This is a genomic window from Limobrevibacterium gyesilva, assembly GCF_025989185.1.
In the GTDB taxonomy this organism is placed as follows: domain Bacteria; phylum Pseudomonadota; class Alphaproteobacteria; order Acetobacterales; family Acetobacteraceae; genus Limobrevibacterium; species Limobrevibacterium gyesilva.
The window spans coordinates 170232-226986 of record NZ_JAPDNT010000005.1; the positions used below are offsets into that span (position 1 = coordinate 170232).

Sequence of the window (56755 nt, forward strand, 5' to 3'; positions counted from 1 at the left end):
CCGACCGGATCGCCGAGCGCATCGTGCAGCTGGGCGGCAAGCCCAATTTTTCCCCGGAGGGTCTGGTGTCGCGCAGCCACGCCGAATATGTCGAGGGCGAGACACTGCTCGACATGATCCGGGAGGATCTCGTCGCGGAGCGCGTGGTGATCGACAGCTACCGGGAGATCGCCGCGTATTTCGCGCCGTTTGATACGACGACGCAGCGGATGATCGAGGAGATCCAGGCGGTGGAGGAGGGACATGCCGACGACCTCGCTGAACTCCTGCAGCATTGTCCGCGCGATCCCACTGACTGAGTGGAGAGGGAGGGTGGTGGCGATCGCGCTGACGATCCGGAATTCGCGATAAGCGAGAGGAGGCAGGGCGTGGCCAGCAGCAGGGCGGTGACCCGGGCCATGGCGGGGAAAGGCAGCCGGCTCGCCGCCTACGCAACGAAGCGCAACTTCACCAAGACCACGGAGCCGAGCGGCGCGGACGATGTTGCGCCGGCGCCGGCGCTGCGCTTCGTCATCCAGAAACATGACGCGACGCGGCCGCACTATGACCTGCGGCTGGAGCTGGATGGTGTGTTCAAGTCCTGGGCGGTGACGCGGGGGCCCTCGCTCGATCCGCACGACAAGCGCCTGGCGGTGGAGGTCGAGGATCATCCGCTGGAGTACGGCGATTTCGAGGGGGTCATACCGGAGGGCCAGTATGGCGGCGGGACAGTTCAGCTCTGGGATCGCGGGTTCTGGACGCCGGAGGAGATGACGGCCGAGGAAGGGCTACGGTCCGGCGAATTGAAATTCACACTGCAGGGCGAGCGACTGCACGGAAGCTGGGTGCTGGTGCGGATGAAGCACGACCGCAATGCCCGCGGAAAGGCGGTCCGGCGGACCAACTGGCTGCTGATCAAGCATCGCGATGCGGCGGCGCGAGAGGCCGACGGGGGCGCCATCCTCGCCGAGGGCCGTTCCGTGGCGTCGGGGCGGACGATGGCGGCCATCGGAGCGCGCAAGGGGCCGGCGCCGACGCCCTTCATGACGGCCGGTTCCGCCGACGCGAAAGCGGGGGTGGTGAGGCATTCGCGGCATGGCCGTGCGGCCAAGCGTCGGAAGGCGCCAGAGGCGTCGCTTCCCGACTTCATAGAACCGCAGCTCTGCCGGCTGGTGCAGCGAGCGCCTTCGGGCGCGGCTTGGGTGCACGAGATCAAGTTTGATGGCTATCGGGTTCAGTTGCGCGTCGAGGGCGGACGGGCGGTGCTGCGGACCCGCAAAGGGCTGGACTGGACCGACAAATTCTCCGCCATCGCCGATGCGGCCCGCGCCTTGCCGACCGCCATCCTGGATGGGGAGATCGTGGCGCTCGACAGCAATGGCGCACCCGATTTCGCCGCGTTGCAGGCGGCGTTGGCCGATGACGAGACCGACGATCTGGTCTTCTTCGCCTTCGATCTTCTGTTCGCTGCTGGCGAAGATCTTCGGCCGCGCACGCTGTCAGACCGGAAGGCCGCGTTGCAGCGAATGCTGACCTCCCTGCCCGACGGTGGCGGGGCGCTGCTACGCTACGTCGATCATTTCGCGACGGGCGGGGAAGCAGTGTTGCGCTCGGCCTGCCGGCTGTCGCTGGAGGGCATCGTTTCCAAGCGGCTGGACGCGCCATACCGGTCGGGGCGCGGCGATGCCTGGACCAAGGCGAAGTGCCGCGCCGGACATGAGGTGGTGATCGGCGGCTGGGCCAGCGAAGCGGGCGAGCTGCGCTCGTTGCTGGTGGGTGTCCATCGCGGCAAACAGTTCGTGTACGTGGGACGGGTGGGCACCGGATTCACCCAGTTGGCCGCCGAGCGCGTACTGCCGCGGCTGCGGACGGTTGCCAGTGCAACCAGCCCATTCACCGGCAAGAGCGCGCCGCGGCGGGAGACGAATGTGACCTGGGCACGCCCGGAGTTGGTGGCGGAGATCGAGTTCACCGGCTGGACTGGGGCAGGGATGGTACGCCAGGCCGCGTTCAAGGGGTTGCGGGAGGACAAGCCGGCCGCGGACGTGGAGGCCGAGGCGCCGGCTCGGGAGACGACGCTGGCATGGCCGGCGACGCCTGCCAGGTCAAAGCCCGCGGCGCGGACGCCGGTTGCGGACAACGTGGTCATGGGGGTGCCGATCAGCCACCCCGGGAAAATGATGTGGCCCGATGGCGGGGGCGGTGCGCTGGTCAGCAAGCTCGATCTCGCGCGCTACTACGAGGCGGTGGGGCAGTGGATGATCCGCCACCTGAGGGGGCGACCGTGCTCGATCCGCCGCGCGCCGGATGGCTATGGGGGCGACCAGTTCTTCCAGCGCCATGCCATGCCAGGCACGTCTAACCTGCTGGAGCTCGTGACGGTGCCGGGCGACCGCAAACCCTATCTGCAGATCGACCGGCTGGAAGGGCTGGCGGCGATGGCGCAGGTGGCTGCGCTGGAGTTGCACCCGTGGAACTGCGCGCCCGGCCGCCCGAATGTCCCGGGGCGGCTGGTGTTCGATCTCGATCCTGGCCCCGACGTCGATTTCGCGATGGTCGTCGAGGCGGCGCGGGAGATGCGCGACCGGCTGGACGCAGTCGGGCTGGTGAGCTTCTGCAAGACGACGGGAGGCAAAGGGTTGCATGTGGTGACGCCGCTGGCGGCGCCCAGGCAGCGGGGCCCTGATTGGCCGCAGGCGAAGGGGTTCGCCCGGCTGATCTGCACGCAAATGGCAAACGAGCGGCCGGATCGGTTCGTCACGAAGATGGCCAAGGCGCAGCGGGCAGGGCGGATCTTTCTCGATTATCTGCGTAACGACCGGATGTCCACCGCGGTGGCGCCACTTTCGCCACGGGCGCGGCCGGGCGCCACGGTGTCCATGCCGCTGCGGTGGACGCAGGTACGCGCGCGACTCGATCCGGGCCGGTTCACCGTGCGCACGGCGCCCGCGCTGATCGCCAGGAGCACGGCATGGCGGGACTACGAGGACGCCTCCCGGCCGCTGGCACCGGCGATCGCGCGGCTGAGCAAGGCAGGCTGAGCGTGGGGGGAGGCGTTCGAGGGCTGGACATTTGGCCGGTGGATCGCCGGACGGTTCCCGACGGCCGAACGACGGGCCGAAGGGGACTGCGCAGATCCGTCTCGGCGGGTGGCCTCAGCCGTGACGCCGCACCGACGGGCGGGGTTTGCCCTTCGATGCCGGCGCTTTCCGCCGCTTCGGCCGGAGGGCTGGTCCCTTTTGGGAGGATTCCTCGCCGGTGAATCGGCCGAGGCTGCGTTTCAGCGTCGTCATCAGATCGATGACGTTGCTGCCGCCATCTTCATCCTCTTCGATGGCCTCGATCCCTTCGCCCTTCAGCCTGGCGTCGATCAAGCCTCTGAGGCGCGTTTCGTAGCGGTCCTCGAAATCGGCGGGGTCGTATTTGCCGGCCTGGCGGTCGATGAGCTGGGTGGCGAGCTTGATCATCTCGGGATCGGTCCCGACGCCAGCCATGTCCTCGAACAGGGCTTTCGGGCTGTTGAGGTCGCGCTGCTCGTGCAGGGTGTGGGCGACCAGGCCGTCGCCTAACGGCAAGATGGCGACCGGCCGTTCGCGGCGGGCGATAACGACACGTGAGAGCGCGGCCATGCCCGTATCGCGAATCGCCTCCCAGAGCACCTTGTAGACGTCCTGGCCCGACTTGTCGTCGGCGGCGAGGTAGTAGCTGGCGTCGAAATAGATCGGATCGATCGCGCCAGCTTTGACAAACTTGCCGATCTTCATGGTGGACGAGCTGTCCACCCGCGCGGTCTCGAAATCTTCCTCCGTGAGGATGATATAGGAGTCTTTCTTGTACTCGTAGCCCTTCACGAGGTCGCCGCGCGCGAGCTCCTCACCGGTCTCCACGTCCTGGCTTATCATGCGAATGCGGTTGCCGGTTTTCGGATTGATCAGGTTGAAATGCAGGGAACCGCTGTCGTGCTGGGCGCTGTAGAGCGCCACCGGGCAGGACACGAGCGCGAGCCGGAGATGGCCGCGCCAGATCGGACGTTGGTCCGCCATGACAGTCTCCGCAGAATACCGAGAAACCTGCAACGCCTTGGAAGGAGCTTTGTTCCCAGCAGGCGTGGCGATCAGGACTGCAACTTTTGCCGGGACTAAAACGTTGACCTATCGGCAACACGAAGTGGCAGCATGGAGGCGGCGATGAGCGACGAGGCCAGGAGCACGATGGAATCCATTCAGAGCGCTACGCAGGCAGTGGCAGACGGTGTGAGCGAGGCCGCGGGCCGGGCAACGACGGCAGCGCGACAAGCGAGTGACGGGGTGAGTGAGTTCCGGGCGGTGATCCGCAGGCAGCCAATCACCATGGCGTTCCTGATGCTGGGGATGGGTTATGTTCTGGGCCGGATTTCGGGCGGCGACGGCGGCCGGGACCGGCGATAGGAGATGCCGAAGTTTGACGCCGGATGTTGTCCGTGGTGGCTCGGGCTCATGGTGAGACTGTTGACCGGCGAAACGCCATGGATCGCCATAGGCGGCGACGGTCCCGCCGAATGAAAGGCAGCAGGATCGGATCAGCAGGGCGGCGCGGTGCCATTCGCGCAGACGACCGTGCTGCCTGGGGGGGCGATCACGGTCTGATGTGGCGGAGAGCTGCTGCTGAAGCTCAGGCAGCCCCCCAGGGCGAGGGGAACCAGAAGGACGAGGTGTGACAGGCGCATGCAACATCTCCGACCGTCATGAACACTACCCGGAAAATGCGCGCGTATATGGTTCGGTTCCGTGGCAATACGTGGCGGCATCGGGCAGTCACCACATCGTGTGGCCCGGCGGCCTACGGCGATGACGCGGCGGCGTCGTTGGTAAGTCCAGGATCGCGCCGGAAGCGGAGACGCAGATCCGAGGGGGACGTAGATGAGAGCATCTCGGCCTGGAGCTGCTCGATATAGGCGCGCATCAGGCGGCTACGCAGGAAATCGAGCGGCAATTGCTCCGACCAGCTTCCTTTCAACGACACAGTCAACAGACCGTCTTCGATATCTCCATTCACGCGCACCGTGCCGCGATTTGCCTTCGCATGGTCAAGATAGGGCGGCGCGACGACGGCGAGATACAGACCCAGGGCAATCGCCTGGTCGAGCCCAATGGATGCGTCGATCCGGCCGACATCGATCTCGACGCGCTCGAAAGCAAGGCCGGCGATCTGCTGCAATCCGGAAATCACGTCTGTGATGAGATCGGCGACGGAGACCTCGACCATCTCGCCGGTGGCATAGACCAGTCGGTAGGCGACGGCCATCGACTGGACATGCTCCTCGATGAAGCGAAGGTCTTCACGCTGCTCCACGGGCAGCATACGCTTCTTCAGATTCATCAAGCTAACGATGACCTGGAAGTTGTTTTTGACGCGATGGTTCAACTCCCGGAGGAGGCTTTCGGTCTTCGGCATCTCGCTCCTACTTGTCCGGCAAACACCGCACCGTGCAGGCTGAGACCTGATAAATGGTTCGACTATCTGAGCCGGTATCCGCGCCGCCATATCCGCGGCGGGTAGCGCGGATCAGCTTTCCATGCCCGGCGGACTCGATGCCGTCCATGCAGTATCGACAACGGCATCCCCCGCCTCATCGTCGCCGAATTGCGGGCTCTCCGGCATTGTCAACAGTTCCGCGAGCTTCGCACGGGCCCGGTTTGCGCGGCTTTTCATCGTCCCGACAGCGCAACCACACAATTTTGCCGCCTCCTCGTAGGACAAGCCGGACGCGCCGACAAGTATGAGCGCTTCGCGATGGTCGGGGGCCAATTTGTCGAGAGCCTCACGAACATCCAGAAGCTGCATATGCCCTTCCTGAAGCGGCCTGGTCGACAGGCGGGCGGCGTATTGGCCGTCGGTGTCCGCCACTTCGTGCCGCCGCTTGCGGAAGTCGGTATAGAACTCGTTGCGCAGGATTGTGTAGAGCCACGCGACCATGTTGGAGCCAGGTTCGAACGAGGCGAGGTTCGCCCAGGCCTTCATCAGGGTTTCCTGGACCAGATCGTCGGCCCGGGCACTGCGGCCGCACAGCGAAATGGCGAAGGCGCGGATCTTTGGCAGCGCGGCCAGAAGGTCGGCGCGGACATCGGGCGCGTCTGTCATGGCTTCTTGCCCGATTTGCAATCCAGTTCCCGCAGGAGACTCAGAAAACGCTCCGGTACCGGCTCGCGGAGCACCTCGTCGTAGACAGCACGCAACTGGCGCCCAATGTACGCCTGTAGATCCGCTGCCAGTGCCGTGGTCGGTATAGCGGCAGGGCTTTCGGCAGTCCGGCCGGCCCTTGGGGGAGGGTTGATCATGTCTTGCCTGTGGCGTGGTTTTGATCGGTCGCGCTGACCCATTTTGCTCTCCAATGACGCAAAACCGGATAAGTTCCAGCAAGATGTGGTCAGACGCGACGATAGCAACCGAAGCCACGGAATGTCGCAGGCGTCACGGATCAACCGCCGGACAGCTACATCACCCCGGGCAAACGGCGATCACACGAAAAAGTTCCAGGATTAAGGGAACATTTGCAGCAATCGGGCGTTAACGCCGGAGATTCCGGAAAGGGGGCCTTCCCGATGACAGTAGGTGCCTTGATTGCACCGCACTTGCCGTATCTGCGGCGGTTCGCCCGCGCGCTCACGGGAAGCCAGCGCAGTGGAGACGCCTACGCGATGGCGACCCTGGAGGCGGTCGCGGCTGATTGCGACAATGCCCACGACGGTCCGCTCACGCGCCTCGCGCTGTTCGAAGTGTTCCTGAGGATCTGGGGTTCCCTTCCAGTCAATAACGCCGCCGCCGACTTGCCTGCATCGCAGATCATGGATGCGGCCGACCGAACGCTTGAATCCCTTACCCCGCTGTCGCGCGTCGTCTTTCTGCTCCGCACGGTCGAGGGCTTCACGGTGGAGGAGATTGCCGACATTTTGCGCCGTGATACCAGCGAGGTCGATTCCCTGCTGGAGTGCGCAGGGCGCGAGATCGCCGCACAACTGCGTACGAACGTACTCATCATCGAGGACGAGCCCATCATCGCCATGGACATCGAGACACTCGTCTGCGATCTCGGTCATACGGTGATGCAGATCGCCCGCACCCACGGTGAGGCCGTCGCCGCGATCAAGAGGCAATCGCCGGGGTTGGTTCTGGCCGATATTCAGCTGGCCGACGGCAGTTCTGGCCTTGAAGCTGTCAATGAGATCCTCGGAGGAATGTCGGTGCCGGTGGTGTTCATCACGGCCTATCCCGAGCGACTACTGACAGGTGAGCGGCCGGAACCGACGTTCCTGATCACCAAGCCGTTCCAAGCAGAGACCGTCAAGGCGATCATCAGCCAGGCTCTCTTCTTCGATCGGCGAGCGTCCCTGGTGAAGGGGACCGGGATCACCACTGGTGGCGCGAGGGAGGAGTCCGCCCACTATCCCGCGGAGCCAGACCGTGGAAGCGGCCGCCCTGGTGGTAACAATACCTGAACTTTCGTCTCACAAAAAAAAGCTCAATGGCGGCCCCGAAGCTCGCTGCGGCCGAACGACGATCCAGGCCGACCGATATTGCTGCCCGCGGGCGCGGTACCAGCAAGGAGCAAGGACATGAGCACCGAAAATCCCCGCAATCTGATCTGGAAGCATATCCACGGCATCGGGACTTGCATGATGGTGACGCATGACGGGGAGCACGTGCGCGCGCGGCCAATGACCGGCATTGTGCGGCCCGAGCAGAACGTGATCTGGTTCTTTACGGATACCCAGACCAGCAAGGACGAGGAGTTGCAACGCGACCCACGTGCAAGCCTCACGTTTGCGGACCTACGCGATCAGAACTTCGTCTCAGTTTCCGGTCGCATCACGCGTGTCCTGGACAAGGAGACGATCAGCGATCTCTGGGACGAAGGGGCGGAGGCTTATTTCCCCAACGGGCCCGATGATCCGGGCGTCGTGCTGCTGAAATTCGTCCCCGAATTTGGCGAGTACTGGGACGCACCGTCCAGCACAATCGTGATGGCGATCAAGTTCATCGAGGCGCACATCATGGGTGAGAGGCCGGACCTTGGCACCAGCGGGGCGGCAAAGTTCTCGTAGGAAGTATTAGACGTCTGGAACCAACCGCCGGAACCCACTTGAATCCACAGACATTGCCGCATCTCGCGCTGCCGTACCTTGTGCCATTGAACGACAGCTGGTTGCGAAACCGGGTGTGGTTGACCGGTCGAACAAGAGTGGCGCTTGGCGCCGGACGGCGAGCTTCGTTTGCTGACGACAAATCTGGACGTGGCCGGTCGTTCAGACCCGGCGGTCGCGGCTCGCGGCGATGAGGACGGCGGCCACCACGATGGCGCCGCCGATCAGGGTGTTGCGATCGGGGTTCTCGTCGAAGACGAGCCATACCCAGACCGGGGCCAGCACACTCTCCAGCACCGAGATCAGGCCGGCGTCCGCCGAAGGGATCAGGCGCACGCCGGTGGTGAACATGATCAGCGCCAGACCCATCTGGCCGAAGCCGAACACCGCCAGCAGCGCCATGTCGTGCGCCGGCACAACCATCTGCGCAAACGGCAGGCTGGCCACGGCGACGATGAGCACCGCGAGGCAGCTTGATTCGGTGGTTGGCACGTCCGGCCGCACCCGGGCTAGCACCACCGTGCCGGCGAAGGTGAGGCTCATGAGCGCCGAGAGCACATCGCCCCACTGCCGGCCGGCCTCGCGGGTGCCGGAAACCATGACGAGCACGCCGACAACGGTCACCAGGATGGCGACCAGCTTGGCGGGAGACACACGCTCTTTCAGGGCGAGCCAGGCCAGGGCGGCCGCGAACAGCGGGGCGGCGGCCTGGAACACGATCACCGCGGCCACGGTGGTCATGCTCAGCGCGTTGATGAAGCAGATCATCGACGCGGCGAAGCACAGGGCCATGGCGACGCCGACCCAGCCGAGCCGGCGGAAAGATTGCGGCATGGCCCGGCCGTCACGGGCGGCGAGGTAGCCCAGCAGGAACACGGCGGCGAACACCGAACGCCAGAACAGGGTCGTCCAGGGATCGGTGTCGGCCCAGCGTTGCAACAGGCCGGCGCTGCTCCAGACCATGGTGGCGCCGGTCACCAGCAATGCACCACGGCGATACTCTGCCGCCGCTGCTTCACGCGGCAAGGCAGCGGCGAACGGGCCAGCGTGGCTCACACTCGAACTCCAGGTACCAATGCAATCTTTAATGTTATGCCATCTGCCCGGCGCTGCCCATCCCGCGGGCGAACCGGACGCAATCCCGGCAAGAAAGGGAGACGGGGCTCTGCCCCCGGAGCGTCCTCAACCGCTCTGGCGAACAACGCAAGAACAGGGTCGGCAGGAGCGCTATCCTTCCGAGGTTCAGCGCAACCCGGACCGGTGGCTTGAAGCATCGCCACCCGTTCGCAGATCAACTCGGTTCGCGGGGATGGCCATGGGTCTCATGCGGTGAGACGGTCCCCGCGCCGGCGGGAGCTCGCGCTCTCGCGGCCACCTCGGGCTGCCCTCCCGCCCCAGGGGCCGGCGGTATCCTGCTTGTCGCGGCTTTGGGGGATGCGGCCTCGGGTAGGCTGTCGATGAATACCTGACCGTTTTTTGCCGGGCAGATGGTGATGCCGCAACGTCGGGTGTCATGTGAAGTTGTCGATTACGAGGCGGCCGGCCCGGGTAAGATGTTGCTTCAAGCGGCGCAGTGCGGCTTCGCAGTTCCCCGTCCTGCAGGCCGTTACGATCGCCCGATGATCCCGAAGCCATTCCACGGTATTCCGCGGCAGTGCCGCGTAGGCGTTCTGATAGTGCTTCACGCTGCTGCGGAGCGTCAGAACCATCGCGAGGTGCCTTGGCCGGCGCGCAGGCGCATAGAGTGTTTCATGGAATCGGTCGTCGAGCTCGCTCCAGCGTGGCCCGTGCGCCTCGTGTTCTGCGGTGGAAAGTATCGTCTCGATCGCGAGCAGATCATCTCTCGACATGCAGCTCATGGCGCGTTCCAGAAGGTCGCATTCGAGCAGTATCCGCAGCTCATAGATTTCTTGCACCTCGGCCGCATCAAGGCGCGACACATAGGCGCCCCGGTTGGGGTGGACGACGACCAAGCCCTCCGCCTCCAGGCGCCTGAGAGCCTCCCGGATGGGGATGCGGCTGACACTGAAGCGTTCAGCGAGTTCCTCCTGGCGCAAGGCCTCACCCGGAGGCAGCTCTCCTTGCGCGATGTCGGCGCGCAAAGCGTCGGCAATGAGATCCGGGGTTGTCCGGGCGAGCGGCAAAGCAGGAGAAGATCGGTTGCGGTTCATGACGCCTTATGTAAACATGTATCCAATCCTGGTCCAAGCGGAGATATGACCTTGGCGGAAAAGCAGCATGTCTACCGGGTCTCGGTGGAATGGCTCGGCAATCGAGGCGTGGGAACGGTCGATTATGCGAGCTACGGTCGCGACCATCTGATTACCGCCCCAGGAAAGCCGGAGATCGCGGGATCTTCCGATCCTGCGTTTCGCGGGAATCCGCAACGATGGAATCCTGAAGACCTGTTGTTGGCCTCGATCTCGGCATGCCACAAGCTGTGGTACCTCAGTCTTTGCGCCCGGGCCGGCGTCTGCGTTCTCACGTATCTTGACGACGCCGAGGGCACAATGATCGAAGCGCCGGGCGCCGGTCGGTTTGTGCGCGCGGTCCTCCGTCCCCAGATCACGATCCGTGCCGGCGACGATATCGAGCTGGCGATGCGCCTGCATCGAGAGGCGCACGCCAACTGCTTCATCGCCAACTCGGTGAACTTCCCGATCGAATGCGAGCCTCAAATCATGGCCATGGCACCCAGCTGAACAGGAAAGCAACCTGCAAATTCACGAGAAGCCGGCTTCTCTGGTAGCCGGTCTCCTGGAGCAGCTTGAGAAGCTCCCGGTGTTCGACGGACATGACGCCGCCGATGGCTTCGATTTCTCCGCGCAAGCGGGCCGCATGGCCGAGACAGGCATCCCGCCCCCTTCTCCCGTTCACTTCAAGAATGGCTGCGACGTGGTGCCCTGCTCCTCAAGGGCGCTGTCAGGCTGCTGGTTCGATCTTGCGCAGGAATGTGCGCTCCTCCGCGAGGATCAGCTTCTCTGTCTCGGCCATCACGAAATTGGCGTTGCCTTCGGTATCGGCGCGAAGGCGAGCTCGATAGGTCTCGTAAGCGGCAAGACTGTCGAAGGAGATCAGTCCATAGGCGATGTTATTGGTGCCTTCATGTGGCATCCAGTAGCCGAGAAGATCGCCGCCGCAAGTGGGAATGATCCGAAGCCAGTTCTGCGCGTATCTTTCAAATGTATCGCGCTTGAAGGGATCAATCTTGTAGCGAATGAAAGCGGTGATGGTCATGGTCGTCTCCGTGCGTGAACCCACGTCGCGTTCTTGCACACCGACGCGGAGGCATGTTTCGCTCGTGACCGAAGTCTTCTTGAACCGGGTACTCAGGCGCGGCTGAAACGCAGCGGGACGACTGAGCCATGTGACAGACGCATCCAGCCCCGCCTTGCGCCGGTCGCCGACACCGAATTCGCGCAGATCTTGACGTCCTCCCCGCCGTGTCAGGCCGGGCATCACGACCACGTGTTCCTCCACTTGGATGCTGCAAGGGCCGGCGCAAGGCGTTCATATAGAGGAGCTGCCGCGGCACACGCGAGGAGTGGTATCCCATGCGTCCAGAAGCGAGATCCGGCCCAGGCCAGGGGGACTTCGCGCTTCTTGGCGATTCGGTCACACCTCTCGCCCGAGCGTCGACGATAAACGACACGGTCATGACCCTGGGAGCCCTGCATGGCGCCGGGCCTTCGGACACGCCGGTCTTTTCTGTTCTTGACCACTCACAGACGACCGCCGGATCGCACGATCCCGTACGACGGGCGTTGCTGGTAACCCTGCTCGCCGCATACGTGACGACGCTCGTCTCGCCGGCTCTCGCCGCGCCAAGCACTGACGCGGCACTCGCCGCGTTTCTGGCAGCCTCGAAACTCCTGACAGGTCGCCCCACGCTTGAATCCGAACAGGCTTCTCGTCTGTTTGGCGCCCTTACCGCTGACGACCCGCAATTTCCAGAGAAAGTGCAGGCATTGGCGTCCCTAATTGATCAAAGGAAGATCGACCCACTCCGCTTGCAGCAAGTACTTGACGCCGAGCGCTCTGAGCTTGCCGCATTGCCGCGCGACATTGTGACCGCGTGGTATGTGGGTGTTGTCGGTGACGACGAGCGTGCACGCTGCATCACGTTCGAAACGAGTCTGATGAACGTCATCGTCAGCGACCGCTTGAAGCCGCCCAGTTACTGTTATGGAGTCTACGGCAGCTGGGCGCAAAAGCCGACTTAGAGGTGGTCAGATGGCCCAGGATCTTTCGGCTGACATTGTTGTCATCGGCTCTGGGGTCTGTGGTTTATTGGCGGCGCATCGCCTGGTCATGCAAGGCGCCTCTCTGCTGATTCTCGAAGCTGGGCCGCGGGTTGATCGCGGCCGCATCGTGGCCGCCTACAGGAATTCAGCGTGGAAGGGAAACTGGATGGCGCCCTATCCATCCATGCCATGGGCCCCGCATCCCAACTATCACCCCAAGGACAACGGTTATCTCATCCAGGCTGGACCCTATCCCTATCCAGCCGAATACATTCGTGTCGTCGGCGGCACGATCTGGCATTGGGCTGCGCATGCGTGGCGCGTGCTGCCGAACGACTTGAAGATCAAAAGCCTCTACGGTGTGGGGCGCGATTGGCCCCTGTCCTATGAGGAGCTTGAGCCGTACTACTACGAGGCCGAGGTCAAGATGGGAGTCTCCGGCGCGCCGAACACCGGCTCTCCGCGCACGAAGCCCTTCCCCATGGAACCGGTCGCCGAGCCGTGGGCGATGCGCCGGTTTCGCGAGCGCCTCGCCGCCGGCGGTTACGAGGTCGTCAGCAACACGACGGCACGCAACAGCCGAACCTACGACGGCAGGCCGGCCTGCTGCGGCAACAACAACTGCCAGCCGATTTGCCCGATCGGCGCGCAATATGACGGCGGGGTGGCGGCCAGCGCTGCGGAGGCGGCTGGCGCGAAGATCATTCCCAACGCGGTCGTGTACCGGATCGAGCATGATCCACAAGGGCGTATTGTCGCGGTTCACTACTACGATCCGAACAAGACCTCGTACCGCGTGACGGGGAAAACCTTCATTCTCGCGGCAAACGGGATCGAGAGTCCGAAGCTGCTGTTGATGTCGGCCAGCGACAAATACCCGAAGGGGTTGGCGAACGGCTCGGACATGGTCGGCCGCAATCTGATGGACCACCCGAGCAGTTCGCTGACCTTCGACGCCGAAGAAGAACTGTGGCTCGGGCGCGGCCATCAGAGTCCGTCCTCGATCAACACCTTCCGTGATGGCGCCTTTCGCTCGGAGTATGCTGCGTTCCGTCTCGACTTCACGAATATTTCGCAGGTGCGTTCTGCGGCAGAAGATCTTATTGCAGCGGGGGTGTATGGACCCGAGTTGGAGAAGCAACTGCGCTATCGCTCGGCGCACCAGGTCAATGTCAAGGATGTGCTGGAAGTATTGCCCAATCCGGAAAACCGGGTCGTTCTGAGCTCCCAGAAGGATGCGCTAGGGATACCGAAGCCAGAGGTTCACTACGCATTGGATGACTACGTCCACAAGGGGATGGCCGCAGCGAAGGTCGAATACGCGCGCATTGCGGAGCTGATGGGCGGAACCAACCTGCGCTACACGCCGGACGGCCAGTACGCCAACAATCAGCACATCACCGGCACGATGAGTATGGGCAATGATCCGAAAGATTCCGTCGTCGATAGGTTCGGGCGTGCGCACGATCACCCGAACCTGTTCATCGCAGGCACCGGTGTGATGCCGACGGCAGCCACGGTCAACTCCACGCTGACCGGGGTCGCACTGGCTCTACGAACCGCGCAGCACATTCACGAGACGAGCTGAGCAATGTGCGGGCATTGCGTGGAATCTTTATCCGCGACCCGCTTGACCTCTCCGCTGCGACCGCCGCGTCCCGCGGGCTACGATGACCGACCAGCCGAACGCCCTTCTTCACGGTGGGGAAGTCGCTCGCCATGAAATCGATCCTACCCTTGCCGATTGCGTCCGGCGCCATCGCCATCGCGCTCGCGAGCGTGAATGCGCTCCCTGCATTTGCTGCGCCCCCTGCCGACGCCGACCTGATCCAGCGCGGCCAGTACCTTGCAGCCGCAGGGGACTGCGTCGCCTGCCACACCACGCCTGGCGGCAAGGCGCTCGCAGGTGGGCTGTCGCTGCCAACCCCGGTTGGCGCGATCGTGTCGACCAATATCACGCCTTCGAAGACATACGGTATCGGCACCTATACGCTCCCGCAGTTCGCGGACGCACTACGCAAAGGCGTGCGTGCTGACGGCCAGCGCCTGTATCCCGCGATGCCGTACACCTCGTATGCGCAAGTGTCGGACGACGACGTCAAAGCGCTTTACGCGTACTTCATGAACGCGGTCGCGCCCGTCGATGCGCCTTCGCCGCAGACAGAGCTGTCCTTCCCGTTCAATATTCGGCTGTCAATGGCTGCATGGAACCTCCTGTTCCTCGACAGCAAGCCATTCGAACCCGACCCGAGCAAGAGCGCCGAGTGGAACCGTGGCGCTTACCTGGTCCGTGGCCTCACGCATTGCAGTGCCTGTCATACGCCGCGCAACGTGTTGATGGCTGAAAAGGCGTCGCGCGACCTCGGCGGCGGCGAGGTTGGCCCCTGGCACGCGCCGAACATTACGTCCGACGCGAACAGTGGGATCGGCGGATGGAGCGAACGCGATCTGATCGACTACATGCGTGACGGGCGCGCGGTGAACAAGGCACAAGCGGCTGGCCCGATGGCCGAGGCGATCGACAACAGCCTGCATCTTCTGCAGGACAGCGACTTGCGTTCGATTGCCGTGTATCTGAAAGCCGTGCCGGCGGTGCGTAATGACGAGGACGCCCGCCCAGCATTCGGATGGGGCGCAGCTGCCGATGACCTCAGCGGCATCCGCGGTGTTCCGTTGCCGGCGGATCCGAATCAGATGTCGGGCCCGCAGCTCTACGATGCATATTGCGCGACCTGCCACCAAAGCGATGGGCAAGGGAGCGACGACGGCGGCCTGCCGTCACTCTTCCACAACACGGCACTCGGTCGAACCAACACGAATAACCTGGTCATGGTGCTCCTGGACGGAATTCACCGGCTGCCCGGTGCATCCGACATACTGATGCCGGGCTTCGCGCATGAGCTGTCGGATCAGCAGATCGCGACGCTTGGCGCGTATCTCACCCAACGCTACGGCAACCCGAGCGCCGCGGTTACAACCGCGCAGGTGCAAGACCTGCGAGCCGGGAGCGCCTCGTCGTTCCTGATCGTGGCGACGCGCGTAGCGATGTCTGCGGTGGCGGTTCTCGCCATCCTGGTTGCGGCATTCTGGATGTTCAGGCGACGGCGCCAGGGAGCGGCGCAGTAGGTTCGGTCCCTCTGGCGGGGGAGGTCGGCCGTCCCGGCCGGCTCAGCGCGCGCCGCCATTCACCTGGAAGCATTGCTTGGTGATCAGCGCGGCGTCATCGCTGGCCAGGAACAAGGCCAGGGCGGCGACGTGGGAAGGTTCCACGTCATCGGGGATGCACTGCCTTGCCCGGCCGGCCGCGATCTGCGCCTCGTCCTGGAACCAGAGCGCACGCTGGCGCGGCGTGATCACTTGCCCCGGCGCGATCGCATTGACGCGGATGCGCCATTGTCCGACGTCGCGCGCCAGCGAATTGGTGAAACCGACTGCCGCCGCCTTGGCCGCGCTGTAGGCCTGCATCGATGGGCCACCGCCGATCCAGGCGCCCGAACTCATGTTGATGATCGAACCGAAGCCGAGTTCGCGCATCTGCGGCACGACTGCCTGCGCGGCGAAATACTGATGCTTGAAATTCACCGACATCGACCAGTCGAACTCCGCTTCGTCAACTGCGAGGAAGTCCTGCCGCCGGTCGTTGGCCGCGTTGTTGACCAGAACCGCGGCCGGGCCCAGGCCGGCATACAGCGTGGCGAAAGCCGCTTTCAGCGCCTCGATATCGGTCAGATCGCATGCCACGAACAACGGCCGTGGGTTGCCGGCGCGGGCGAGCGCGTCGATCAGCGGTTCGGCAGCCGCCGAATCGCGGTCGAGAAATCCAACCCGTGCGCCCTGCTCGGCGAAAGCGCGGACAAAGGCGGCGCCGATGCCACTGGCGCCGCCGGTCACCACAACGGTGCGCCCGGCGAGGCAAGGATAGCGCGTTTGTGTCATGCGATGCGTCCTTCGCTGATCGGGTCGAACAGGCAGATCTTGCGCGTGTCGACGGCAAAGCGCGCGGTCTCGCCCATCGTCAGGCGGATGTCCGGCGCGACACGGCCGAGCGCCTGTTCTCCGCCGAGGCGCAGAACCACGATGGTTTCCGCCCCGGTCGGCTCGGTCATCTCGACCGGCGCAGCAACCGTGACGGTCGTGCCGGGCGCATCGCTGAAGTGCCGGGTCGGCTCGGTGATGCATTCCGGCCGGATCCCCAGCACGACCTCCCGCCCTGCCCATGTCTGTGCGACGTCCGGTGCGGGCAGGCGAACGGCCGTTTCCCCTTGCCCCATGACCGCGACAACGGCTCCGTCGACCATCTCGAGCCGCGCGGCAAGCGTGTTCATCGGGGGCGCCCCCATGAAGCGCGCGACGAACAGGTTCGCCGGCCGGTTGTAGACCGTGTCCGGATCGGCAAACTGCTGCACCACGCCCTGATGCATGACTGCGATGCGCGAGGCCAACGTCATCGCCTCGATCTGGTCGTGAGTCACATAGACGATGGTGGAGCCGAGGCGCTGGTGCAGCCGCTTGATCTCCATGCGCATCTCGACACGCAGTTTGGCATCAAGATTGGACAGCGGCTCGTCGAACAGGAACAGCAGGGGATCGCGCACCAGCGCACGGCCCATGGCAACGCGCTGCCGCTGCCCGCCCGACAGTTGCGATGGCTTGCGATCGAGCAGCGCCTCGATCTGCAGGAGCCGGGCGACGCGGTCGAGGATTTCGGCCTGCTGCTGCTTTGGCACTTTTCGACATTCCATGCCGAACGTCATGTTGCGCCGCACCGTCATCGACGGGTACAGCGCGTAGGACTGGAACACCATCGCGATGTTCCGGTCCTTGGCTGCGACGCCGTTCATCGGCCTCCCGCCGATCTCGATCATGCCCTCGCTCGCCGTGTCGAGCCCGGAAATGATGTTGAGCAGCGTCGATTTTCCACATCCCGATGGCCCGACCAGGATGGTGAATTCGCCGCTGTCGATCTCGAGGTTGATGTCCTTGAGCACCGGCAGCGGGCCATAGTGCTTGGAGACGTTGCGGATGGTCAGCGCTGACATCTATTTCACGGCTCCCGAAGTCAGGCCACGCACGAAATACCGGCCGCCGAACAGGTAGACCAGCAAGGTCGGCGCGGCCGCCATCAGCACCGCGGCGCTTTGCTGACCATATTGCGGCGCCTGGCTGATCTGGGCGGACAACGCGATCAGCGCGGCGGTGACGGGCTGGTTCTCGCCTGTGGAAAAGGTGACGCCATAGAGGAACTCGTTCCAGATGCCGGTGAACTGCCAGATCACCGTCACGATCAGGATCGGCGGCGACAGCGGCAACACGATCCGCCAGAAGATGCGGAAGAACCCGGCGCCGTCGATTCGCGCCGCTTTCAGCAGATCAGCGGGAATGCTGACGTAGTAGTTCCGGCAGAACAGGGTGGTGAAGCTTATCCCCTGGATCACGTGGATCAGCACCAGTCCGGAGATGGTGTTGAACAGACCGAGGTCGCGTAGCACGATGGCCCAGGGCACCAGCTTCATCTGCTCCGGCAGGAACACGCCAAGGGTGATGATGCCGAACACCAGCGTGTCGCCGCGAAAGCGCCAGAGCGCCAGCGAATAGCCGTTCAACGCCCCGAGCAGCGTCGAGATGACGGTTGCCGGGATCACCATTCGCAGCGAATTCCAGAAATACGGCTGAATCCCCGTGCAGTGCTCGGCGATGCAGTAGCTGCTCCAGGTGTGCGCGAAATTCCCCCACACATAGACGGATGGCAACCCGATCACCGAGCTGTGGTTGATGTCCTCGGTGCTGCGTACGGAGTTCAGCATCACCACCGCGAGGGGCACGAGATAGAAGGCCGCGAACAACGTCAGGGCCCCATAGATCGCGGCACGAGCGAGCAGGCGTTCAGACACGGGCAGCGCCTCTACGATTCTGCCAGGCCCGGAAGCCCGCATAGGGAATCAGGACCACGGTGAGCGACCCGAGCAGCATGACGGCAGCCGCCGCGCCACGGCCAAGCTCGCCACGCTGGAACATGAAGTCGTAGACAACGAGCGCCGGCAACGTCGATGCCAGTCCGGGGCCCCCCGCGGTGAGCGCGACGACGAGATCATATGTCTTGATCGCGAACTGCAGCAGCATCACCAGGACGGCAACGAAGATCGGCCCGATGGTCGGCAGCACCACCCGCGTGTATATCCGCCAGGCACCGGCGCCATCGATCTGCGCCGCCTTCACTAGATCGGCGTCCACCGACCGCAGGCCGGCCAGGAAAAGCGCCATGGCAAAGCCGGAGCCGTGCCACACCGCGGCGACCACGATCGTGTAGATCGCCATGTTCCGGTCGATCACCCAGTCGAAGCGGAAGCTGGTCCAGCCGAGGTCGTGCACCAGTTTCTGCACGCCGATGCTGGGATTGAACAGCCAGCCCCACACGGTGCCGGTCACCACGAACGACACGGCGATCGGATAGAGGAAGATGGTCCGGAACAGATTCTCCCCGCGGATGCGCTGGTCGATCAGCACGGCCAGCAGCAATCCGACGGCCATGGCGAGTACCACGAAGCAGGCGCCATAGATGAACAGGTTCGTGAAGGCGATCTGCCAGTTCCGGCTGGCCAGCATCGCCGTGTAGTTGCGAACGCCCGCCCAGCTGTAATCCGGCAGCAGCGTCGAGCGTGTGAACGACACCCAGGTCGTCCACACGCTGAACACCAGCACATACGCACAGCTGACCAGCAGCGGCGGCCAGATCACGAGATGCGGCAGGATCCGGTCCCAGCGCTGACGCCAGGCCATCATCGGTCAGCGGATGCTGTCGACGGCTTCGACCAGGCGCTTCTGCCCCTCCTCGGCCTTGATGCGGTTATCGTGCACGTATTCGGTCAGCACGTCGATCATGGCAGCGGCGATCTGGTTGGTCTGGGCCATGTTGTGCGCCAGGCTCAGCACCACGCGATTGGCCTTCACGGCCTCAGACATCGCGCGCGCCGCCTCGCGCTGCCCGTCGCTGAAGCCCGGATCCGACAGATCGGTGTCGGTGCGCACCGGCAGCGATCCGGTGATCTGCGAGTACATCGGGCCGAACGCCTTGCCCATGACGATCTTGGCAAGCAGCTTCTGCCCCTGCTGGAACTCCGGCTGCTTCTTCTGCCAGAAGATGAACTCGTCGGCGTTGAGGTCGAACGCCACCTTGCCGTCGTCCTGCGGCGCCGGCCCGACCATGTAGTCGCTGAGCTGGAACCCGGCATTCTTGAACACGCCCTGGGCCCAGCCACCCATCAGCAGCATGCCCATATCGCCCTTCATGTAGCGCGGAATGAATGTGCTGTAATGCTGCCCCGCCGATCCCGGATCGGACCACTCGCCGAGCTTGCGGAACTGACGGAAGGCGGCAAGCACCTCCGGCCCCTGCAGCGTCTTGGCGTCGAGCTCCATGACGGCCTTGCGGTACGCATCGGGACTGATGCCGCACAGGGCGATCTCCCATTTCATCCCGTCGTCCCACTTGATGCCGCCGTTCGCCACCGGCGTGATCCCGGCTGCCTTCATCTTCTCGGCCGCCGCGTTGAACTCGCTCCAGGTCGTGGGCAGGCTGGTCATGCCGATCCGGTCGGCCGCCTTCTTCGAGACGAACAGCGTGTTGATCCGATAGGCCTGGATCGGCAAGGCGATCCAGTGACCATTCGGCTTGCTCAGCCGCGCCAGCTCCGCCGGCACCACGGCTTCGTAGCCGGCTTCCTTCACTTGCTCGTCGAGATTGACGACCGCCCCCACCTTCGACCAGGCAGCGATCTCTGGCCCCTTGAGCTGCGAGGCGGCCGGCGGATCCCCGGCGATGATCTGCGCCCGGAGCTTGTTCATCATTTCGGTGGTGAAGCCGGGGACGGGGTTGTGCTCCCAGATGCCGCCCTGCCGCTCGAACTCCTTGCCGAGCGTGGTGATGGCGGCGCCGTCGCTGCCGGCACTCCATTGCGAAATGACCGTGACCTTCGGCTTCGCCCCTCCCGCACCCTGTGCGTGTGGCGTCGTCGGGATGGCGAGCATCGCGGCAGAGCCTGCGAGGATCGCCCGGCGGCTGATCTGGGGCATGGTTGCGCTTCCTTCCGTTCGGTGGTCTGAGAAGCTGCGCCCGGTCATGCCGGCCCGTCCGCGACCGCGGGAGGCTGCATGCATTCGGTCGACCAGATGGTGCTACCGCAACCGCGCGAGCCCGGGTCGATCGCCAGCCTGTTTGCTTGGTTCATGACGTCTCTTCCCGCGGTGCGCTTCGTCGGTCGATGCCGTGGCGCTGATTGTCTGCCGTTCAAGCAGATGCCGATCCGTTTGACAAGATGTTCGTATATGTTATCACAAATGCCGAACTCCCCCGGGGAGGCTGGATTTGCTGGTCACGCAAAATCTCGGCGTGCAGATCTATCAGCAGCTGCGCCACGATCTGATGGCCGGCCGCTACGAACCAGGACAGAAGCTCAAGCTGCGCGACCTCGCGGCGGAGCTGGGCGTCAGCGTGACGCCGGTACGCGAGGCGCTGGCGCGCCTGGTGTCGGATCAGGCACTGGTCCAGGTCGACTATCGCTCGGTCTGCGTCGCCGTCATGGACCTGGCCCGTTATGCGGAGGTACGCGAGCTGCGCCTCGATCTGGAGGGCAAGGCCGCCGCGCAGGCGGCCCTGTGCGCGACGGAGGCGGATATCGATACGCTTCGCGCCATCCACAAACGCCTCGTCGCCGCCCGGGCGGCCCGGTCGCATGCGCAGATCCTGCTGGAGAACCAGCGCTTCCACCTCACCCTGTGCGCGGCCGCCCGCATGCCGGTGCTTCTGCGCCTGGTGGAGATGCTGTGGCTGCAATGCGGCCCGCTGATGCACGGCATGACGCGCTGGCCGGTCGCCAGGCTGGCGCAGCATCCGCACGTGACCATCATCAAGGCGCTGCAGATTCGGGATGGGGCGCTGGCCCGCGAAGCCATCCAGCAGGACATCATGATGGCGACGGAAGCATTGCGGCTGTATCTGACGAGCCACGCTGAGCGTCCCGAATGGGCCAGGCGGTCCCTGCCGGCGGATGCGGCGGCCACCGACGTGCCGCCACCCCGGCGATAGGTAACGGGATCAAAGGGGCCTCTGCCCCTTTGCGGGTCCAGGGCAGAGCCCTGGCCTTTCTTTCTTACTTACTTAGCGGCTCGCATCCAGCGCGCTCTGCAGGGTGTAGGCCGCGGCCATGCGGTCGACCACTTCGGCGCGGCGTTTTCGGGTCATGTCGGCTTCGTTGATCAGGAAGCGGTTCACCGCGGCCGAGGACAGGCGTTCGTCCCACAGCGAGGCGGGCAGGCTGGTGGCCTCGGACAGGGCGTGGGTCCAGTCGCGGGCGGCCTGGGCGGCGGGGCCGGTGGTGCCGTCGAGCGACAAAGGCAGGCCGACGACCAGGCCGCCGGCGCCTTCCTTGCGGGCGATTTCGGCAATTTCGGCGGCGTTGACCGAGAGCTTGCCGCGTTTGAGGCTGCCATAGGGACTGGCCAGCATGAGGGTGACGTCCGAGAGGGCGATGCCGATGATCTTCGCGCCCGGATCGAGGCCGAGCAGGCGCTGTCCGGGGGGAAGCTGGGCGCGCAGGGTCCTGACGTCGAGGAGCGGCATGTTGAACCGGGGCATGGGCGCCGTTATGGTCCCGCGCTCTTCCTCAGGCCAAGGGAATATCATGTCGCTCGATCCCGCGACCGTACGGCGCATCGCCAAACTCGCCCGCATCCGTGTCGATGAGACGCAGCTGGGCCAATTGCAGACCGAGCTCTCGGGCATCCTGAGCTGGATCGAGCAGTTGAACGAGGTGGATGTAGAGGGCGTGGAGCCGCTGGCGGGCGGGGCCCAAGGGGCGCAGGCCATGGCGCTGAAGATGCGCGAGGACATCGTGACCGATGGCGGGATTCCCGAGCAGGTGCTGGCCAACGCGCCGGACCGGATCGGGAATTTCTACGCCGTACCGAAGGTGGTGGAGTGATGTTTTCCGAGCTGACCCTGGTGGCCGCCCGTGACGGGTTGCGCCGCAAGCAGTTTTCCGCGCGCGAGCTGACCGGGGCGTTCCTGGGCGCGATCGAGGCGCTGAACCCGCGATTGAATGCGTTTATCACGGTGACGCCGGAGCTGGCGCTGGAACACGCGGCGGCGGCGGATGCGGCGCTGGCGCGCGGCGAGCAGGGCAACCTCACGGGCATTCCGCTGGCCATCAAGGACCTGTTCTGCACGGCCGGGGTGCGGACGACGGCTGGCAGCCGGATCCTGGAGCATTTCGTGCCGCCATATGAGAGCACGGTGAGCGCCAACCTGCTGCGCGACGGAGCGGTGTTCCTGGGCAAGGCCAACCTGGACGAGTTCGCCATGGGCTCGTCCAACATGACCTCGGCCTTCGGGGCGGTGACGAACCCGTGGACGCGGCAGGGCGACAATGCGCCGCTGGTGCCGGGCGGGTCGTCGGGCGGGTCGGCGGCGGCGGTGGCGGCGCGGCTGGCATTGGGAGCCACGGCGACCGACACCGGCGGGTCGATCCGCCAGCCCGCGAGCTTCTGCGGCATTGCCGGCATGAAGCCGACCTATGGGCGGTGCAGCCGCTGGGGCATCGTGGCGTTCGCGTCCTCACTGGACCAGGCGGGGCCGGTGGCGCGCACGGTGGAGGATTGCGCCATCCTGCTGACCAGCATGGCCGGGCACGACCCGAAGGATTCCACCAGCGCCGATAGGCCGGTGCCGGATTTCGCGGCGGCGTGCCGGCGCGGGGTCAAGGGGCTGCGCATCGGTGTGCCGCGCGAGTATCGCAGCGAGGGCATGCCGCCGGAGATCGAGGCGCTGTGGCAGCAGGGGCTGGGCTGGCTGCGCGAGCAGGGTGCGGAGATCGTGGACGTGTCGCTGCCGCACACGAAATACGGGCTGGCGACGTATTATATCGTGGCGCCAGCGGAGGCGTCGTCGAACCTCGCGCGCTATGACGGGGTGCGGTTCACCAGCCGCGAGGATGGCGCCGACCTGACCGAGCTGTACGAGAAGACGCGCGCGGCGGGCTTCGGGGCCGAGGTGAAGCGGCGCATCATGATCGGCACCTATGTGCTGTCGGCCGGGTATTACGATGCCTATTACCTGCGGGCGCAGAAGGTGCGGGCGCTGATCCTGAAGGATTTCACCGACGTGTTCCGCGGCGTCGATGCACTGGTGACGCCGACCGCGCCTTCGGCCGCGTTCGCGCAGGGCGAGCGGATGGACGATCCCATCAAGATGTATCTGAACGACGTGTTCACTGTGCCCGCCAACATGTCCGGCATTCCCGGCCTGTCGGTGCCGGCGGGGCTGGATGCGCAGGGCCTGCCGCTGGGGCTGCAGGTGCTGGGCAGGCCGTTCGATGAGGAGACGGTGTTCGCGGTCGGCGCGGCGCTGGAGCGCGCGGCGGGTTTCGCGGCGCTGCCCAGCATGCGCGCGGAGGTCTGAGGCGATGGCGACATATACGATCGAAGGCGCGACCGGCAGCTGGGAGGTCGTGATCGGCCTGGAGGTGCATGCCCAGGTGATCAGCCGCTCCAAGCTGTTCTCGGGCGCGGCCACCGATTTCGGCGCCGAGCCGAACACGCAGGTGAGCTTCGTGGACGCGGCGTTCCCCGGTATGCTGCCGGTGATCAACCGCGAATGCGTCGCCCAGGCGGTACGCACCGGGCTGGGGCTGCGGGCGCATATCAACCTGGTTAGCCGGTTCGACCGGAAGAACTATTTCTACGCGGACCTGCCGGCGGGCTACCAGATCAGCCAGTACCAGCACCCGATCGTAGGGGCAGGAACGATCGAGATCGAGCTGGCGGACGGCAGCACCAAGCAGATCGGGGTGACGCGCCTGCATCTGGAGCAGGACGCCGGCAAGTCGCTGCACGACCAGCATCCGTCGAAGACGTTCATCGACCTCAACCGCGCCGGCGTGGCGCTGATGGAGATCGTGAGCGAGCCGGATTTGCGCAGCCCCGAGGAGGCCGGCGCCTATCTGCGCAAGCTGCGCACCATCCTGCGCTATCTCGGCACCTGCGACGGGAACATGGAGGAGGGCTCCATGCGCGCCGACGTGAACGTGTCGGTGCGCAAGCATGGCGAGCCGTTCCGCACGCGCTGCGAGGTGAAGAACGTCAATTCCATCCGCTTCGTGATGCAGGCGATCGAGGCCGAGGCGAAGCGGCAGATCGCGGTCTGGGAGGAGGGCGGCACCGTCGATCAAGAGACGCGGCTGTTCGATCCGGGCCGCGGTGAGACGCGCAGCATGCGTTCGAAGGAGGACGCGCACGACTACCGCTATTTCCCCGATCCCGACCTGCTGCCGTTGGTGCTGGACGAGGCGTGGGTGGCGGAGCTGCAGCGCGGCCTGCCGGAGCTGCCGGACGAGAAGCGGGCGCGGTTGATGCGCGAATACGGCCTGCCGGCCTATGACTCCGGCGTGCTGGTGGCCGAGCAGGCGATCGCGGATTTCTACGAGACCCTGGCGCGTGGCCGCGACGCCAAGCTGGCTGCGAACTGGATGATGGGCGATTTCTTCGCGGCCCTGAACCGAACCGGCAAGACGATCGAGACGAGTCCCGTGTCCGCCGCTGCCCTGGGCCAGCTGATCGACCTGATCAGCGACAACACGATCAACGGCCGCATCGCCAAGGAAGTGTTCGAGGCGATGGTGGAAACCGGCGAGGAACCGGGCGTGATCGTGGAGCGCAAGGGGCTGCGGCAGGTGATCGACACCGGCGCCATCGACGCGGCGGTGGACGCGGTGCTGGCGGCCAATCCGGACAAGTTGGCGGAATTCAAGGCGGGCAAGGAGAAGCTGTTCGGCTTCTTCGTGGGCCAGGTGATGAAGGCCATGGCCGGCAAGGGCAACCCGGCGCTGGTGAACGAGGCGCTGAAGCGCAAGCTGGCCTGAACCGGGTCACACTGGAACGGGCGGGCCGCCGGCGTGGTGGCCCGCCCGTCAGTGGAACCCGTCGTTGTGCTCGCGGACCCAGGATGGGATCAGGGCCGCGTCGATCAACGCCCAGAGCAGGAGCGTCACCAGTCCCAGGCCGCCGATTCGCGTGACCGTGGTGGCGGCCGCGGACAGGACGAACAGCACGGGCATGGCGAGCGCCGTGGCTTTCCGGTCCAGGTAGAATCGGTGGGCGCCGACATGGCCAAGCACGAACCACAGCACATAGGCCGCCCGCAGCGACTTGCGGCCACTCTCATTCAGCGCCAATCCGCGTGCGCCAGCCCAGGACGACACTGGCCGTCTCTCCAGAATCGATTCGACCGCGTCGAGTTTCGGGGCCATTTGCCGTGCGATCAAGCCTGTCGGATAGTCGGGGCAACAGGGCGCGGCCAATTTCGGCCAGCGCCCTGCATCATTGCTATGGGAAGCGCGGCATGAGCATCGAACTCTGGACCTGGAACACGCCCAATGGCCGCAAGATCAGCGTGGCGTTGGAGGAGATGGGGCTTGCCTACTCGGTGCACACCGTGAACATCGGCAAGGGCGAGCAGTTCAATCCGGATTTCCTGAAGATCAGCCCGAACAATCGCATTCCCGCGATCATCGATCCCGAGTCGCCGGATGGCGCGCCGATCAGCGTGTTCGAGTCGGGCGCGATCCTGATCTATCTGGGCCAGAAAACCGGGATGTTCTGGCCGAAGGACCTGCGCCACCAGGTGCCGGTGCTGGAGTGGTTGATGTGGCAGATGGGCGGCTTCGGCCCCATGCCCGGCCAGGTGCACCATTTCCTGCAGGTGGAGAACGAGCAGGACCGCCGCTACGGGCTGGAGCGCTACAGCAAGGAGACACGCCGGCTGTATGGCGTGGCGGACCGGCGGCTGGCGGAGGTGGAGTTCTTCGCGGGCGATATCTCGATCGCCGATTTCGCGATTCTGGGCTGGGCCTGGCGGCATGAGCGGCACCAGGTGGACCTGGCCGATTTCCCCAATGTGAAGCGCTGGTACGAGACCATGATGGCCCGGCCGGCGACGAAGCGCGGGTTCGAGGTGGCGCTGAGCTGAATTCGCGGGACGCGCGCCTCATCATTTGACGGGGCGCTTCCGAGACCCTAGAAACCGCCCTGCAAACGTCGTGTGACTTGCCTCTCTCGGCGGAGGGGTGGCCGAGCGGCTGAAGGCGACGGTTTGCTAAACCGTTGTACGGAGTAAATCCGTACCGTGGGTTCGAATCCCATCCCCTCCGCCAACCATAACACATTGATATCGCTCATTATTGCCTTCTTTGCCGATCCCGCAATCGTGGCCGTTGTGTCGGCGCCTTTGCGCGATGCGGCCTTTGCGGGTGGTCCACAGAGACCGGTTCCTCCGGGTTCGGCGGGGTTTGGGGCGCGGTTTTCTCTGTGCGGCTTTGTTGCAGTACCGAATGCCCGGCGGCGGTGCCGGCACCGCGGTTCGCCACCACCAGGAAAAGGTTCGGCCCCTCGGCGATCCGAGGGGCCGTGGCCAGTCGCGAATAGTGCGTTGGTGTCGGTCAGACGAAACCGAGGACGGCCCGCTGCTCCTGCCAGTCGAGCGGCAGAGGGCCGCTTTGCATCAGCTTGATCGCGGTCAGCGCCGGTGGGTGCTGAGCGCTGAGGATGGCCTGCGTGATATCGGGAGCGAGCCATGCGAGGCGGACCAGACGGGAGATGTAGGATCCGGTCATCTGCTCCTGGTTGGCAAACTCCGCGATGCTGCGGTGCTTGCCCTGCAGCAGCCGGCGCTGCATCTGATGCGCCTGAACCAGCAACCTGGTCAGCCCGGCATTCGGTTGGGCAGCCGCGGCGCGGGCGGTGTTCATGATCAATCTGGTGCCTTGGCCGATGCGGTGCAGGCGGACCGGGACCGCCAGGACGATCGGGTCCTGGTGCAACGCGGGCGGCAAGAGGGTGGCGTCGGATTGGCCCTCGATGGCGACGACGACGCGTGCGGGCAGGAGATGGACATGCACCGCGTCCTCGGTCACCTCGACGCGGGTGATCGGCGTGCGGAGGAAGCTGCGCCGACGCGGCGGCGGCAGGGTTGCCCAGCCCTGCGCGATGGTGGCGGCCTGCTCGACCAGCCGCTTCTGGTCTGATGTTCCCGTGACAATCGTCCGAACCGCATCGAAGACCGCCGCGCCGTCGGCGAGGAACGCCTGAACCCGGTCGGCGACGACCCGTTCGATCTCGGCCGCCGGAATCCGGCAGGTGCCCGATGCCTTGGCTTTTCCCTCGGCAATGAGTGGACGCGAGACATAGTAGCGATAGCGCTTGCCGTCCTTCACCGCATGCGAGGGGGTCATCCGGTTGCCGGCGCCATCATGGATCAGCCCGGCCAGCAGGCTTGGGTTCTTCGCGGTATGGCCGGCCTTGCGGTCGATCGCGTTCGCAGTGAGCACCGCCTGCACCCGGTCCCACAGCTCCTGATCGACGATCGGCGGATGCTCCGCGGGGTAATGTTGGTCCTTGTGGGCGATCTCGCCGCGATAGACCCGGTTCTGCAGCATCCGATAGAGCGCGCCACGGGCCAGGGGACGCCCACCCCAGCGCCGGCCCGCCGCACTCACCCGATCCTTGCTGACGATGCCGGCGGCATCCAGTTCCTGCTTCAGGAGCCGCACCGAGCGGAGCGCCGCATAGCGGCGAAAGATGTGCCGGACGGTTTCCGCCTCGGCCGCGTGCACGATCAGCTTGCGGTCCCGGGCGTCGTATCCGAGCGGTGGGGTGCCGCCCATCCACATGCCCTTCTTCTTGGAGGCGGCGATCTTGTCGCGGATCCGCTCGCCGGTGACCTCGCGCTCGAACTGGGCGAAGGAGAGCAGCACGTTCAGGGTCAGCCGGCCCATCGAGGTGGTGGTGTTGAACTGCTGGGTGACCGAGACGAACGCCACCTCGTGGCCGTCGAAGATCTCCACGATCTTGGCGAAATCGGCGAGCGTTCGGGTCAGCCGGTCCACCTTGTAGACGACCACGGTGTCGACCTTGCGGGCGGCAATATCGGCGAGCAGCTGTTGCAACGCCGGGCGATCCATCGTGGCGCCCGAGATCCCGCCGTCGTCGTACTGCTCGCAGAGCAGGACCCAACCCTCATGCCGCTGGCTCCTGATATAGGCCTCGCACGCCTCGCGCTGGGCATGCAGCGAGTTGAAGTCCTGCTCCAGCCCCTCCTCGGACGATTTGCGGGTATAGATGGCGCAGCGGATCGGCCGTCCAGGACGGCGGCCGGCAGTGGGATCAGGTTTGGCCATGACGGGCATCCTCGGCAGTGGGGCTTGGCGCCGGGCGCACCTGCCGGGCCTTTCCGGGTAACTGGGCAATGCCGAAGAAACGCGGACCCGACCAGTGGGCCCCGGTGATGAGCTTGGCGATCTGGGTCAGCGAGCGGTATCGCCGCGCCTGGTATTCGTATCCACCCTCAAGCACGAGCACCGCATGGGCTTCGCCGCGCCACTCGCGCACCAGCCGGACCCCCGGTTTGAGCGCGGCCTCGGGTCCGGGGGCGCTGCCGCCCCCGGGTCCCGTTTTCTGGCTGAGGGCGGCCAGCATCCGCTTTGTCGTCTGGTTCAACCCGCCCTGGGCACGTTCCTGCAGCGCGTAGGCCAGGGCCCGCAACAGGAGGTCACGGCTCAGGCTGGCCGGGGGCTCGGTGCGATGGGTGCGGCGCCATTCGATCCGCAGATCATGGGTCGACGCCTCTGCCAGTCGGGCGATCTCGTCGCGCATGGCGGTCATGTCACGCTGCCGCGACGATGCGGTACTGCGTGGCGCCGTTGGCCGTCGTGCTGCGGACGATCTCGTGTCCGTCCTGGCGCAGCCCGGTCAGGGCGGCGCGGACGCTGTGCCCGAGCCAGCCTGTCGCCGCCACCAGTTCAGTGATGGTGGCGCCGTCTTCGCGCTGGAGCAGCGCGGTGATTGCGGCCTTCTTGGAGGCGCGTGACTTCGGTGCAACGGCTGCACCCACGGTCTCCGGCGTCGCTGACTTTGTCGCTCGCCCGGCCGGGATCGCGCGGGCTGGATGATGCGGCGATTGCAGCGGCGCCTGCTTTGGCCGCCGCGCCGACTTGTTGGGCGGAGTGGCGGGGATCGCGCGCTTCCTGGTGGTGTGTTGGGTCTTGGTCATGGGAGTCTCCGGTGCTGTGATCAGGCCATGAGGGCGCTGTCACTGCCGCAAGCCCCGTCGGCGTCGCCGGCTGGGGCGCGTGCGGCCGGAGACGCGAGGTCCGGCGGGCACGTGACCCCCAACACGCTTCCTTTGCCTAGGAAGTCCAGTCCGTCGCAACGATATTTCCGGTCGCATCCCTCGGACTTTTAATCTTGGGTCGGGAGTTCAAACCTCTCCGGGCACACCAATCTCCCCAAGGGCGTACGGCTGCTCCCTCTAGGTCCTGTGGACTCTTGAGGGAGTCCGGCGCGGCGGATGATGTGATTCAAGACTGCCTTTGATGAGGAGGCAGCCGTGGGAGTTCTGGACCGCCTGATCCTGAGCGACGCGCAGTGGGAGCGGCGGGCGGGGTACATCATTGGCGACGAGCGCACGCGCGGTTCGTCGGGCCGCGACAACCGGATGTTTGTCGAGGCGGTGCGGTGGATCGTGCGGACGGGCTCGCCGTGGCGCGACCTGCCGGAGGTGTTCGGCGCCTGGAACAGCGCCTTCCGCCGCTTCAGCCGCTGGAGCGCGAAGAGCGTCTGGCACCGCATCTTTGCCGCAATGGCGGATGGTCCGGACTTCGAATACCTGATCCTGGACTCCACCATCGTGCGCGCTCACCAGCATGCCAGCGGCGCAAAAAGGGGGCGGACGATCAGGCCATCGGCCGCTCACGCGGCGGCCTGAGCGCCAAGATCCACCTGGCCGTGCGCGGCCTCGGCTGTCCCGCCAGGATCATCTTGACCGCCGGCCACCGAGGCGATGCCCAGCACGCGGCCGCCCTGCTCGGCACCGACCGGCCCGCCGTCGTCATGGCCGACACAGCCTATGACGCCGATCACCTCCGCACCGCCATCGCCGAGGCCGGCGCCATCGCCGTCATCCCCAACAATCCCTCCAGAGCCAGCAAGCGCCCCTTCGACAAAGACCTCTACAGGGAGAGGCATCTCGTCGAGCGCTGCTTCAGCAAGCTCAAGCAGTCCCGCCGCGTCGCCACCCGATACGAGGAGACCGCCAGAAACTACCTCGCCGTCGTCACCATCGCTGCTACCGTCCTCTGGATCAGGTAACTGTTCACGGAACCTAGGGAGATCAACGTCGCCGCGCATGTCGCGGAGCACACCAACGGGCGCCGTTCGGCCATCGACGGCCGGAGCACCCGCCACCCCGGCTACGACATCAGCTTGCGCATCCGCAAGCGGATCGAAGAGGCGTTCGGCTGGGCCAAGACCGTCGCTGGGCTGCGCAAGTCGCGCCATCGCGGGCGGCCGAGGATCGACTGGCAGTTCACCTTCGCCATGGCGGCCTACAACCTCGTCCGCCTGCCCAAGCTGCTGGCAGCGGCGGCGTGACACCGCGAGTCCGTCCGAAACGACATGCTGGGGCCGAAACCCACCCTCCGAACGCAGTGACCCGCCCATCAACGCGCGAAATGGCACCTCCCGACCACAAAGAAACCGACCAATCGCCCGTTACAGAAGCAGCCTGCTAGTGCTCTGACTCATTCGGATAGTGCAGGCGCTCTGCCGAGCTTTGCCAAGATAGCTGCGGCCGATCAACTCTGCGGATGTCGCCCGCGATGGCAGCTGGCGTCACGACGCGCCTGTTCGACGTGTCGGACCTTGTGAACCTGCTGATTGAATCACAGTCCAAAAAAGCGGCGTAGCCACCGTGCGGCTTGGGTGCTAGAATCGGGGAGTCTGGCCGTTAACGGTGAGGCCGGACGCTGTTTCCGGGGCCCAGACCCATGCCTGACGCACACCGCAGCCAAGCCAGAGACAAGGAAACACTCGTCTCAATAGTCAAAGAGATGACCGAATCTATGACTGGGGCCCAAAGCACGCGCCACTGGGCCGATGATGCCTTGTGGTTCGACATCCCTCCATTTGCCTCGCGAGGGGTTCAGCCTGCGTTGAAGTTCTTTGACCGCGTGTTTGGCGGTTTTCAGTCGTGCAAGGTTGACATTCTCGAAACGGACGTCGTTGTGAACGGCGACATGGGCCTTGTATGCACGATCCAAAAAGTGAACGTCGTTCTCAAGACCGGGGATGCGAAACGCCTCGTCGTGCGCGAAACAGATTGCTTTGAGAGGCGAAATGGCGAATGGAAGCTGATTCACCAACACGCATCCGTTCCAGCAGGCGGAGATTGGGACGGCAAAGTCACAGCGGCTTAAGCCATCAGCTTTTATTCAGGCCGATTTCAAAGTAGCCGCACTACCCAGGTGCGGCTTAAGTAAATCTCCAAAAACCATGAACAGCCCGGCAAACAATATATACGCTGGTGCTCCGGCTCATTCGGATGGTGCAGGCGCTCTACCGAGCTTTGCCAAGATAGCTGCGGCCGATGCCTTCCAGACGAATGGCCTTGGCTCGACGTTATGTTCGGCAATATAGCGCTTGATGGCTGCTTGGAGATCGACGATCGAATGGAAGCTGCCGCGCAGGATGCGCTTGCGGGTCAGTGCCGAGAAGAAGTTTTCCACCGCACTCAGCCACGATCCTGAGGTCGGTGTGAAGTGAAAGGTCCAGCGCGGGTGCCTCGCGAGCCAGGTCTTCACCTTCGGATGTTTGTGGGTCGCGTAGTTGTCGACGACGGCCTCAATCACCTTGCCGGCAGGAACGGCACGCTCGACGTCGTTAAGGAAGCGGATGAATTCCTCGTGGCGGTGCTGCTGCATGCAGCGGCCGATCACCGAGCCGTCAAGGATGTTGAGGGCGGCGAACAGCGTCGTCGTGCCATGCCGTTTGTAGTCATGCGTCATAGTGCCGCACCGCCCCGGTTTGAGGGGCAGCCCCGGCTGGGTCCGGTCGAGCGCTTGAATTTGGCTCTTCTCGTCGATCGACAACACCACTGCATGCGCTGGCGGATCGACATATAGGCCAACGATGTCGATCAGCTTGGTGGCGAAGTGCGGGTCTTTCGACCGCTTGAACGTGCGCACCCGATGCGGCTGAAGCTGGTGCGCGTCCCAGATGCGCTGCACCGATCGCAGCGAAATCCCAGCGGCCTTGGCCATGGCGCGGCCGGTCCAGTGGGTCGCCTGGTGCGGCGGCGGTGCACAGGTCATGGCCACGACGCGCGCCACCGTCTCGGCCGCGATCGGAGCCTTGCCGGGCTTGCGTGCTTTGTCGCGCAGCAGGCCCGCCACACCCTTTTCGGCAAATCGACGCTGCCAGCGCCACACCATCGGACGGCTGACACCGAGCTGCGCTGCTACGCGCTGCACCGGGTAGCCGCGCGCGGACGCAAGCACCACGCGTGCGCGCTCCACATGCTTTTGCAGCCGGTTGCGATCCGCGACGATCGCCTCCAATCGAGCCTTGTCCGATGCACTCACGATCACGCAGACGGTCTGTGCCATGCAGAGAGAATCGCATGATTTCGCCACACTGTGAATCGTCAGAATGCGTCAGAGCACTAGGCAGGCTGTTCACCTCCCCTGCCTGCCGTCAGGTGACCGCTGCTTGGTTCCTGCTGGATCAGACGTCGTCGGGACTCAGGGTGCCGATCATCTCCGCGGCTTTAGTATGGACCTCTGCTTCCCGTTCCAGGTTTTTCGGAAACCGACTTCTGCGGGATTGAACGAGGGCCTTCTTGGCTTGGTCTTCGTGCCATTGGCGCGCGGCGGTTAAGGCGGCTTCCCAACCCCGCTGGAACTCGGGTGTGATCTCAGTCTGGGCCATCTGGTGGACAAATCCTCCGGGTGCAAGGCTCGCCGACGCGGCAAGCAACCATACCTTTGAATCGGCGTGGGGTCCCGACGCCGATCGGCGCGCTACACTATTGATCCGACATAAATCACAGGGGTCACCGGACGGCGCCGATTTACAGCCGTCCACCCCATCGACTCCAAAGGGGGTACTTTAAGCACGGCGAAAGCTCGTTCAGCGCTGCCTAATCATTGCCAGCATCTGACCGATTAGGCGAGGGTGGGATCACGTCCGTCGCCAAATGCGGGTTGGAGTTGCCCCGGATCGGTGCGGCTTCACAGGCGGCTAGTGACAGAACTGTTGGGAGCGGGTCGACCAAGGAGCCTTAAGACCGAAATGGCGTACTATGCTCATAGTGTATCTGGTCGTCCTGAAGGGGAATGGGAGCCTCTCGCCCGCCACCTGGCTGAGGTGGAGGACGGCGCCCGAAGCCGCGGGCGACGCTTCGGGGCGGAAGCTCTCGCGGCGCTTGCCGGGCGTATACATGACCTTGGCAAATATGGCCCTGACTTCCAGGCGCGGCTGCGCGACCCGACCAAGCACGCCGATCACTCCACGGCCGGTGCTGTCTGGGCCTTCGAGTACCTGCCCCCGACCTGGGGCCGACTGCTCGCGCATGTCGTCGCGGGGCACCATGCGGGGCTGAAGGATGATCTGCTTCGCCCTGAAGGCCGCATCGAGACCAAGAGCACCCTGCTGGCCCCAGCCGAGCGCGCGGCCCAGGCTGACGGCCTCGCGCTGCCGCAGGGCGTCTCCGGTCCTGCCGGTATGGGGTACCTGAAGGGCGAATTCGGGTTCCAGATGGCCTTCCTCACCCGCATGATCTTCTCCTGCCTCATTGACGCCGACCGCACCGCCGCCGCCGCCTTCGATACGCGTAGTGGTGGTGTCCAGGAGGTCGACCACCCGTCCATCGCGATGCTCCAGACAGCGCTGGACGCGTGGATGGCGCGCCGCGCCGTAGCGCCAAGCCGGCTCAATACGCTGCGTGACGACGTGCTGCGCGCAGCCACGGCAAGGGCTGCCGAGCCCCAGGGCGTCTTCACCTTGACCGTGCCGACCGGCGGCGGCAAGACGCTGACCTCCCTCGCCTTTGCCCTCGCCCATGCGCGGGCGCATGGGCTGGATCGGGTGGTCGTCGTGATCCCCTTCACCTCGATCATCGAGCAGACGGCCAAAGTCTATCGCGAGGCACTCGGCGCCCTCGGCGGCGCAGTGCTGGAGCACCACAGCGCTTTCGAGATGGAGAAAGAGGGCACGTGGGCCGAGCAGCGCGTAGGACCCGACCGCCTGAGGCTCGCCATGGAGCGCTGGGACAGCCCCATCGTGGTAACGACAGCGGTGCAGTTCTTCGAAAGCCTGTTCTCCGACCGGCCGAGTCGCTGCCGCAAGCTGCACAGCCTGGCGCGCAGCATCGTGGTGGTGGATGAAGCGCAGACTATGCCCCTGCCGCTACTGCGCCCCTGTGTCGCGGCGCTTAAGGAACTCGCGCGCAACTACGGCAGCTCCGTCGTGCTGTGTACCGCGACGCAGCCCGCGCTGGCGGCGCCGGCACCCGACAAGGCGGGTTTTCCCGGTGGCTTCAAGGCACCGCGCGAACTGGCGCCGGATGTGCCTGCGCTGTTTGCAGCGCTGCGGCGCGTGACGGTGCGGGATATCGGCACGCAGGACGATGCAGCGCTCGCCGCGCGGATCGCTGCAAGCCCGCAGGCGCTCTGCATCGTCAACCAGCGTGCCCATGCGCGGGCGCTGTTCCAGGCCATTTGCGCGTTGCCCGGGGCGCGGCACCTCTCGACGTGCATGCACAGCGTCCACCGCGCGCGGGTGTTGGCAAAGATCAGGGCCGACCTGAGGGAAGGCCGCCCATGCCGGGTGATCTCGACCAGTCTGATCGAGGCGGGCGTCGACGTGGATTTCCCCATCGTGCTGCGCGCCTCTGCCGGACTCGACCAGATTGCGCAGGCGGCCGGGCGCTGCAACCGCGAGTTCAAGCGCAGCCTGGAGGCGAGCGAGGTGCTGGTGTTCACGGCGGCCGAATACCGCGTGATCAAATCGCTCACTGCCCATGCCGAGACCGGCGCCGAGATGCTGCGGCTGCACACGGATGATCCCTTCGCGCCGCCCGCGATACGCGCCTTCTTCGATCTGTTGTATTGGAAGAAGGGCAAGTCTGAACTGGACAGGGGTGGCGTGCTGGAAATGTGTGCTGGGAAGGCCGGCGATATGAACTTCCCTTTTGAGAGCATCGCCGCCGCCATGCGCTTCATCGACGATGTGATGGTGCCGGTGATCGTGGCGCAGGAGGAAGCCAGGGTCGGCGAGGTCGACAGGCTCATCCGCGACCTGCGCTTCGCGAAGGGCGTCGGCGGGATCGCACGAGAGCTTGGGCGCTACACCGTCGGGATCCCGCGCACCGTGCGGACGGAGATGATCACTCAAGGCGTGGCCGAAGCCATCCGCCCTAAGGAGTTCGGCGACCAATTCGTGGTGCTGCACAACCTCGACCTCTACAAGCCCGAAACGGGGCTGGATTGGGACGACATCACTTTCCGCAAGGCCGAGGCGATGGTTCTGGTGTGATTTTACTCATTCGCAGAAGTTGCACTTGACCACGCAAAAACATCTCCTGCATATAGGCCGGCGGTTAAACCGATTGGAGACTGGTTATGCGCTCGTCGTTCGACGTCTCGATCGGGTTAACCACGCCCAACGGAATTTGGATTGGTATCCGCCTGAAGCGCGAGATTCTTACGTTGGTCGCGGATCGAAACGCAGAGGTGGCCCTTGAGGGCGAGAAGATCGACGGAGGGCCTCTTATCCAAAACAAGAGGTCCTCCGACGGCACGATATAGATGCCCGGCCAGCGGCCGGCGGCTTTGCCCATGGTGCCACGGAAAGAGCATCGCTTTCTTGCCTGCCGACAATTTTTGTGACACAACAAAAACAATAACCGTTACGAGTCATGCAGTTGATTCGCTTGAAGGTCTGGGGCCCGCGCGCACTGTTTTCCCGTCCGGAAATGAAGGTGGAACGCGTCAGCTATGACGTGATCACGCCCTCTGCGGCCCGCGGCATCCTCGAAGCCATCCATTGGAAGCCGCAGATGGTCTGGCGTATCCGGCGCCTGCTTGTGCTCAATCCGATCCGCTTCGAGTCCCTCCGTCGCAATGAGGTCGGCTCCAAGATCCCGGCCGGGAAGGTCACCGCCGCCATGCGTGCGGGCTCGACGGAGGGACTTGCGCTGCATGTCGACAAGGACCGGCAGCAGCGCGCCGCGACCCTGCTCAAGGACGTCGCCTACGTCATCGAGGCGCGGATCGAATTGACGGCGAAGGGCCGCGCCGATCCGGCGGAATCCGTGCAGAAGCACCTGGAAATGGCGCGACGTCGCGCCGCCAAGGGCCAGTATTTCCACCACCCCTATCTCGGCACCCGCGAATTCGCCTGCGACTTCGAATTGCTGGAGGGTGAGCCGCTGCAGCCGCACGAAAGCCTGATGGGGGAGCGTGACCTCGGCTGGATGGCGCTCGACCTCGATTACGCCGTCGGGATGGAGCCGCAGTTCTTTCGCGCCCGCATGGTCGATGGCGTGATCGAGGTGCCCGCGCCGGGGGATGAAGGCGTGGTCGCGTGACCATCCTGCAATCTCTGGCCAGGCGGTATGACCGGCTGGCACGGGCGGGCGAGGCGCCGATCCCGGGCTTCGCGCCCTCGCAGATCAGCTTCACGATCGTCCTCGATCGCGAGGGGAACTACGTCACGACGCAGGACGAGCGCACCGGCGACGGGAAAAAGTTTCGGCCGCAAATCCGACTGGCGCCGGCAGCGCCCAAGCGCACCGTCGGCATCGCCAGCGGCGCCTTCTGGGACAAGACCTCCTATGTCCTCGGCCGCACCGCGCTCGATGAGACGGTCTTCGCCGCCAAGCAGGCGAAGGATGCCGAACGACTGATCAAGGAACATGCCGCCTTCCTGGCGCGGCATGAGAAGCTGCTGGGCGGCACGAGCGATGTCGGTTGCGCCGCCCTTCTCGGCTTCCTGAGGCGATGGCGCCCCGATCGCTACGATGCGCTGGCTCATGCGGCAGCGATGCTCGACCAGAACGTAGCCTTCCGGCTGGAGGGTGAGGCAGGCTTCATCCATGACCGCCCGGCTGCCCGTGCCGCGTTGATGGCCGAGGCCGGCGCGCACAATGCCGTGCTGGAAGGCATGTGCCTGGTCACCGGGAAGGTGATGCCGATCGTGCGGCTGCACCCTTCGATCAAGGGCGTGGCCGGCGCGCAGTCATCGGGTGCCGCGCTCGTCTCCTTCAACCACGACTCCTTCACCTCCTACGGCAAGATACAGGGAGCCAACGCCCCGGTGTCGGAAGCGGCCGCCTTTGCCTATGCCACAGCGCTCAACGGGCTTCTCAGCGCCTCTCACACCAACGCGAAGGGGCGTCCGGTCTACCCGAACCGCGTCATGCTTGGCGAAACCACCGTGCCCTTCTGGGCTGAGCATGGGGACGCCGAGAGCATCGTGCGCGCTATGATCGGCGATGAGGAAGAACTGGTCGAGGTCGGCGACGCGCTGCCGGTCGATGAGAAAACCGAGACCGCCAGGCTCGGCGACGTGCTGCACAGGATGCAGGATGGCATCCCCCTGCGGGATGCGGCGCCCAGGATGGATCCGGCGTCGCGAGTCTTTGTGCTCGGCCTCAGCCCCAATGCCGCGCGGCTGTCGGTCCGCTTCTGGGTGGAGCAGTCGCTGGCCGACTTCACGCGGCACTTCCAGCAGCACTGGGCGGATCTGCGGCTCGACCCCCCGCCGCGCCCCTGGCCGCCGCCGCTCTGGCGCCTGCTGCTGGAACTCGCCCCACAACGCAAGTCCGAGAGCATTCCGCCGCATCTCGGCGGCGAGGTCATGCGCGCAATCCTCACCGGCCTGCCCTATCCGCGTGCCCTGCTGATTCAGACCATCATGCGCATCCGGGCGGACCACGACGAGGAGGACCGGCGCACCGGCCGCACGCTCGAAAGGGTCAGCGACCTGCGCGTCGCTTTGCTCAAGGCCTGCCTTGCCCGGATGCACCGCTGGAAACTCATCGCGGAGGACGTGCCCGTGTCGCTCGATCTGGCCACCACGAACAGCGCCTATCGCCTCGGCCGCCTCTTCTCGGTGCTGGAGCGCCTCCAGCGCACGGCGCTGGGCCAGCGCAACGCGACCGTGCGGGACCGCTTCTATGCCTCGGCCTCCGCGACCCCGGCGCTGGTCTTTCCCTCGCTCATCCGCAACGCGCGTAACCACAGCAAGACCATTCGCTCCCGGAGTGGCCCCGGCCTCGCCGAATGGTTCGAGGACCATATCGCCGACATCGCATCCGGCCTCGGCGACAGCTTCCCCAAGGCGCTGCCGCTGGAGGAGCAGGGTCGGTTCGCGCTGGGCTACTATCACCAGCGCGACGTGTTCCGCCGCAAGAAGGACGTGCCGGCCGACATAGAGGCCGCCGAAACCACTGCCGATACATCCTCGGAGGAAGAGTGAGCCATGTCGGAGATCGTCGCCCCGCCCATCGCCAACCGCTACGACTTCGTTTTCCTCTTCGATGTCCGCAACGGCAATCCGAACGGCGATCCTGATGCCGGCAACATGCCGCGCATGGACCCGGAGACGGGGCGCGGCCTGGTCACGGATGTCGCGATCAAGCGCAAGATCCGCAACTACGTCGCCATGGCGCGCGCAGCGACACCGGGCTACGACATCTATATGCGGGATGGTGCCGTCCTGAACGTCGAGCACCGCAAGGCCTACCTGCATTTCGGGATAGAGCCCGACACAAAATCGAAAAAGGCGCCGAAAGACAAGGCGCAGGACCTGACGCGCTGGATGTGCGACAACTTCTTCGATGTCCGCACCTTCGGCGCCGTGATGTCGACCGAGGTCAATGCCGGCCAGGTGCGCGGCCCCGTGCAGCTCACCTTCGCCGAAAGCATCGATCCTATCGTGCCGATGGAAATCTCCATCACTCGTTCCTCCGTCACCAACGAGAAGGACGCGCTGCAGAACGACCGCACCATGGGGCGCAAGCATATCGTGCCCTATGGCCTCTATCGCGCCCACGGCTTTGTCTCGGGCCGCCTCGCCAATGACGGGAAGAAGGGCACCGGCTTTTCGGAGACCGATCTCGCCCTGGTGTGGGAGGCGCTGGCCAACATGTTCGACCATGACCGCGCTGCCGCGCGAGGAGAGATGACGGCGCGTGGCCTCATTGTCTTCAAGCATGACAGCGACCTCGGCAATGCCCCCGCCCACAAGCTGCTGGAGCGCGTGACAGTGGCGCGGGTGGGCAATGGGACCGGCAATGACGGCCCGCCGCGCGGCTTCGGCGATTATGCAGTGACCGTGAACGAGACCGACCTGCCGCCGGGCATCACCGTCGAAGCCAGGATCTGATGGACAAGGCGATCGTTTCGGACGCCGATCTCATCGCCCTCTCCTCCCTGCAGCACTACCTGTTCTGCCCGCGCCAATGCGCGCTCATCCATATCGAGCAGGCATGGGCCGAGAATGCCGCGACCGCCGAGGGCCACGTCGCGCATGAGCGGGTTCACGCGGTCGAGTCCGAGATGCGGCGGGGAGTCCGCACCGTGACCGGCATGCCGCTGCGCTCCGACCGGCTGGGAGTTACCGGCATCGCCGATGTCGTGGAGCTGCATCGCGGCGTGGATGGCGCCTGGCGGCCCTTTCCTGTGGAGCATAAGCGCGGCAGGCCCAAGGCCCACCGCGCCGACGAGGTGCAGCTTTGTACCCAGGCCATGGCGCTGGAAGAGATGTTTGCGGTGGAAATCACCGAGGGCGCGCTGTTCTACGGACAACCCCATCGGCGCACGCCGGTCACCTTCGATCTGGCCCTGCGTGCCCTGACGCAGGAGATGGCAGCGGCCACCCATGCTCTCATCGCCGGCGGCCGCACCCCGCGCATGGGCTACGACAAGAAGCGCTGCGACGCCTGCTCACTGATCGAGATCTGCCGCCCGCAGACCACTGGCGCCACGCGCTCCGCTTCTGCTTGGCTCGAAGCGCAGATCGATGCGTAAGCTTCTCAACACACTCTATGTCTCAACGGAGGGCGCCTACCTCCGCCGCGACGGGCTGAACGTCGTAGTCGAGGTCGAGCGCGTGGAAAAGCTGCGTGTTCCGCTGCATCTTCTGGGCGGCATCGCGGTCTTCGGACAGGTATCGCTGTCCCCGGCGCTCATGGGCAGCCTCGCGGAAGCCGGGGTGGTCACCGCCTTCTTTAGCATGACCGGCCGTTTCCTTGCGCGCGTGGAAGGCCCCGTCTCCGGCAATGTGCTGCTGCGGCGCGAGCAGTATCGCGTGATGGACGACGGTCCCGCCTGCACGCGCCTCGCCCGCGGCATCGTGGCGGCCAAGGCGCTCAACCAGCGCGGCGTACTGCAGCGGGCGCTGCGCGACCACGGATCGGCACTGGCCGATACGGCGCGGGAGGCGCTGTCCGCCGCCATCGATCGCATGCAGGACATCGCACGGCGGGCCTTGCACGAGACCGATCTGGACCGCCTGCGCGGCCACGAGGGGGAGGCGGCTGCCCTGTACTTCGGCGTTTTTGGCCATGCGCTGCGGGTGGCAGACCTCGCCTTGGCCTTCCGCGGCCGGAACCGCCGCCCGCCGATGGATCCGCCGAACGCACTCATCTCCTTCATCTACACCCTGCTTGTGCACGATTGCCGCGGCGCGCTGGAAGGCGTGGGGCTGGATCCTGCCGCCGGCTTCCTGCACCGCCTCCGTCCCGGCCGGCCAAGCCTGGCCCTCGACCTGATGGAGGAACTGCGCGCGCCGTTGGCCGACCGGCTCGCGCTCTCGATGCTCAACCGGCGTGAGCTGGGACCGAGCGACTTCCGGGTCATGGAGAATGGCGCCGTCCTGCTGGTGGAGACGAGCCGCAAGACGGTGCTGACGGCCTGGCAGGAGCGCAAGCGCGAGGAGATCGAACACCCGTTCCTCAAAGAGCGCACGACGCTCGGCCTGCTGCCACATGTACAGGCGAGCCTTCTCGCCCGCACCCTGCGCGGCGATCTCGATGTCTATCCGGCCCTGATCTGGAAGTAACGGATGCTGGTTTTGGTCACCTATGATGTGGAAATAACCTCGCAGGGCGGCGCCCGGCGCCTGCGTCGCATCGCCCGGGCTTGTCAGGATTATGGGCAGCGTGTGCAGTTCTCGGTCTTCGAGATCGAGTTGGCGCCGGATCAATGGGTGCTGCTGCGCGCCCGGCTACTCGCCGAGATGGATGCGACGCGCGATAGCCTGCGCTTCTACTTCCTGGGCAGCGGAGGCCGCCGCCGGATTGAGCACGTCGGCGCGAAGACTGCTCTGGATTTCGATGCGCCCCTGATCGTATGAGATGCAGTCGGCTGCGGGTTCCGCGGAACCAGATGCCGGCCTCCGCCAGTGGCCCCGCGCGAACCAGAATCGTCCGGCGTTTTCCCGACCGGTTCGCGAGCGGTCTTTGTCATTGTAAATCAGACTATTATCTTAGACGTGCTGCACCATTCCTGATGGCGTGGGCGCGGTACGGTCGGTTTCGCGCAAACTGGCCGCTTTCGCCTGCTTTTTCCGTCGTGTGTGGCGGAGGGGTCGCTCCCCGTGCGGGAGCGCGGATCGAAACATCAATTCCCGCCGCCAGCCCGTCCAGACCTGGAGTCGCTCCCCGTGCGGGAGCGCGGATCGAAACCAGACGTTTCCGACGCTCACGGTTGCCGCCCCGCCGTCGCTCCCCGTGCGGGAGCGCGGATCGAAACCAGGTTAGCGGACATCTGCACTCTCCACTGTGCGGGCCACGTCGCTCCCCGTGCGGGAGCGCGGATCGAAACCAGGTTACCCGCGCCGTGCGCCTGCCCCGACAACGTCGCTCCCCGTGCGGGAGCGCGGATCGAAACAAGCTGGCGCCGGGCAGCGTGAACATCGACACATCGTCGCTCCCCGTGCGGGAGCGCGGATCGAAACCGCTTCACCACCACGTCGAACAACGCCTGGGTCGTCGCTCCCCGTGCGGGAGCGCGGATCGAAACTGATGATGACCGTCCTCTCTCTCTGCGACTACACGTCGCTCCCCGTGCGGGAGCGCGGATCGAAACTGCTGAGCCGTTGCCGGCTGGGCACGATCTGACTGTCGCTCCCCGTGCGGGAGCGCGGATCGAAACTCCCTCGATCCGGCGGGGACCATTCCCTCGCCGAGTCGCTCCCCGTGCGGGAGCGCGGATCGAAACAGCGATCGCGTGGCGGCCTCCGCACAGTCCCTCCGCGTCGCTCCCCGTGCGGGAGCGCGGATCGAAACTGGCCGAGATCGGCCGGCTGAGCGGGGAGGGCTGAGGTCGCTCCCCGTGCGGGAGCGCGGATCGAAACTCGCGCTACGAGTGCGTCGCGCCGCCCGCTCCGCGCGTCGCTCCCCGTGCGGGAGCGCGGATCGAAACTCTGCCAGTATTCGCGGGGCCGGGGCGGGGGTGCGGGTCGCTCCCCGTGCGGGAGCGCGGATCGAAACAGCGCGACAACTGCCGGACTATTCGGCGGATCGTGTCGCTCCCCGTGCGGGAGCGCGGATCGAAACGATATCGCGAACAAGCATCCGCGCCGCCCGGCAGGTCGCTCCCCGTGCGGGAGCGCGGATCGAAACTGTTTGAGATTGCGCGCCAAATCGCGATGCAGGCGTCGCTCCCCGTGCGGGAGCGCGGATCGAAACAGGTCAGCCGGTTGATGACCTTGGCGAGGTGTTGTCGCTCCCCGTGCGGGAGCGCGGATCGAAACGTTCTGGAGCCGAAGCAGGCGCTGCCCGTGACCGGTCGCTCCCCGTGCGGGAGCGCGGATCGAAACTATAAACTCATCGATCTGTTCACTGTTGAACAACGTCGCTCCCCGTGCGGGAGCGCGGATCGAAACACGACCATTTACGGAAAGTTGAGTGTGCATTGAGTCGCTCCCCGTGCGGGAGCGCGGATCGAAACCACGCCCTCGGCCATTTCGCTACCTCACCCGAACAGTCGCTCCCCGTGCGGGAGCGCGGATCGAAACACGGTGTCATGTAGCGGTGTCGCGCAACCGACATTGGTCGCTCCCCGTGCGGGAGCGCGGATCGAAACCGTCAGGCCGAGTCCGTCACCATCGAAGGCCGCGCGTCGCTCCCCGTGCGGGAGCGCGGATCGAAACGAGAACTACCTAGGCGACATCTACACGACGAACGTCGTCGCTCCCCGTGCGGGAGCGCGGATCGAAACAGGGTGGCCCGGTGACCGGCGGGGCAGCCGCGGCGGTCGCTCCCCGTGCGGGAGCGCGGATCGAAACGCAATCGTCATTCTGGTTGACTTAGGAAGACGCGCGTCGCTCCCCGTGCGGGAGCGCGGATCGAAACATCGAGGTCGTGTATCAGCAGACCGGCCCGACCGGTGTTGTCGCTCCCCGTGCGGGAGCGCGGATCGAAACATCGACGCCCAGGCGGCGCGGCTGTCCAAGGCGGGTCGCTCCCCGTGCGGGAGCGCGGATCGAAACGAGATCGTTGATCTGCACCAACAGCTCGTCCGCCGTCGCTCCCCGTGCGGGAGCGCGGATCGAAACGATCAATGGCGTCGCTAGCCCTTGGTTCCTCAGCCAAAAGTCGCTCCCCGTGCGGGAGCGCGGATCGAAACGATCACCCACACGAGTTGCGCGCGCACGCCGAATTTGCGTCGCTCCCCGTGCGGGAGCGCGGATCGAAACGATCGGCCATCCATCGGCATCGAAGCCGACCGTCGTCGCTCCCCGTGCGGGAGCGCGGATCGAAACATGCGTGTGTATTGCGAGCGACGCCGCGCTTGGCGTCGCTCCCCGTGCGGGAGCGCGGATCGAAACAGGTCAGCCGGTTGATGACCTTGGCGAGATGTTCGTCGCTCCCCGTGCGGGAGCGCGGATCGAAACCACTCGGGACGATCAGACACTCGATGAAGTCGATTGTCGCTCCCCGTGCGGGAGCGCGGATCGAAACGACCACCGGCGAGCCGAGCGGACGCGGCGCAGACTGGTTGTCGCTCCCCGTGCGGGAGCGCGGATCGAAACGACCACGGCCAGTCCGAAGCTGTCGTGGTCTGGCGGTCGCTCCCCGTGCGGGAGCGCGGATCGAAACAAGTGACCAGCGACCCGAAACCCACCCACTGGGGTGTCGCTCCCCGTGCGGGAGCGCGGATCGAAACAGACGAACTTCGCCATCCGCCCCGAGCCGACCGCGTCGCTCCCCGTGCGGGAGCGCGGATCGAAACCGCCATTTGCGACGCGGAAGCGCGCCTGACCCACTGTCGCTCCCCGTGCGGGAGCGCGGATCGAAACATCGCCAAGCAACGCGATCTCATCGGCGCCAACGTCGCTCCCCGTGCGGGAGCGCGGATCGAAACAGCAACGCATCGCCGGAGAACCCGTCGACCTCGCGTCGCTCCCCGTGCGGGAGCGCGGATCGAAACTTAGACATGCCGCTTCCTTCGCGTTGCCTTCTCGTCGCTCCCCGTGCGGGAGCGCGGATCGAAACCCGCAGACCAGGCAGCGAGCGCCATCTGTGCTCGGTCGCTCCCCGTGCGGGAGCGCGGATCGAAACCGGATCTCGGGCAACGGCGCCGCCGGCGGTTACGGCGTCGCTCCCCGTGCGGGAGCGCGGATCGAAACCGGGCGGTCGTGTCGCTGCCCGGCACCCAGCCGGAGGTCGCTCCCCGTGCGGGAGCGCGGATCGAAACAACCTGATCGAGCAGGCGTGGTACAGCGCCTCGCAGGTCGCTCCCCGTGCGGGAGCGCGGATCGAAACTTTGTGGCCGACGCCAGCGGCCCGGGACTATCGGGGTCGCTCCCCGTGCGGGAGCGCGGATCGAAACTTGCTGGCGCGGACTAATCTGACGACTGCGGCGAGTCGCTCCCCGTGCGGGAGCGCGGATCGAAACCAGGTGTTGGTGTAGCCGTGGTCAAAAGCTTGTTGTCGCTCCCCGTGCGGGAGCGCGGATCGAAACCTTACCAAGGCACGGGGAGTCCTGCCGCGACATTAGTCGCTCCCCGTGCGGGAGCGCGGATCGAAACCCGGCGGCAGGGTGCGCGTCAGAGTCAGGTACAGCGTCGCTCCCCGTGCGGGAGCGCGGATCGAAACATCGCGGTGGACGGCCAGCCCTACACCGGGGCAAGTCGCTCCCCGTGCGGGAGCGCGGATCGAAACAGCCAGTTTGGTCTGTGGTGGGCTCTTGGTGTACGTCGCTCCCCGTGCGGGAGCGCGGATCGAAACAGCGATGCGGTCGAGGCCGGCCTTGAAGCTGCTTGTCGCTCCCCGTGCGGGAGCGCGGATCGAAACCTCGGCCAGCCGGATCGAGGGGCCGCTTACGGTCGTCGCTCCCCGTGCGGGAGCGCGGATCGAAACTCCGGAACGTCGTTGAGGGCCCAGATAGACGCCGCGTCGCTCCCCGTGCGGGAGCGCGGATCGAAACAGCAATCTCGCTGAGGCCGCGGCCTACGCGCTCAAGTCGCTCCCCGTGCGGGAGCGCGGATCGAAACCGCGAGCCTTGCCCGCCACACTCGACCCACCTCCGTCGCTCCCCGTGCGGGAGCGCGGATCGAAACTCCCTGCCCGGCCTGCTCATCGGCACCGGCCTCGTCGCTCCCCGTGCGGGAGCGCGGATCGAAACAGCAAGACGATCCCACATCGCCACCGCAACCGAGGGTCGCTCCCCGTGCGGGAGCGCGGATCGAAACTCCATGTCGCTCACGCGGCCCGCTCCGCCACCTCGTCGCTCCCCGTGCGGGAGCGCGGATCGAAACCTTGAGTGTCTGGAGGTGGAAGTAGACGCGGGCGGTCGCTCCCCGTGCGGGAGCGCGGATCGAAACATTGCTCACGTCGCAACCCTGGCGGCGGAAGTCGTCGCTCCCCGTGCGGGAGCGCGGATCGAAACGGCGCGGACATCTCCCTGTCCGCAACCGGCGACCGTCGCTCCCCGTGCGGGAGCGCGGATCGAAACTTTGTTAGACCCCAGCGAAGATGATCTTGTTGACGTCGCTCCCCGTGCGGGAGCGCGGATCGAAACATCAACCAGACCATGCCGGCCTTGGTGGCGCAGGCGTCGCTCCCCGTGCGGGAGCGCGGATCGAAACTCCTTGCCTGGGCTGCTCATCGGCACCGGCTTGGCGTCGCTCCCCGTGCGGGAGCGCGGATCGAAACTATTTCATGGACGACGGCAACCAAGCAGAATGGGGTCGCTCCCCGTGCGGGAGCGCGGATCGAAACCGCCTGAGCAAGAAGCCGCCCCACACCGCGAGGGCGTCGCTCCCCGTGCGGGAGCGCGGATCGAAACCGTCACTCGGCGGCGCGGAAGTGCCGCTCGTAGGGTCGCTCCCCGTGCGGGAGCGCGGATCGAAACGTTGCGGTCATAGTGTGCAAACTCTGCATCCGACGTCGCTCCCCGTGCGGGAGCGCGGATCGAAACAGTCGGACCGTTCCACGCAAAGTGGCAATCGGGGGTCGCTCCCCGTGCGGGAGCGCGGATCGAAACTGGGCCTTCGAGGGCTTCGCGTCGGATGCGCGCCTGTCGCTCCCCGTGCGGGAGCGCGGATCGAAACCGGCACCTATGTCACCGGTCATATTGTGCGCAACGTCGCTCCCCGTGCGGGAGCGCGGATCGAAACGGCAAGATCGCGACGATGTGGAATGCGTATCTCGCGTCGCTCCCCGTGCGGGAGCGCGGATCGAAACTCCGAGCGTGTGATGTCGTGATACCCGCGACTGAGTCGCTCCCCGTGCGGGAGCGCGGATCGAAACCAGCCTATCTGCGAGAAGTCGTTCCCGTTCGAGCGTCGCTCCCCGTGCGGGAGCGCGGATCGAAACCGCCATGCGCAGGGCTTCGCACGCGCGAATGAGGCGTCGCTCCCCGTGCGGGAGCGCGGATCGAAACGCGTCGAACGTCGTTCCTGCGCGATTCCACAGCGGTCGCTCCCCGTGCGGGAGCGCGGATCGAAACAAGGCTGGCCAGCGGGGGGCGCTGTGATGCCGGTTGTCGCTCCCCGTGCGGGAGCGCGGATCGAAACGCGATCTGGCCGCTCTGGATTGTGGTTTCCGGGTGTCGCTCCCCGTGCGGGAGCGCGGATCGAAACCTTTTCGAGAGTTACGAAATCACCTGCGGGGGGCGTCGCTCCCCGTGCGGGAGCGCGGATCGAAACCGCCTGTGCGCGGCACGGTGATGTGATCGCAAGCGTCGCTCCCCGTGCGGGAGCGCGGATCGAAACGCGGTTTACCAGTGGAAGACGTCCGGCGTTCCGGCGGTCGCTCCCCGTGCGGGAGCGCGGATCGAAACTCCTCATACTCAATCTGGCGAAGGCGGGCGACGTGTCGCTCCCCGTGCGGGAGCGCGGATCGAAACAATTCACCTCTTACAAAGCTGGCAGGATTTGCTTGTCGCTCCCCGTGCGGGAGCGCGGATCGAAACCAGCATGGGCGTCTGTGCCATTTACATTTTCCTTGTCGCTCCCCGTGCGGGAGCGCGGATCGAAACGGGGGCTTGCTCCATCAAGGCGATGAGTCGCCGTACGTCGCTCCCCGTGCGGGAGCGCGGATCGAAACAAGCGGAATATGGCGGACGCCCTGGCCCACCACGTCGCTCCCCGTGCGGGAGCGCGGATCGAAACCAGTCTTTGATGCCCGTATCCGGCCGCGCCACACGTCGCTCCCCGTGCGGGAGCGCGGATCGAAACAAGTTCGCGACCCTTGACGCCGTGAACGATATGATGTCGCTCCCCGTGCGGGAGCGCGGATCGAAACGCGATCAGCGTGAGCGAATTGATGTCGGTTCCGTTGTCGCTCCCCGTGCGGGAGCGCGGATCGAAACTACCGGTTCCGCCGGCGGGGCTCGGCCGAGGAGATGTCGCTCCCCGTGCGGGAGCGCGGATCGAAACCCATCGTCCGGCACATGGACGATGGCACCGACGAGTCGCTCCCCGTGCGGGAGCGCGGATCGAAACGTTGAAGCCTTGATCTCGCGCATGGTCTTGCCAGGTCGCTCCCCGTGCGGGAGCGCGGATCGAAACTAGGCTACCAACGCGACCGCCAGCCGGGCCCGGGCGTCGCTCCCCGTGCGGGAGCGCGGATCGAAACCTTCCACAACAATTTCGGGGTTTAGGTTGACAGCGCGTCGCTCCCCGTGCGGGAGCGCGGATCGAAACACCAGCGTCGTGACAATGGCGGCGCCAACGAGAAGTCGCTCCCCGTGCGGGAGCGCGGATCGAAACGGCAATCGACACAAGCGCCGCCAGAATTTTCGCGTCGCTCCCCGTGCGGGAGCGCGGATCGAAACATTGGCGTGACGGAGAAAGCCACGGTCGACGGAAGTCGCTCCCCGTGCGGGAGCGCGGATCGAAACTTGGCACCCGCCTGCCGCTCGCGCCTGACCACCTCGTCGCTCCCCGTGCGGGAGCGCGGATCGAAACTTCCGTTGCCCGCGCCGCCGAGTGCGGGGTTCGGACGTCGCTCCCCGTGCGGGAGCGCGGATCGAAACTGCCAGCCAGACGAGCGTCATGTAGGCTCGCACGTCGCTCCCCGTGCGGGAGCGCGGATCGAAACAAATCGTGATTTGCAAGCGCAAGGCTCGCGCCGTTGTCGCTCCCCGTGCGGGAGCGCGGATCGAAACGCGTTCGGCGCCGCGATCCTCGGCCAGAACTACAGTCGCTCCCCGTGCGGGAGCGCGGATCGAAACGGTTGGATCGTGGCAGGACGGCCGATGTCTGGCGAGTCGCTCCCCGTGCGGGAGCGCGGATCGAAACAGGTCAACGTCTTGCTGCTGGTTGTGAAGCTGCTGTCGCTCCCCGTGCGGGAGCGCGGATCGAAACGAGGATTTGCCGCTCGTTGATCATCCGAAGGCCGGGCGTCGCTCCCCGTGCGGGAGCGCGGATCGAAACCATCCGCAGGGGTTCGGGCAGCACGGCGATGTAAATCGGCGCCACCCGGTAACCCCTGCGATGCCAACCGAATCAATGGCTTAGCGCGCCGATCGGCGTCGGGACCCCACGCCGAAACACACCAGAAGCTCATATGTCACGCCAACCGCGCTCCCGACCACTGGCCGCGAACCACCAAATCTCGTGCAGCCTCCTCCACGAGTGACACGACTGTCGCTGCCGCCGGGGACAGCGTCGCTTCCGCCGCGTGACACAACACGATGCTGCGATGGCAGCCCCCCTCTGCAAAGGGCTTCACCCGGACGCGGCCCTGGTTGATATCCATCCGAAGGCAGCCGCCGGGAAGGAGCGAGACGCCAAGTCCCGCCTCGACGCACTGCGTGATCAGGGCGATGGCATCGACCTCGTATTTGACGTTCAAGGGCAAGGAGCGTGAACGAAAATGTCCTTCGGCCGCGGCGCGCAAGCCATTGCCGACCGAGGGCAGGATGAATTCGTGCCTGGATGCCTCGATGAACGAAATATGGATCCCGCGCGCCTTCTCACCCCGTCGGACCGGCTCGACGAAGAGAAGCTCTTCCTCCAGTAGGGGCTGGCAGAAGAGGCCCGAGGCCGAGCGCGGGCTCGCCATAATCGCGAAGTCCAGCTTGCCGGCGCGGATATTGCCACTGAGCACATGGCTATGCTCCTGCTTGAGCTCCAGGCGCACGTCGGGGTAACGCTCGGTCGTTAGTTGCAGCATCGGCAGGGCAAGCACCGTCATCAGGCTGTGCGGCAGGCCGACGGTCACCACGCCGGATGGCCGTTCAACCGCCTTGCGCACGTCGAGCCTGGCGCGGTCAAGCTGCTTGAAGATGATCTGGCAATGCTCGTAGAGCCGCGCTCCCGCCTCCGTCGTTGCGACGCCCTTGGCCGAGCGCTGCAGCAGGGGAGTGCCGAGTTCTTCTTCCAGCGCCTGGATGCTCTTGCTGAGGGCCGGCTGGGCGACGTTCAGGCTGTGGGCCGCTCTGCTGATGCTCTTGGCCTCAACGATATTGCTGAAATAGCGAAGCTTGCGGAGGTCGATCATCTGCGTGGCCGTCGGTGATACGCGCGAAAGGGCATTCCTTCGAGGAATGCCCTCCTAACAACATGATATTTGTCGACTTGGCAAGCGAGGGATGGAATACGCGCGTCGCCATCGCGAATGCCAGGCTGGAACTCGGCGGAGCGACAGCGGCGAAGTGATAACCTTCTCTCATAGGCGCTTGCCAATGCCTGTTAATCGCTCTCCATCGATGCGCAGTAAGCTCTTCGTGCCGGGCTCCCGGCCGGAGCTTTTCGACAAGGCCTGGCAATCGGCGGCCGACGCGATCTCCCTCGATCTCGAGGATGCAGTCACGGCCGACCGCAAGGCCGAGGCGCGCGGCTATGTGGCGCAAGCGCTGGGCCGCCACGCTGACGACGACAAGATCGCCATCGTGCGGGTCAATCCCTGGGGCGAGGCGCTGTTTGCCGACGACATGGCGGCCGTGGTGCGGCCCGGTCTCGACATCGTCAATCTGCCGAAGATCGAAAGCATTGAGCCGATCATCGAGGCCGCGCGCCTGCTCGACAGGCTCGAGCGTGAACGGGGGATCGACCGGCCGATCGGCATCCTCGCCAATATCGAGACACCGCGCGGCCTGCGCATGGCCGCCGAGATCGCGCTGGTCCATAAGCGCGTCATCGGCTTGCAACTCGGCTTCGGCGATCTCTTGGAACCGCTGGCGATCGAGCGCAGCCCGGCCGCGCTCGTGCCGGTGCGGCTGGCGGTCCGCTTTGCGGCGGCCGAGGCCGGAATTGACGCCTATGACGGTGCTTTCGTCGCAGTATCGGATAGCGAGGCCTATCGCGCTGACGCCGAGGCGGCCCGCGCGCTCGGCCTCGCCGGCAAAAGCTGCGTCCATCCGAGCCAGATCACGACCGCCAATGCGGTCTTCTTCCCGCGCCCGGCGGAAATTGAGAATGCGCGGCGGATCGTCGACAGGGCCGACGAGATGCTGGCGCGCGGCGTCGGCGCCTTCACCGTCGATGGAGTCATGGCCGACGGACCGTTCATCGACCGGGCCCGCGCGGTGCTGAAGATCGTCCAATCGGCAGACCAGCATGTCTGAGGCCATGAATACCGAGAGCGCTGCGCCTATGGCCGAAGGCCCGCTGAAGGGCCTGCGCGTCATTGACAGCGCGACGCTGTTCGCCGGGCCGATCATCTCGACGCTGATGGGCGATTTCGGTGCCGATGTCATTAAGATCGAGCACCCGAGCGGCGATCCGCTGCGCAACATGGGTGCCAAGAAGGGCGGGCACGGCCTTTGGTGGAAGACCACGGCGCGCAACAAGCGCTGTATCGCGCTCGACCTCAAGGCCGCCGAGGACGCAGAAATCTTCAAGGCGCTGGTCGCAGATGCCGATATCCTCGTCGAGAATTTCCGCACCGGCACGCTGGAGAGCTGGGGCCTGGGTTGGGACGTCCTCTCCAAGATCAACCCGCGCCTCGTCATGGTGCGGGTGACGGGTTTCGGCCAGACTGGGCCCTATAACCGCCGCGCCGGCTTCGGCACGCTGGCCGAGGCGATGTCGGGTTTCGCTCATATCACCGGCCAGCCCGATGGCCCGCCGACCCTGCCGCCCTTTGGCCTCGCCGACGGCATCGCCGCCTATTACGGCTGTTTCGCCTCGATGTTCGCGATCTACGAGCGCGATATCGGCGGCAGCGGTCAGGGCCAGTACATCGACCTCGCCATCTACGAGCCAATCTTCGCCTTGCTCGGTCCGCAGCCGATCATCTTCGACCAGCTCGGCATCATCCAGAACCGCACCGGCAACCGCTCAGTCAACAATGCCCCGCGCAATGCCTATCGCACCCGCGACGGCCGCTGGGTGGCGCTCTCGGCGGCGGCGCCGAGCATCGTCAAGCGCGTGCTCGACCTGACCGGCGGTCCGGGGACGGCCGATGACCCGCGCTTCCAGACGAATCTCGACCGCATCAAGTATGTCGAGGAGATCGATGCAATCGTCGGCGGCTGGATCGCAAGGCACGACCTGCAAGAGGTGCTGGAGATCTTCGAGCGGGTCGAGGCAGCGATCGCACCGATCTACGATATCGAGCAGATCTTCCACGACCCGCAATACATCGCGCGCAACTCCGTCGTATCGGTGCCCGACGAGGATCTCGGCCCGGTCAGGATGCAGAATGTCTTTCCGGTGATGTCGCGCACGCCCGGTGCCATCCGCTCCACTGGCGGCAGGGTCGACCAGCATCGCGACGAGATCCTAGACGAGCTGCGGGCGGCAGGCAGGCTGCCGGCGTTCGGCACGCGAGCGGAGGGGGAACGATGACCCGCGTCTGGCATCCGAGTTTGAAGAGGCCCCGAGACTTCGTCGGCTATGGTCGCAAGCGCCCGGACCCGTGCTGGCCTGGCAAGGCGCGGGTTGCGGTGAATTTCGCCATCAACTACGAAGAGGGCTCGGAATACAGCGTCCTAGATGGTAGTGGCCGCACCGAGCTCGGATTGGCCGAGGCGCCCGGCGGACGCGTGCCGGCGGGCCAGCGCGATCTCGCCTTCGAGACCATGTACGAGTATGGCAGTCGCGTCGGCATCTGGCGACTGTTCGAGCTGTTCCATGAGCGGCAACTACCGGCGACCGTGTTTGGTTGCGCGGTCGCACTCGAACGCAATCCCGAGGTAGCCGAGGCCGTCACTTCCTCGAATTTCGACGTCTGCTGCCATGGCTGGCGCTGGGAGGAGCATTTTCGCCTAAGCGAGGAGGAGGAACGCGAGCGGATCGCGCGCGCCGTCGCCTCGATCAAGCGCACGATCGGCAAACGTCCGCTCGGATGGTACTGCCGCTTCGGGCCGAGCGAGAACACGCGCCGGCTGCTCGTGGAGGAGGGTGGGTTCCTCTACGATTCAGACGCTTACAATGATGAGCTGCCCTATTGGGTCGAAGTTGAGGGCAGGAACCATCTCATCGTGCCCTATACGATGGATGCCAATGACGGGAAGTTCGCGGCCCCGTCGGGCTTTTCCGCGCCCGGCGATTTCGAGAGCTACCTGAAGTCAACGTTCGACCAGCTCTATGAAGAAGGCGCCGAGAGGCCTGGCTTGATGTCGATCGGCCTGCATCCACGCATCACCGGCCGACCGGCGCGCGCCCGCGCCTTGGCGAATTTTCTCGATCACATCCTGAAACATGACCGCGTCTGGATTTGCGGGCGTCTCGACGTCGCGCAGCATTGGCATGCCCAGCACGCGCCCTCCGAGGCGGACTGATGAGCACGAACGGCACGCAACCCTGGGACGCCTATCTGACCGAGGCCGACCGCGCCGTGCTGGCGCGCGGGCGCTTCGCCCGGCGCATGGGCTTCGGCGCCAAGCCCGCGATCGTGGTCATCGATACGCAGCGTTACATGGTCGGCGAGCGCGGCATCCGCGACGAGCGCTATCCCTCGTCGTGCGGCGAGATCGGCTGGGTGGCGGTCGACCGAATCGCCGCGATCCTTGATGCCGGACGCGCTGCCGGCGTGCCGATCTTCCTCTCCCGTTTCGCGCTCGATGCCAGCGGCAACGACATCGGCGTCTACGGCCGCAAGCGCGCTTTCATGAAGGAGCGCGAGGACTGGTGCATCGACGGGACGCCCGGAGCTGAACTGCTGCCGGAAGTCGGGCCCAAATCCGGCGACATCGTCTTCGTCAAGAAGAAGCCGAGCGGTTTCCATGGCACGCCCCTCCTTGGCTACCTCGTCGAGCGTGGCATCGACACGGTTATCGTGCTCGGCGGCGCCACCAGCAACTGCGTCCGCGCCACCGTCTTCGACGCCGCCTCCTATAATTACCGCGCAATCGTACCGGCCGATGGCGTCTTTGACCGGCTGCCGATTTCCCACGCCATTAGCCTCTTCGACATGGACCGGCAGTTCGCCGACGTTACGGACGCGGCCACGGTCATCGCGGAACTGCAGAAAAACAGAAAGAGGGGATAAGCCAATGAAGCAGCTCGCCTTGGCGGCGCTCGCGCTCGCTGCATCGACATTCGCCGCCCAAGCGCAGGAGACCTGGCGCATCGGCGCACTCTATCCGCTGACGGGTAGCCTCGCACTGCTCGGCAACGAGAATCTCAACGGCGCGCGCATCGCCGTCGACATGATCAACGAGAAGGGCGGCGTCGTCGGTAAAAAGGTCGAGCTCGTCCAGGGTGACGCCTCGACGCCGGACAAGGCGCAGTCGGAGGCCGAACGCCTGTCCTCGCTCGAAAACCTCCAGATCATCACCGGCACCTATTCGAGCGGCCTGTCCTATGCCGCGAGCCAGGTGGTCGAGCGACGTGGCGGCCTCTACTGGGAGACCGGCGGTATTGCCGACGGTCTGACTAAGCGCGGCTTCAACGGCTATTTCCGAATCGTCTTCACAGCGACGTCGAACGGCCAACTGGCGGCCAATCTCGCGGCGAGCGCCATCGCCCCCAGGCTTGGCAAGAAACCGGCGGATCTCACCCTTCTCGTCGTGCACGAGGATTCCGATTACGGTACTTCGGTCGCGACCGCGGCCGAGAACAAGGCCAAGGAACTCGGCTTCAAGGTTGCCGGCCGTCTGCCCTACAAGGCATCGACCACTGATCTCGCCTCGCTCGTCCTGCGCATGCGGGCGAGCGGCGCAGATATCATCATCGCCTCGTCCTATGCCAATGACGCGCTCCTGATCCAGCGCCAGATGAAGCAGCTCGGCGTCAATGTCGGCGCCTTCATCGGCACCGGCGGCATCTACGGCCTGCCGAGCTTCGGTGAAAGCCTGGGCAACGCCGTCAATGGCATCTTCGACACCGAAGGCTCCGCCGCGATCAACCCGGCCTCGCTCTCGGAGGAAGCCCGCACGCTGCTCGCCGAGTTCCAGAAGCGCTTCGAGGCCAGCCAGGGCAAGCCGCCGTCTTATGTCGGCACCCAGGGGTTCGTCGGCACCTATATCCTGCTCGACAAGGTGCTGCGCGAGGCCGGCTCGGCCGATCCCGCCAAGATGAAAGCAGCCGCGCTCGCGCTCGACATCCCCACTGGCGGCACCTCGCTCGGCTGGGGTGTGAAGTTCGCCGGACCGGGCAACGAGATGCAGGGCCAGAACGAGCGCTCGTTTCCGGTCGCGCAGCAATGGCAGAGCGGCAAGCTCGTGGTGGTGGCGCCGGAGAACGTCAAGACGGCTGATCCCGTCCTGGTGCCGCTTCCGGCCTGGGACAAGCGCTGACGCGGCCGCGGTGGCTGATTGAACCCGCCCACATCCAGCTTTTCACTTTTCGAATCGATCACGTTCATGATTTTGGATCGACCGGATCCAAAATCATCGTGACCCAGGCCCGGAAACGAGATGCTCGACATCCTTCCTCAGTTGCTGGTCTCAGGTCTGCTGATCGGCGGCGTCTACGGATTGCTGTCGATCGGCTTGACCCTGATCTTCGGCATGCTGCGCATCGTCAATTTCGCACAGGGCGAGTTCATCATGTTCGCCATGTTCGGCGCCTTCTGGCTGCATGCGCTCTGGGGGATCGACCCCTATCTGTCGATCTTCATCATCACGCCGGTCGTATTCGGGCTCGGGCAGCTGATCGAACGGGTGGTAATCAAGCCGATCCTGCACGCGCCGCACGCGATGCAGATTTTCGCCACTTTCGGCCTCTCGGTCGTCCTGCAGAACCTCGCACTGACCTTCTGGGGGCCGGATTATCGCTCGGTCCAGACCTCCTACACCTCGCAATCCTTCATCGTCGGTAATGTCGCGATCTCGGCGACCTCGCTCTACGCCTTCCTCGTCGCGTTCCTGATGGCGGGTGCGCTGATGGCCTTCCTGCAATTCTCCCGCGATGGCAAAGCGCTGCGCGCCATGGTGCAGAACCGCTATGCCGCTTCGCTGATGGGCGTGAACACTGACCGGCTGAATCGGCTCGCCTTCGGCGCCGGTGTCGCCTACGCCGCGGTTGCCGGCTGCATCCTGACGCCGATCTACTACACTTACCCAACCGCCGGCGTTGACCTGATCATCACCGCCTTTGTCGTTGTCGTCCTCGGCGGACTCGGTAGCGTTGCCGGCGCCATGGTCGGCGGGCTGATCATCGGCGTCACCCAGACACTCACCGGCTTCTTCATCTCGGTCGAACTCAAAGATGTCATCGCGCTCGTGCTGTTCATCCTGATCCTGCTCATCCGCCCGCAAGGGCTGTTGGGCCGCGCCGGCATGGAAGAGGTCGGCACCAAATGAGCGCGCTTTTCAACGACTATTATCTCAACATCGCCGTGATGACCTGCTTGTGGGCGGCTCTGTCGGGCGCCTGGAACCTGATGGCAGGCTATGGTGGGCTGGTCTCGCTCGGCCAATCAGCCTTCTTCGGCATTGGCGCCTACATCACCGCGATCGTCTACACGAAGTATGGACTCTCGCCCTGGCTCGGTCTAATCGCCGGTATCTTTGTAACGACGGGACTTGCCGTAGTGATCAGCTGGCCCTGTTTCCGCTTGCGTGGCGCCTTCTTTTCGCTCGCGACGCTGGTCTTCCCGATCGCGATGGAGATCGTCGCTAATAACTGGAGCGACTTCACGCGCGGGCCGAGCGGCATCGCCATCCCGTTTCGGCCCGG

The 56755-nt window shown here is 65.3% G+C and carries 49 protein-coding genes, 1 tRNA gene, 2 pseudogenes and 1 CRISPR repeat array (2 of these 53 only partly in view); of the genes and pseudogenes, 32 read left to right on the top strand and 20 right to left on the bottom strand.

The window, feature by feature from the left end; translation table 11 throughout:
- Together OL599_RS09870 and ligD are read left to right on the top strand one after the other, a co-directional pair.
- Positions 1-299 carry the 3' portion of a ferritin-like domain-containing protein gene (locus tag OL599_RS09870; protein ID WP_264713610.1) on the top strand. Its footprint begins 136 nt before the window's first position, so only the last 299 of its 435 coding nucleotides appear in the window; the start codon falls outside the window, past its left edge; the stop codon is at positions 297-299.
- Between the two features lie 69 nt (positions 300-368).
- Positions 369-3020 carry a DNA ligase D gene (gene ligD, locus OL599_RS09875; protein ID WP_264713543.1) on the top strand — a complete coding sequence of 884 codons (2652 nt, stop codon included), beginning with the start codon at positions 369-371 and terminating at the stop codon, positions 3018-3020.
- 114 nt (positions 3021-3134) lie between these two features.
- On the opposite strand, the gene ku is transcribed toward ligD, so the two are convergent.
- On the bottom strand, positions 3135-4022 hold the full coding sequence (gene ku / locus OL599_RS09880) for a non-homologous end joining protein Ku (protein ID WP_264713544.1): 888 nt from the start codon (positions 4020-4022) through the stop codon (positions 3135-3137).
- Positions 4023-4166: 144 nt separating this feature from the next.
- On the opposite strand from ku, the gene OL599_RS09885 reads away from it, so the two are divergent.
- Positions 4167-4406, top strand: a complete 240-nt coding sequence (locus OL599_RS09885; RefSeq protein WP_264713545.1) for a hypothetical protein — start codon at positions 4167-4169, stop codon at positions 4404-4406.
- Positions 4407-4797: 391 nt separating this feature from the next.
- Here the strand turns inward: OL599_RS09885 and OL599_RS09890 are convergent, their stop codons facing one another.
- From OL599_RS09890 to OL599_RS26155, 3 genes are all read right to left on the bottom strand, one after another.
- A complete protein-coding gene (locus OL599_RS09890; protein WP_264713547.1) occupies positions 4798-5412 on the bottom strand; it encodes a histidine kinase dimerization/phosphoacceptor domain -containing protein in 615 nt (204 codons plus the stop codon).
- A 111-nt stretch (positions 5413-5523) separates the two neighbouring features.
- Positions 5524-6099: a sigma-70 family RNA polymerase sigma factor gene (locus OL599_RS09895; RefSeq protein WP_264713549.1), complete on the bottom strand. Its 576-nt coding sequence runs from the start codon at positions 6097-6099 to the stop codon at positions 5524-5526.
- Complete coding sequence (locus OL599_RS26155) at positions 6096-6338, bottom strand: NepR family anti-sigma factor (protein WP_408886929.1); 243 nt, start codon at positions 6336-6338, stop codon at positions 6096-6098. Before OL599_RS26155 ends, OL599_RS09895 begins: the two co-directional genes overlap by 4 nt.
- Before the next feature lie 222 nt (positions 6339-6560).
- Here OL599_RS26155 and OL599_RS09900 point away from each other — a divergent pair, with 222 nt between their 5' ends.
- Both OL599_RS09900 and OL599_RS09905 read left to right on the top strand, forming a co-directional pair.
- Positions 6561-7454 (top strand): response regulator, encoded by an 894-nt coding sequence (locus OL599_RS09900; protein WP_283949621.1) that lies wholly within the window; start codon positions 6561-6563, stop codon positions 7452-7454.
- 117 nt (positions 7455-7571) lie between these two features.
- On the top strand, positions 7572-8060 hold the full coding sequence (locus OL599_RS09905; RefSeq protein WP_264713550.1) for a pyridoxamine 5'-phosphate oxidase family protein: 489 nt from the start codon (positions 7572-7574) through the stop codon (positions 8058-8060).
- Positions 8061-8261: 201 nt separating this feature from the next.
- Here OL599_RS09905 and OL599_RS09910 read toward each other — a convergent pair whose 3' ends face one another.
- Both OL599_RS09910 and OL599_RS09915 read right to left on the bottom strand, forming a co-directional pair.
- Positions 8262-9155, bottom strand: a complete 894-nt coding sequence (locus OL599_RS09910) for a DMT family transporter (protein ID WP_264713551.1) — start codon at positions 9153-9155, stop codon at positions 8262-8264.
- A gap of 455 nt (positions 9156-9610) precedes the next feature.
- The gene (locus OL599_RS09915) at positions 9611-10270 is read right to left on the bottom strand and encodes a GntR family transcriptional regulator (RefSeq protein WP_264713552.1); all 660 of its coding nucleotides are present in this window, start codon (positions 10268-10270) and stop codon (positions 9611-9613) included.
- 45 nt (positions 10271-10315) lie between these two features.
- Here OL599_RS09915 and OL599_RS09920 point away from each other — a divergent pair, with 45 nt between their 5' ends.
- Positions 10316-10801, top strand: a complete 486-nt coding sequence (locus OL599_RS09920; RefSeq protein ID WP_408886930.1) for an OsmC family protein — start codon at positions 10316-10318, stop codon at positions 10799-10801.
- Between the two features lie 220 nt (positions 10802-11021).
- Here the strand turns inward: OL599_RS09920 and OL599_RS26030 are convergent, their stop codons facing one another.
- Positions 11022-11579 (bottom strand): NIPSNAP family protein, encoded by a 558-nt coding sequence (locus tag OL599_RS26030; RefSeq protein WP_264713554.1) that lies wholly within the window; start codon positions 11577-11579, stop codon positions 11022-11024.
- A 176-nt stretch (positions 11580-11755) separates the two neighbouring features.
- Between OL599_RS26030 and OL599_RS09930 the strand changes: the two genes are divergently transcribed.
- The 3 genes from OL599_RS09930 to OL599_RS09940 all read left to right on the top strand — a co-directional run bounded on the left by OL599_RS09930 (position 11756) and on the right by OL599_RS09940 (position 15469).
- Positions 11756-12322, top strand: coding sequence for a sorbitol dehydrogenase family protein (locus OL599_RS09930; RefSeq protein WP_264713555.1), 567 nt, complete (start codon positions 11756-11758; stop codon positions 12320-12322).
- 10 nt (positions 12323-12332) lie between these two features.
- The gene (locus OL599_RS09935) at positions 12333-13931 is read left to right on the top strand and encodes a GMC family oxidoreductase (RefSeq protein ID WP_264713556.1); all 1599 of its coding nucleotides are present in this window, start codon (positions 12333-12335) and stop codon (positions 13929-13931) included.
- 131 nt (positions 13932-14062) lie between these two features.
- Entirely contained in the window at positions 14063-15469 is a 1407-nt protein-coding gene (locus tag OL599_RS09940) for a c-type cytochrome (protein ID WP_264713557.1), read from the top strand.
- 42 nt (positions 15470-15511) lie between these two features.
- Here OL599_RS09940 and OL599_RS09945 read toward each other — a convergent pair whose 3' ends face one another.
- The 5 genes from OL599_RS09945 to OL599_RS09965 are packed head-to-tail and all read right to left on the bottom strand — an operon-like array spanning position 15512 to position 20413.
- Positions 15512-16234: an SDR family NAD(P)-dependent oxidoreductase gene (locus OL599_RS09945; RefSeq protein WP_264713558.1), complete on the bottom strand. Its 723-nt coding sequence runs from the start codon at positions 16232-16234 to the stop codon at positions 15512-15514.
- A 41-nt stretch (positions 16235-16275) separates the two neighbouring features.
- Entirely contained in the window at positions 16276-17382 is a 1107-nt protein-coding gene (locus tag OL599_RS09950) for an ABC transporter ATP-binding protein (protein ID WP_264713559.1), read from the bottom strand.
- Positions 17383-18234 carry a carbohydrate ABC transporter permease gene (locus OL599_RS09955; RefSeq protein ID WP_264713560.1) on the bottom strand — a complete coding sequence of 284 codons (852 nt, stop codon included), beginning with the start codon at positions 18232-18234 and terminating at the stop codon, positions 17383-17385.
- Positions 18227-19123: a carbohydrate ABC transporter permease gene (locus OL599_RS09960; RefSeq protein WP_264713561.1), complete on the bottom strand. Its 897-nt coding sequence runs from the start codon at positions 19121-19123 to the stop codon at positions 18227-18229. Before OL599_RS09960 ends, OL599_RS09955 begins: the two co-directional genes overlap by 8 nt.
- Before the next feature lie 3 nt (positions 19124-19126).
- Entirely contained in the window at positions 19127-20413 is a 1287-nt protein-coding gene (locus tag OL599_RS09965) for an ABC transporter substrate-binding protein (RefSeq protein ID WP_264713562.1), read from the bottom strand.
- A gap of 292 nt (positions 20414-20705) precedes the next feature.
- Here OL599_RS09965 and OL599_RS09970 point away from each other — a divergent pair, with 292 nt between their 5' ends.
- Positions 20706-21425: a GntR family transcriptional regulator gene (locus tag OL599_RS09970; protein ID WP_264713563.1), complete on the top strand. Its 720-nt coding sequence runs from the start codon at positions 20706-20708 to the stop codon at positions 21423-21425.
- Between the two features lie 72 nt (positions 21426-21497).
- Here OL599_RS09970 and ruvX read toward each other — a convergent pair whose 3' ends face one another.
- Complete coding sequence (ruvX, locus tag OL599_RS09975; protein ID WP_264713565.1) at positions 21498-21959, bottom strand: Holliday junction resolvase RuvX; 462 nt, start codon at positions 21957-21959, stop codon at positions 21498-21500.
- A gap of 61 nt (positions 21960-22020) precedes the next feature.
- On the opposite strand from ruvX, the gene gatC reads away from it, so the two are divergent.
- From gatC to gatB, 3 genes are read left to right on the top strand one after another with little or no spacing between them, the layout of a single operon-like run.
- Positions 22021-22320, top strand: coding sequence for an Asp-tRNA(Asn)/Glu-tRNA(Gln) amidotransferase subunit GatC (gatC, locus tag OL599_RS09980; protein ID WP_264713566.1), 300 nt, complete (start codon positions 22021-22023; stop codon positions 22318-22320).
- Complete coding sequence (gatA, locus tag OL599_RS09985) at positions 22320-23795, top strand: Asp-tRNA(Asn)/Glu-tRNA(Gln) amidotransferase subunit GatA (RefSeq protein ID WP_264713567.1); 1476 nt, start codon at positions 22320-22322, stop codon at positions 23793-23795. Before gatC ends, gatA begins: the two co-directional genes overlap by 1 nt.
- 4 nt (positions 23796-23799) lie before the next feature.
- Positions 23800-25254: an Asp-tRNA(Asn)/Glu-tRNA(Gln) amidotransferase subunit GatB gene (gatB, locus tag OL599_RS09990; RefSeq protein ID WP_264713568.1), complete on the top strand. Its 1455-nt coding sequence runs from the start codon at positions 23800-23802 to the stop codon at positions 25252-25254.
- A 48-nt stretch (positions 25255-25302) separates the two neighbouring features.
- Here gatB and OL599_RS09995 read toward each other — a convergent pair whose 3' ends face one another.
- On the bottom strand, positions 25303-25641 hold the full coding sequence (locus OL599_RS09995) for a TM2 domain-containing protein (RefSeq protein WP_264713570.1): 339 nt from the start codon (positions 25639-25641) through the stop codon (positions 25303-25305).
- A gap of 92 nt (positions 25642-25733) precedes the next feature.
- Here OL599_RS09995 and OL599_RS10000 point away from each other — a divergent pair, with 92 nt between their 5' ends.
- Together OL599_RS10000 and OL599_RS10005 are read left to right on the top strand one after the other, a co-directional pair.
- On the top strand, positions 25734-26360 hold the full coding sequence (locus tag OL599_RS10000; protein ID WP_264713572.1) for a glutathione S-transferase family protein: 627 nt from the start codon (positions 25734-25736) through the stop codon (positions 26358-26360).
- A gap of 91 nt (positions 26361-26451) precedes the next feature.
- Positions 26452-26544, top strand: a tRNA-Ser gene (locus OL599_RS10005).
- Between the two features lie 285 nt (positions 26545-26829).
- On the opposite strand, the gene OL599_RS10010 is transcribed toward OL599_RS10005, so the two are convergent.
- Genes OL599_RS10010 through OL599_RS10020 form a run of 3 tightly spaced genes read right to left on the bottom strand, consistent with a single transcriptional unit; the run spans position 26830 to position 29438 of the window.
- A complete protein-coding gene (locus OL599_RS10010) occupies positions 26830-28566 on the bottom strand; it encodes a recombinase family protein (protein ID WP_264713573.1) in 1737 nt (578 codons plus the stop codon).
- Positions 28553-29041 carry a DUF2924 domain-containing protein gene (locus OL599_RS10015; protein ID WP_264713574.1) on the bottom strand — a complete coding sequence of 163 codons (489 nt, stop codon included), beginning with the start codon at positions 29039-29041 and terminating at the stop codon, positions 28553-28555. The genes OL599_RS10010 and OL599_RS10015 overlap by 14 nt, the downstream gene beginning before the upstream one ends.
- Before the next feature lie 10 nt (positions 29042-29051).
- Complete coding sequence (locus OL599_RS10020; RefSeq protein WP_264713575.1) at positions 29052-29438, bottom strand: DUF3489 domain-containing protein; 387 nt, start codon at positions 29436-29438, stop codon at positions 29052-29054.
- Between the two features lie 336 nt (positions 29439-29774).
- Between OL599_RS10020 and OL599_RS10025 the strand changes: the two are divergent.
- The 3 genes and pseudogenes from OL599_RS10025 (at position 29775) to OL599_RS10035 (ending at position 31641) form a co-directional block, all read left to right on the top strand.
- Positions 29775-30535: pseudogene (locus OL599_RS10025) on the top strand (IS5 family transposase).
- A 15-nt stretch (positions 30536-30550) separates the two neighbouring features.
- A pseudogene (locus OL599_RS10030) lies at positions 30551-30817 on the top strand (transposase); the annotation flags it as partial.
- 395 nt (positions 30818-31212) lie between these two features.
- Complete coding sequence (locus OL599_RS10035) at positions 31213-31641, top strand: YybH family protein (protein WP_264713576.1); 429 nt, start codon at positions 31213-31215, stop codon at positions 31639-31641.
- 117 nt (positions 31642-31758) lie between these two features.
- Here OL599_RS10035 and OL599_RS10040 read toward each other — a convergent pair whose 3' ends face one another.
- Together OL599_RS10040 and OL599_RS10045 are read right to left on the bottom strand one after the other, a co-directional pair.
- Positions 31759-32829, bottom strand: a complete 1071-nt coding sequence (locus OL599_RS10040) for an IS630 family transposase (protein ID WP_264713578.1) — start codon at positions 32827-32829, stop codon at positions 31759-31761.
- Between the two features lie 118 nt (positions 32830-32947).
- On the bottom strand, positions 32948-33151 hold the full coding sequence (locus OL599_RS10045; protein WP_264713579.1) for a hypothetical protein: 204 nt from the start codon (positions 33149-33151) through the stop codon (positions 32948-32950).
- Between the two features lie 363 nt (positions 33152-33514).
- Between OL599_RS10045 and OL599_RS10050 the strand changes: the two genes are divergently transcribed.
- The 7 genes from OL599_RS10050 to cas2 all read left to right on the top strand — a co-directional run bounded on the left by OL599_RS10050 (position 33515) and on the right by cas2 (position 41584).
- On the top strand, positions 33515-35758 hold the full coding sequence (locus tag OL599_RS10050) for a CRISPR-associated endonuclease Cas3'' (protein ID WP_264713580.1): 2244 nt from the start codon (positions 33515-33517) through the stop codon (positions 35756-35758).
- A 382-nt stretch (positions 35759-36140) separates the two neighbouring features.
- Positions 36141-36812: a type I-C CRISPR-associated protein Cas5c gene (gene cas5c, locus OL599_RS10055; protein ID WP_264713581.1), complete on the top strand. Its 672-nt coding sequence runs from the start codon at positions 36141-36143 to the stop codon at positions 36810-36812.
- Positions 36809-38704: a type I-C CRISPR-associated protein Cas8c/Csd1 gene (cas8c, locus tag OL599_RS10060; protein WP_264713583.1), complete on the top strand. Its 1896-nt coding sequence runs from the start codon at positions 36809-36811 to the stop codon at positions 38702-38704. The genes cas5c and cas8c overlap by 4 nt, the downstream gene beginning before the upstream one ends.
- A gap of 3 nt (positions 38705-38707) precedes the next feature.
- Positions 38708-39613 (top strand): type I-C CRISPR-associated protein Cas7/Csd2, encoded by a 906-nt coding sequence (gene cas7c, locus OL599_RS10065; protein ID WP_264713585.1) that lies wholly within the window; start codon positions 38708-38710, stop codon positions 39611-39613.
- Positions 39613-40257 (top strand): CRISPR-associated protein Cas4, encoded by a 645-nt coding sequence (gene cas4 / locus OL599_RS10070; RefSeq protein WP_264713587.1) that lies wholly within the window; start codon positions 39613-39615, stop codon positions 40255-40257. The genes cas7c and cas4 overlap by 1 nt, the downstream gene beginning before the upstream one ends.
- The gene (gene cas1c, locus OL599_RS10075; RefSeq protein ID WP_264713588.1) at positions 40250-41290 is read left to right on the top strand and encodes a type I-C CRISPR-associated endonuclease Cas1c; all 1041 of its coding nucleotides are present in this window, start codon (positions 40250-40252) and stop codon (positions 41288-41290) included. Before cas4 ends, cas1c begins: the two co-directional genes overlap by 8 nt.
- 3 nt (positions 41291-41293) lie before the next feature.
- The gene (cas2, locus tag OL599_RS10080; protein ID WP_264713590.1) at positions 41294-41584 is read left to right on the top strand and encodes a CRISPR-associated endonuclease Cas2; all 291 of its coding nucleotides are present in this window, start codon (positions 41294-41296) and stop codon (positions 41582-41584) included.
- Positions 41585-41817: 233 nt separating this feature from the next.
- A CRISPR array of direct repeats spans positions 41818-49117; the repeat unit is 32 nt; unit sequence GTCGCTCCCCGTGCGGGAGCGCGGATCGAAAC.
- Positions 49118-49253: 136 nt separating this feature from the next.
- Here cas2 and OL599_RS10085 read toward each other — a convergent pair.
- The gene (locus OL599_RS10085) at positions 49254-50186 is read right to left on the bottom strand and encodes a LysR family transcriptional regulator (protein WP_264713591.1); all 933 of its coding nucleotides are present in this window, start codon (positions 50184-50186) and stop codon (positions 49254-49256) included.
- Between the two features lie 208 nt (positions 50187-50394).
- On the opposite strand from OL599_RS10085, the gene OL599_RS10090 reads away from it, so the two are divergent.
- The 7 genes from OL599_RS10090 to OL599_RS10120 form a co-directional block, all read left to right on the top strand.
- Entirely contained in the window at positions 50395-51252 is an 858-nt protein-coding gene (locus OL599_RS10090; RefSeq protein ID WP_264713592.1) for an HpcH/HpaI aldolase/citrate lyase family protein, read from the top strand.
- A 28-nt stretch (positions 51253-51280) separates the two neighbouring features.
- Positions 51281-52477 carry a CaiB/BaiF CoA transferase family protein gene (locus tag OL599_RS10095; RefSeq protein ID WP_264713593.1) on the top strand — a complete coding sequence of 399 codons (1197 nt, stop codon included), beginning with the start codon at positions 51281-51283 and terminating at the stop codon, positions 52475-52477.
- Positions 52474-53412 carry an allantoinase PuuE gene (locus OL599_RS10100; protein WP_264713594.1) on the top strand — a complete coding sequence of 313 codons (939 nt, stop codon included), beginning with the start codon at positions 52474-52476 and terminating at the stop codon, positions 53410-53412. The genes OL599_RS10095 and OL599_RS10100 overlap by 4 nt, the downstream gene beginning before the upstream one ends.
- Entirely contained in the window at positions 53412-54122 is a 711-nt protein-coding gene (locus tag OL599_RS10105; RefSeq protein WP_264713595.1) for a cysteine hydrolase family protein, read from the top strand. The genes OL599_RS10100 and OL599_RS10105 overlap by 1 nt, the downstream gene beginning before the upstream one ends.
- Before the next feature lie 4 nt (positions 54123-54126).
- Complete coding sequence (locus OL599_RS10110) at positions 54127-55371, top strand: ABC transporter substrate-binding protein (protein ID WP_264713596.1); 1245 nt, start codon at positions 54127-54129, stop codon at positions 55369-55371.
- 120 nt (positions 55372-55491) lie between these two features.
- Positions 55492-56379, top strand: a complete 888-nt coding sequence (locus OL599_RS10115) for a branched-chain amino acid ABC transporter permease (RefSeq protein WP_264713597.1) — start codon at positions 55492-55494, stop codon at positions 56377-56379.
- Positions 56376-56755: the 5' end (the start) of a branched-chain amino acid ABC transporter permease gene (locus OL599_RS10120; RefSeq protein ID WP_264713598.1), read on the top strand. The gene runs 502 nt beyond the window's last position; 380 of the gene's 882 nt are visible here — the first part of the coding sequence; it begins with the start codon at positions 56376-56378; its stop codon lies beyond the right edge, outside the window. Before OL599_RS10115 ends, OL599_RS10120 begins: the two co-directional genes overlap by 4 nt.

Bases quoted from the DNA above. Each gene is read 5' to 3' on its own strand.
- ku (WP_264713544.1), bottom strand. From the start codon at position 4,022: ATGGCGGACCAACGTCCGATCTGGCGCGGCCATCTCCGGCTCGCGCTC.
- OL599_RS09885 (WP_264713545.1), top strand. From the start codon at position 4,167: ATGAGCGACGAGGCCAGGAGCACGATGGAATCCATTCAGAGCGCTACG.
- OL599_RS09890 (WP_264713547.1), bottom strand. From the start codon at position 5,412: ATGCCGAAGACCGAAAGCCTCCTCCGGGAGTTGAACCATCGCGTCAAA.
- OL599_RS09895 (WP_264713549.1), bottom strand. From the start codon at position 6,099: ATGACAGACGCGCCCGATGTCCGCGCCGACCTTCTGGCCGCGCTGCCA.
- OL599_RS26155 (WP_408886929.1), bottom strand. From the start codon at position 6,338: ATGGGTCAGCGCGACCGATCAAAACCACGCCACAGGCAAGACATGATC.
- OL599_RS09900 (WP_283949621.1), top strand. From the start codon at position 6,561: ATGACAGTAGGTGCCTTGATTGCACCGCACTTGCCGTATCTGCGGCGG.
- OL599_RS09905 (WP_264713550.1), top strand. From the start codon at position 7,572: ATGAGCACCGAAAATCCCCGCAATCTGATCTGGAAGCATATCCACGGC.
- OL599_RS09915 (WP_264713552.1), bottom strand. From the start codon at position 10,270: ATGAACCGCAACCGATCTTCTCCTGCTTTGCCGCTCGCCCGGACAACC.
- OL599_RS09920 (WP_408886930.1), top strand. From the start codon at position 10,316: ATGACCTTGGCGGAAAAGCAGCATGTCTACCGGGTCTCGGTGGAATGG.
- OL599_RS09930 (WP_264713555.1), top strand. From the start codon at position 11,756: ATGACCCTGGGAGCCCTGCATGGCGCCGGGCCTTCGGACACGCCGGTC.
- OL599_RS09935 (WP_264713556.1), top strand. From the start codon at position 12,333: ATGGCCCAGGATCTTTCGGCTGACATTGTTGTCATCGGCTCTGGGGTC.
- OL599_RS09940 (WP_264713557.1), top strand. From the start codon at position 14,063: ATGAAATCGATCCTACCCTTGCCGATTGCGTCCGGCGCCATCGCCATC.
- OL599_RS09950 (WP_264713559.1), bottom strand. From the start codon at position 17,382: ATGTCAGCGCTGACCATCCGCAACGTCTCCAAGCACTATGGCCCGCTG.
- OL599_RS09960 (WP_264713561.1), bottom strand. From the start codon at position 19,123: ATGATGGCCTGGCGTCAGCGCTGGGACCGGATCCTGCCGCATCTCGTG.
- OL599_RS09965 (WP_264713562.1), bottom strand. From the start codon at position 20,413: ATGCCCCAGATCAGCCGCCGGGCGATCCTCGCAGGCTCTGCCGCGATG.
- ruvX (WP_264713565.1), bottom strand. From the start codon at position 21,959: ATGCCGCTCCTCGACGTCAGGACCCTGCGCGCCCAGCTTCCCCCCGGA.
- gatC (WP_264713566.1), top strand. From the start codon at position 22,021: ATGTCGCTCGATCCCGCGACCGTACGGCGCATCGCCAAACTCGCCCGC.
- gatA (WP_264713567.1), top strand. From the start codon at position 22,320: ATGTTTTCCGAGCTGACCCTGGTGGCCGCCCGTGACGGGTTGCGCCGC.
- gatB (WP_264713568.1), top strand. From the start codon at position 23,800: ATGGCGACATATACGATCGAAGGCGCGACCGGCAGCTGGGAGGTCGTG.
- OL599_RS09995 (WP_264713570.1), bottom strand. From the start codon at position 25,641: ATGGCCCCGAAACTCGACGCGGTCGAATCGATTCTGGAGAGACGGCCA.
- OL599_RS10000 (WP_264713572.1), top strand. From the start codon at position 25,734: ATGAGCATCGAACTCTGGACCTGGAACACGCCCAATGGCCGCAAGATC.
- OL599_RS10010 (WP_264713573.1), bottom strand. From the start codon at position 28,566: ATGGCCAAACCTGATCCCACTGCCGGCCGCCGTCCTGGACGGCCGATC.
- OL599_RS10015 (WP_264713574.1), bottom strand. From the start codon at position 29,041: ATGCGCGACGAGATCGCCCGACTGGCAGAGGCGTCGACCCATGATCTG.
- OL599_RS10020 (WP_264713575.1), bottom strand. From the start codon at position 29,438: ATGACCAAGACCCAACACACCACCAGGAAGCGCGCGATCCCCGCCACT.
- OL599_RS10035 (WP_264713576.1), top strand. From the start codon at position 31,213: ATGCCTGACGCACACCGCAGCCAAGCCAGAGACAAGGAAACACTCGTC.
- OL599_RS10040 (WP_264713578.1), bottom strand. From the start codon at position 32,829: ATGGCACAGACCGTCTGCGTGATCGTGAGTGCATCGGACAAGGCTCGA.
- OL599_RS10045 (WP_264713579.1), bottom strand. From the start codon at position 33,151: ATGGCCCAGACTGAGATCACACCCGAGTTCCAGCGGGGTTGGGAAGCC.
- OL599_RS10050 (WP_264713580.1), top strand. From the start codon at position 33,515: ATGGCGTACTATGCTCATAGTGTATCTGGTCGTCCTGAAGGGGAATGG.
- cas5c (WP_264713581.1), top strand. From the start codon at position 36,141: ATGCAGTTGATTCGCTTGAAGGTCTGGGGCCCGCGCGCACTGTTTTCC.
- cas7c (WP_264713585.1), top strand. From the start codon at position 38,708: ATGTCGGAGATCGTCGCCCCGCCCATCGCCAACCGCTACGACTTCGTT.
- cas4 (WP_264713587.1), top strand. From the start codon at position 39,613: ATGGACAAGGCGATCGTTTCGGACGCCGATCTCATCGCCCTCTCCTCC.
- cas1c (WP_264713588.1), top strand. From the start codon at position 40,250: ATGCGTAAGCTTCTCAACACACTCTATGTCTCAACGGAGGGCGCCTAC.
- cas2 (WP_264713590.1), top strand. From the start codon at position 41,294: ATGCTGGTTTTGGTCACCTATGATGTGGAAATAACCTCGCAGGGCGGC.
- OL599_RS10085 (WP_264713591.1), bottom strand. From the start codon at position 50,186: ATGATCGACCTCCGCAAGCTTCGCTATTTCAGCAATATCGTTGAGGCC.
- OL599_RS10090 (WP_264713592.1), top strand. From the start codon at position 50,395: ATGCGCAGTAAGCTCTTCGTGCCGGGCTCCCGGCCGGAGCTTTTCGAC.
- OL599_RS10095 (WP_264713593.1), top strand. From the start codon at position 51,281: ATGGCCGAAGGCCCGCTGAAGGGCCTGCGCGTCATTGACAGCGCGACG.
- OL599_RS10100 (WP_264713594.1), top strand. From the start codon at position 52,474: ATGACCCGCGTCTGGCATCCGAGTTTGAAGAGGCCCCGAGACTTCGTC.
- OL599_RS10105 (WP_264713595.1), top strand. From the start codon at position 53,412: ATGAGCACGAACGGCACGCAACCCTGGGACGCCTATCTGACCGAGGCC.
- OL599_RS10110 (WP_264713596.1), top strand. From the start codon at position 54,127: ATGAAGCAGCTCGCCTTGGCGGCGCTCGCGCTCGCTGCATCGACATTC.
- OL599_RS10115 (WP_264713597.1), top strand. From the start codon at position 55,492: ATGCTCGACATCCTTCCTCAGTTGCTGGTCTCAGGTCTGCTGATCGGC.